Genomic DNA, 55,522 nt, shown 5'->3' on the forward strand with positions numbered 1-55,522 from the left:
AGGCTTCTGAAAGCGATCTGGCCATCTTCAAGGAAAACTGGTCATCAATTGAGTCAAAGTCCTTTTTTGGGGATAAGATCTATCGAGACGAACCTTTTTTTAGTTGGCTATACAAAGAAAAAGCATCAGTAATGTTCACTCCAATAAGAGAGACACAGGGGAAAGCCGATTGTCTGAAGAATATGGATCGTGCTCACAAAGACCTCTTTTCCAAAGCAGTGTCTACCATAAGACAGCCAATAGAATCCTTCTTCAATTGGATAAATGAAAAAACTCAGATACAAAATGCAAGCAAGGTAAGATCAACAAGGGGACTACTCGTACATATATTCGGAAAGTTGACAGCCTGCTTCCTAAAACCAATTTTTAACCCTTAATTCGCATTAGTACTTAGTCGTTAGTATTTAGTCTGCATGTATAGCTTTAGTCTTTCAGCTTTTAGCTCCTAGTCTCGATGCTTGATTCTAGCTACTTGATACTCGATACCAGATCCCAACAGAATTATTGTTATTTAGAATGAATATAAATAATTATGTTATATTTGTTGAACATCCATGATCAACATAATTAACCGCAATGATTGTAAAAGCTAAAATAGAGCATCATAAAGATTTTCTGTTTATGGAAGAAATTCCAGACACCTATGTCTCTGATCACCGATTAGCCGAAAAATCGATTACCATAAAAGACGCTCCCGTTGGGATTAAAAATTATCAGCTCTCTACGAATGGACTTTTCCTTGTTTATTCAGAAATGAAATTTGATGCTCCTGCAAGAATAATGACAGAGGTGCAAGGGGAGGCCATTACAAGTCAGTTTATATTCAGTAAAGGCACAACCACCACAACCAAAGAAAAGGCTGGTAAATTCGGAAGAAGCAGGCACAATATCAGATACATCCCCTCTACAAAAGAATCTTATGAAGTAAAGCCAGATGTAGAATTTGTTTACTTCTTGATTGTGCTCTCCAAAGATTATTACTTAAGGCTGGTTGATTTATATTCGCCGCTTCATGAGCAGTTTGTGCAGGAAATGGAAAAGGGTATCTCGACTTCTTTTGCAGAGCAGGATTTGTTTATGACACCCGAAATGCGCAGATCTATAGATGCTATTATGACTTGCAGGCAAAATGGAGAGCTCAAACGCTTATTTACTGATGCAAGAATAACCGAATTGATTATGTATCAACTCGAGCAGTTCAGTCAGCATATTCAGGGGGGTAAGGAAACGCTGCAAGACCGTGATATATCCAAACTGGAGGAAGCCAGAGCAATTTTAGAGCAGCAGTATATAGACCCTCCAACACATAAACAGCTTTCTAAAATGATCTTGCTTAATGAATTTAAGCTGAGAACAGGTTTTAAAAAGTATTTTGGCACTACCATTTACGATTTCGTTACCCGTTTACGCATGGAAGAAGCCAAAAGACTCATCCTGGAGGAAGGCAAAAATATGTATGAAGTAGGAATAAACGTAGGCTTTAAACATCAGGCCAGCTTTACCAATGCCTTCAAAAAATACTACGGTATTTTACCGAGTGATGTTAGGGTGTAATCTGAGGTAAAGAATCTTTTTCGAGCGATACTTACACTATTTTCTTAAAGGTATTTAAGTATGGAGTTAAATCCAAATACATTTGCCTTGTATCTTGATTGATATCTTTATCAGAGAGATATACGAAATTCATTTTCTCATAAAATCCTAGTGAAACTTTATAGGCATCCACAGTAATAAATTTACAGGCGGAAGTATCATTACAATGAATTGCGTAGTCCATAATCCATCCAATGAGTAGCTTTCCAAATCCTTTTTCCTCTTGGCAAACAGCCAATCTACCAATTTTAATTGCAGGAAAACTTTTTATATGACGTTTCTGACTAGGGAGCTGAGATAAAACAAATTTTCTTGCTTGATTCTTCGAAACAAACTTACTTTCATCCGCAAACCGGGTGTCATTAAAAACACTAATATAGGCTAATGTTTTACTTCTGTTTTCAATGATATGGGTTGTTGCTAAAAGCTTCTTTTGATAGTGTTTAGCTTCCTGGAATAGAAATTCGTTTAGATCTTTATCCTTAGATAAAAAAGGTTTTATTATAGTTTCTTCAGTTAAACGAAAAAAAACAACATCCTCTGCAAACTCCAACTGACTTATCTGGTTCTAAAGATTGATTTAAGTTTTGTTGCTTGTTCACGGATGTTAACCAAAGTCTCTTTACTAACCATTTTTGTACTGTTCTCTTTAATAGAGTTCAGAAAATTGGTGGCATCGTTACCTCTTAGAACTGGTGTTATTTTTATCGGTTTTGCCATGACTTATAGTGAGTTATAATACAAATATAAACATCTTAAATAACTCTGTCAACATACAACCTTGAATAGTTATATCAGGCACTATAAAAACTCTTTTGTTTTACATCCAGGTACTGGCATTCTGAAGCCTTATAGAATACTCCTTTTACAGGGGAATCACCTAATCCTATACAAAGTCAGTCGGTTTCCATCTATCCGGCTGATAGCCACGCCTGCTTCTTCCATTAATCGGAGATTAGTATACACGCAGCCGATACTTACATTAATATTTTCTTTTTTGAGCATCATCCACAAAGTTTCAGGATGGATAAAATCCTTCACTTCGAATAATCTGAGCGCGATAGATGTTCTTTTTTCTGAAGAAAGCATACGCCTGGAACGGCAATAAATCCTGATTTTATCGATAATCTCTTCTTTAATCAGTTCCGTATAATCGATAATAGAAATAGGAGCGGTAAAGGCAGTTAGCATAGGAGGATTGTTTTTCATAGGTAAAGGTTTAGGCTTGAACGGACAATAGGTTTATGGTTTCATTTTGATCGGTGGAAGAAGTTTTAAAATTGGTATGAGGTATTTGATGCTGAATAGATAAATTGGAGTTAAATTCTCCTGCATCTAGCCTGATTTCCTGTGGTACAATAATCGTTTTCAGGCTTCGCTGATCGGTATAGGCTTGCGCATGAATGCCGAAGGCTGTATACATATGCTGTGGTGTAAGCACTTCAGCCGGGGTACCGTCCCACCACTTTCTGCCGTCTTTGAGGATAATAATCCTACTGGCATATTGAGCGGCCAAATTCACTTCATGGAGCACCACAATAACCATGTAACCTTTTTTGGCTAAGGCAGCCGCAATGGCCAGTGTTTGGTGCTGAAACTGTAAATCCATGTTGTTTGTAGGCTCATCCAGCAGAAGTAGTGCTTCTTTATTGTTCCAAAGCTGGCACAGTACACGCGCAAGATGAACTCTTTGTTGCTCACCGCCAGAAAGACTTAGCATCGATCGCTCAGCGAGATCGGTTAATCCGCAAACTTCGAGTGTCTCTGTCAGGGCTACGAGATCCAGTTCTGGTGCTGAGGGATTTCCTACACCATATCTGCCCATCATTACCACTTCTTTCACTGTAAAAGCCATGCTTATTGGATTGTGTTGCTGCAGATAGGCTCTTTTCAGGGCTAAAGCTTTGCGTTTATAGTGTTGTAAATTTTCACCATGGAGGATTATGCGCCCGCTATCGGGCTTTTGTTCTCCTGATAAAACTTTCATCAGCGTAGACTTTCCTGCTCCGTTAGAACCCAGTAAGGCCACCATTTCGCCAGCCCTGATGCTAAAGGAAATATCCTTCAGCAGCGGTCTGTTGTTCAGTTTATAGCTAATAGATTCTACTCTGAGCATAAGGCAATTTTTAGTTAAGTGATTTCTTTTTGTCCCTGATCAGGATATATAAAAAAACTGGAGCCCCCATTAATGCGGTAACTACGCCAATTGGAAGTTCGATAGGCTGTACAATCATTCTGGAAACCATATCAGCGATACTCAATACCAACGCACCCATTAAGGCAGAAACAGGGATTACAAAGCGATGGTCTACACCACCCAATAACCTGGTCATATGCGGAATGAGTAAACCGATAAAACCAATGATACCAGATACAGATACTGAAGCACCTACTGCCATTGTGGATAATATAACCACCCATATTTTTATCCTGTTGGGATCGAGTCCCGTGAGGCTAACCTGGCTTTCGCCTATTGCAAAAAGATTTAAGCCCCTGGCCAGTAAGGGCAAGCCGATAAGAGGAATCAATACAAAAGGAAATAAACAGCTAACATTTTTCCAGGTTGCACCGCCTAAACTCCCCATCATCCAAAAGGTAATGCTGCGGAGTTTTTGTTCATCGGCCAGGTAAGTAACCAGGCCTGTTAAAGCACCAGCCAATGCATTTATGGCAATCCCGGTAAGGAGCATGGTAGAAACACTCGGTTGTCCATTGGTTTTAGAAAGCTGATATACCAGCATGGCAGTAATTCCGGCACCCGAAAAAGCACCAAAAGCCAAAAAATAATAACCTAATATTTCAGTTAAGCCACTAAACAAAAGCGCTTCAAAAGCGATGATTAATACCGCCATTAATGATGCTCCTGCAGAAATACCAATGAGGCTGGGTTCAGCAAGTGGGTTTCTGAAAATACCTTGTATGGCAGTGCCAGAAATGCCTAAAGCTGCTCCGACTAAAATACCCATTACCACTCTTGGAAGCCGGATAAAAAGTATAACCCCCTGGTTTACGGGTTCGGCAGTAGTATCAAAAAGCCCCATTGAATGAGCCAGCGTTTCAATTACTTCCCTAATCGTTATTGGCATTGCCCCCAGACTTAATGAAATGCAAATCGTTAACAGTAGACCTACAATTAGACAGCCATAGATAATAGTTCTTCTCATCTTATAAAATACGGCTGTTTAGGGTTTTAATGGCTTCAGGTAATCGGTTACTGAAATTGATCAGTAATGGCCCATTCATTTCAATAATTCTTTTGTTCCTTCCTGCGTTGGTGTAGCTTACGCCGGGCATATCCAGAAAAGCTTCTTTTCCACCCAAACTACTCAGTCCAAAATCGAACAGCAGAATGATATCGGGATTACTTTTAATTAAGGCCTCTGTAGTATAAGGCTTAAATTCGTTAAATTCCTGTATGGCATTTTTTCCTCCCGACAGCTTTATAATGGCATCTATGCTGCTTCCTTTACCGGCCACATTCATGGTGCCAACTCCTCTGGCATAGATAAAAAGTACTTTAGGAATTTTATTTCCTTTCTTCAGCTGGCTAAGGGTTAAGTGTATATTTCGTTCGGTTTTTTGAACCAACAATTCACCTTTGGCTTTATCTCCAATGGCGCTGGCAATTTGTCTGATAAATTTTAAGGCTCCCTGAACAGAATATTCTTGTTTTAAGCTTACCACCTTAATCCCCAGAGATTTAAATTGAAAGAGCGTTTCTCTAGAAAGATCTCCCTCTGGCGCTAAAATAAGATCCGGGCGGTAAGCGGTAATACTTTCAATGGATAATGATCGGTTCTTACTCACTTTGGGCAATCGGTTAACCTCTTCGGGAGATACACTGGTTACATCAGTAGCAACCATACTTCTACCATAACCCAATGCATGCACGGTTTCGCTAATAGAACTGCCCAGGGTAATAATCCGCTTGGCTTGAGCCAATACACGCTCTGAGTAGGACACCAGTAACAGAAAGGTAAACAATAAAAGAATTCTATTAATCATTATATAGGGTGATGTTGTTCAACAAAAAAAGCATTTAATTAATCTAAATACAAGTTTGTTTTAATCTCCCTGAAGCAGCTTTCATCTTCTGATAATCCATTTTTTTACCTTCTTTTATTTATTTAATTACTTGTTGTACAGTGTTTTGTGATTTTATAGTTTGCCGTTTTGGCTTGGGTTTTTTGTAATATTTTCCGCTGAAAAATACGCTTACAACAAAAGAAAATACGGATTGAACAAAATTAAATACGGATTGAACAAACCATTTCCGACGGTTAATATGGATGTTTGCAGTGTTCTTATTTAGAATGATTAAAAATAATACCCGTATCACTTAATGCACTCCAGAGTACCAACAAATCGTAAAATGAAATTGAATAAATTTTATCCTTCAGCACAAACCGGCAAAATCGCCTGCACAAGTTTACTCTTGTCGGTTCTTTTATTCGGTAGCTGTAAAAAAGAGGAACAAGACCCAAATGAAGCGCTTCAGGATGGGAAAAGCACCGTAATTACCGATTTAGCAGGTGATACCCAGGCTGCAATGGGAGGGGCTACACCAGGTAAGGAACAGCGGGCATTTTATACCTTCCTTTTCCGTTTTAAAGATCAGAAGCAAATTTGGATTCGCAACGCCGCAGATTCTGTACAGTGGTTAAAAACCAGCGATTGGGATATGGCCTTTACCGGTCCATACAATAGTGAAGTGTATGTAAACGATAAGGATTACGCTTACAATCCAGGCTATGAAGGCACAGCACAAAGTTCGGTTGTGATGCTGGAACAGGCCTACGATCTGGTTAACGAAGCCCCTTCAGATCAGCAGTTCAACAACAGTGAAATCACCAAGATTGGTTGGGCTTCATCAGCCGCATCAGCCGGTTGGTTTTTTTATAACCTGAATACACACATTATGCAAGCCATTCCAAACCGTACTTATGCCATTCGGCTGCCCGATGGTAAGTATGCTAAACTACAGCTTATAAATGCATATAAAGGAAATCCACCCAGCGTAACCGATCTCAATTGGCCTGCACCATATTATACTTTTAAATATTATGTACAGCAGGATGGAAGTAAGAACCTCAAAACAAAATAAACCAATGAATATTCAAATGAAGAAAGTTAACCGAGGCTTAAGAATGAAGTGCCTGTTTGCCTTTGTTGTGCTGGCTATAACTTTTACAGCCTGTAAGAAAGACGAAGTTTCTCCTGAACCGGTAAAGCCGGAAGAAACGGCTGGTACTGTGCCATATTATAAATTACAAAGGGTAGAAAACTTTGCCGCAACAACCGATAACAACACCACTACCGCTGCACCAACGGTTTATTTCAGTCTGGAAAACAAAGCCAGTGTAATAGCTGATTATGTAAAAACTACCCGTTGGGATGTTGCATTTGGCGGCCTGTTTAATAGTTTTCTGAGTGCCAATAATGGGAGCACTGCAACCAATCACGGAGTAGGCACCAGTGCAAAAGGAGGGATCTTGATTTTAGCTAAATCTTTTGATGAAGTAACCGAGATTCCGGCTGATGCCAGTTTCAAAACCACGCCCGATGTAATCGGTACCGATGATGCCGGAGATTACGGTGCAGGCATGGGTTGGTATCTGTATGATTTTAACGGTACCAAGGTTCGTGATGGTGCTTATGCCAATCAGCATGTAGCCTATGCATTAGGTGCCAATAGCTTAAGCCTAAAGAACGGAACAACCATTCCAGCCAGAACCATTGTGGTACGAACAGCCAAAGGGAATTATGCCAAAATTAAAATGATTAGTTGCTACAAAGATGCCTATACACTGACCAGCTGGAGCAGAGACACCCCACACATGTATTTCACTTTCGAATATGTATTGGTCCCCGCCGGTAGCAGCAAGTTTGAAATAAAGTAGTTCAGTTTTCAGTCGGAAGTTTTCAGTTGGCAGTTGGCAATTTTCAGTTAGACAATTGAACAATTAAGCAATTAAACAATTTCCAGTTAGCAGTTTTCAGTTGGCAGTTGGCAGTTGGCAGTTTTCAGTTAGACAATTGAACAATTAAGCAATTAAACAATTTCCAGTTAGCAGTTTTCAGTTAAACAATTAAACAATTAAACAATTTTCCAGTTAGCCAACTCACCAGTTAACCAATTCACCAATCAAAATAAAACAATGAAATCTATTGCAACACTCATATGCGCAGTCCTTATCCTTGCTTTTTCTGCCTGTAAAAAAACGATAGGCCTTGATCCTTTAGCTCAAAATCAAATTACCCAATATAAAGTGATTTCTGCTACCGATACTATTTTTGGTGCAATTGACCAGATAAAGAAAACCATTACGGTATACATTCCGGCATATAGTAAACTCAACATCATTGATCCGGAAATCAGTTTATCCACAGGCGCTAGGCTGCAATCGGCAATATTGCCCGTTAAGTTAACCGATGCGAATGTAAGTTATACAGTAGTTGCTGCAGACCAGAGCACCAATACGTATAAGCTTAATATTGTAGTGCTTCAGGAAAAACCGATGGTTGCTTCAGTATCATACAGTTATAAATTTGCACCAAACAATCCCATTAGCATTGGGGGGAATTTTTACACGACCAATGCGTCAGACATTACCGTAACCTTAGTAGATGATCAGGGGAAGGAAACTGAAGCACTTAAGCCAGATCCGGCTTATTTCGTAATTAGCGCTTCAGGATCGAATGTGGGGATCACTTCACTGATGATTCCAACAGTTATAGCGGAAGGGAACTATAAAGTGAAGGTTAAGGTGTTCAATGAAACGGCCTATTCAACTTCATATGCCTTAAAATATGTTCAACCCGATTTTGCATTTATTGGCCCAACGGTAAAGGCAGGGGGGACGTTTAAAATTGTGCCTAACGCCCGGACCATATTTTTGAACTTTACTTCCCTAAAAGGAATAATTAACGGGGTAACTTATGATTTTCCAATTGTTTCTTACACGCCAACAGAAGCCACTATCCAGTTACCAGCCAACCTTACTGCTCCACAGGTAAACACCCAAGTTCAGTTTATAGGCTCATTTACAGGCTGGGCAGATGCTAAAAAATCAGCCTTAATTACCATTACCGAATAATCCCTGGGTACTCAAAACCCATTTATATAAAACGATAGATAAAAACTTATGAAAAGAACTTTTAAATTTTTAGGCTGCCTGGCCCTTGCAGCGATGACCATTACCGCATGTAAAAAAGACACCGTTGGTACTTCAGAAAAATTAAGCTTAAATGCAACTACCGCTTCGGTAACTGTTGGTGCCTTAAATAACGCCGCATTTACCACACCACTTTCTGATAATCCAGGTTCTTCTGGTAACTGGGGAACCACTTACTTCGATTTAGATGATAACAGCACAGTAACCAGTTCAGTTCCACATCAGGCAATCTTTAATGGTGCATGGGATGGTGTAATCAATCCAGCTTCCGGATATACCTTAGCTTATAAAGATTTCAGCACGCCTACAGCTATCACATTGTCAAATATTGCACTTTCAGATTTAACAAGTGTTACTGCTACAGTTAGTTCATTAGGCTATAACACTCCAGGACCAGGATGGTATACTTACGATTTGGCTAGCCATACCAATGCTGCGGTACCTAACCGTTATGTCGTAATTTATTCAGGTAGCATCAGCAACCCTACAGAATTGTATGTTGCCCAGTTAACCACTATTGGCTATACAGCAGACGGATCGACTGGTAAATTCTTTGGAAATGTATCTTTCCAGTACAAAAAACTTAAATAATAATGCTTTGGGGAATTAAAACGGGAGATAACCTCGAAATTACACTCCCGTTTCTAAAGACCTTCAAGCCCGATTAAACAAGCTCAGGGATTATTAACCAGTAATAACCGGAGACAAAAGTATTAAAATATTTTGTTTTCGGTTATTTCTACACCAAACATCAATTACCGCTTTTATTTTTTCAGCATTAAAAATGGTATTTCTTTACCAACCAACACAAAAACCAGATCAAAATGAAGAATAATTATTTATTTGCCGGCCGCACAATAGCCCTGCTTATGCTATTCATGTCGCTTCTTGTTTTTCAAGCCTGCAAAAAAGAATATACTGATTATCCTTACAATACCATCGAGAATTTTAATATAACCACTACAGATGGCTCAAAAATTGAAGCCAGTATTGTAGGTCAAGATATAATCGTTTACTGGCCACCCTTCCAGGATGTTCCGGCAAGCATTACCCCAAATATTATTGTTTCTGAAAGGGCAAGTATTTCTCCGGCCTCCGGTACAGCAGTTCCTTTTAAAACCGGTAAAGCCTATCAGGTAACTGCCGAAGATGGGAGCATTAAAAAATACCAAATTAAAGCCATCGTTAATCAGCCCGATTTAGGAACATTTAACGTAGTTAATGAAACAAGTGTGGTAAATGATGCAACATTAATCAGATACGGGACTTCAATTTTACTAAATTCTAAAGGATATATTTACACTGATACCGCTAAAACCCATTTGTACATGGTTACGAATGATGGCAAGCAAACGCAGTTGAAAGTCGAGATCACTTCCAATAATGGAGAGACGTTGATTAAGGCTGTAGATCCACTTATCGAAGAAAAATGGCCGGCGAGTACGAAATTCAAGCTCAAACTGGTTTCAGGGTATAGAACGGCAACCAGTACAGAAACCTACACTGTAGCTCCTTTGGCGCCAGTAATGAGTGCAGCCTTTTTTACCGCCAAAACAGTGAAGAGGGGTGATAGTTTTACTATTACGGGTGTGGTGGATGCGAGTTACTTTACCTCAGCCGGCCTTTCCACTGCCTTTGCAGGCACTTATTATCCACTAATCATTTCTGCTAAAACGGGTAATTCCATTACGTTTACCATTCCGGCAGACTTTCCTTTGGGTACCTACTTTTACTTTAATTATAGCTTCAATAGTGGCCCGTATCACAACGCAGCGATAGATCAGGTTGCACTGATTACCTCTTCAAGCCGAAGAATTACCATTACAGAATAGATTTCGATCTGAAAGGCTGGAAAAATGAAAAGCATATTTAATCCGATAATATACGTTACCCTCTCTCTGTTCATTCTGTTGGGGGCAGTTGCTTGCAAAAAAACAATTGCCCCAATAGATGAGGAAATAGTTTCGCCTATAACGGGTACGCGTACGCAGTTCACTTTAGATTCTATTTTCCTTTATGCCAGGCAGATTTATCTTTGGAATGATGCCTTGCCAACCTATGCAGAATTTAACCCAAGAAATAGATATTCGGGCATTAACCCAGAGTTAACGGCATTTAAACAGGAACTTTTGGATATTTCACAGATCAAAATAAACCCTGTATCGCAGTCGGCTTATGAACTACCGGTTTATCCGGGAAGTCCAAAATATTCTTACCTGCAGGCTGGACGCAGCACTGGAGGCCATATTGCCGATGTTGGCAGTACAAATGCATCAGCGATAGTAAAAAGCAGTATAATAAGTAGTAATGGAAAAAATATCGGATACATTGCGCTAAGCTCCTTTCCAAAATTATCCACTTTTAAGGAGGCAATAGATGTTTGTTTCGCTGCTCTATCAGCTGGTAATCCCAGCTATTTAGTTCTTGATCTGCGGGATAATGGTGGTGGTTATACAGAAACAGCAGAGTATTTTGCAAATCAGATTGCTTCGAGTGCCTTAAATGGTAAAGTGATGTATAGCGAGCAGTTTAATGCCCAAATGCAGGCTGGACGGTCAACGATTTTAAAGTATCAGCCCTATTTAGATAACGCTGGTAAAATGGTGGTTTATAACGGGCGTATGGCCACCATGGCCGATGTGGATTACACCGAAAAGGGCAATACCTATTACTTTAATAAAAAAGGAACTTTAGAACGTGTGGAAAAGGTTTATTTTATTGTCTCCGGGAAAACAGCATCAGCAAGTGAAATGCTCATTAGCTGTTTAAAACCCTATTTTGAGGTTAAACTCATTGGAGAGAAAACTTATGGGAAGCCCCTTGGTTTCTTCGGGATCAATATCGATCAGTACAGCGTATTTTTAAGCAGCTTCCTCATCCGTAATGCCGCAGGCTGGTCTGATTATTTCACAGGCATGGCTCCTGATATCGCAATAAAAACGGAAAGTAATCCCGATTTGGGTAACCCTGAAGAACCTTGCCTTAAAGCGGCAATTGCGCTATTAAATGGAAGCAGTCCGAGCACTAAATTATCGGTAACAAAGCTTCAACAAACTAATCCATCCTTTACCCGGGCTATAGATACACCAATGCCAATAGGGGCGATTGAGCGAAGATTAAAGCTGAAAAATTAAACCGATTAAATAAAGAACATATCACCGATGGATGGAATGAGGAATAGATCATGTTAAAATATTTATCAATAATTATATTGTTAACTGTGGTAAACACAGCAAAGGGACAGGAATTCGGCAGCGTTAAGGGTACTGTGACTGATAGCTTGGGTAAGGGCCTTTCAGGCGCTACCGTACGTTTATCTCCTGATGAACATGTAACCGAAACTGATGCTGAAGGAAATTTCTTCTTTAAAAAAGTTTATACAGGCAATTATTCGATTGAGATTACGATGGTTGGAAAAATTCCGCATCATTCAAAATTGAAGGTTATTGCGGGGAACAATCCCAGGCTAGTGATCAAATTAAAGTCTGATCAGCATCATTTGGAAGAGGTGTCTGTGGCAGGAACTTATCATACTCCAGATAATCTATTAAAAGTAGAACGCAGTGCGATGCCGGTAAAGGTAATCACCCGTAAAACGATCGATTTAATGGGAAGCCGGCGATTAGATGAAGTACTGAAAGAGCAAACTGGAATTGCTATTGTTAATAATATTGGTGGAGGTGCCCGATCTGTTGGTGTGCAAATGCAAGGGTTTGGAAGCGAGTATGTTATGGTGTTAATTGATGGTCAGCCTATGGTGGGGCGTAATAGTGGAAACTTTGATCTCTCCAGGATCAGTGTTTCTAATATTGAGCGAATCGAGATCATTAAAGGGGCTTCTTCCTGTTTGTTTGGAAGCGAGGCCCTTGGGGGAGCGATTAATATCATCACCCGATATGGGGCATTGCAAGCGCAGGGTTCGGCAGCGGTTCAATATGGAAGTCTTAACATCGCCGACATTACCTTAGAAGGCGAGACACCTTTCCATGCACAACGCGGATCGGCCAATATCTCGGCTAACTATTACCGTACTGATGGTTTTAACACCAATCCAAAATATATTCAGCTGGGCACAACGGCACCGCCTTATGACAATTATGCTTTACAGGGAAGAGCCCGTTATCGCTTAAGTCCAAATAGTACCCTAGGGCTGAGTGGAAGATATGGCTTGCGCAAATCATTTATGTCTAAAGATTTCGGTTTGGGGATTGTTTCGGCCGATAGCCAGGATGAACGCGACCTTAACTTATCGGCAAGTTTCGATCATTATTTTAGTTCGGGATGGAGGAGCATGAGCCGTTATTACTTCACTAACTTTAAAACTGATCAGCAAGTAGACTGGCAGCAGCAAAATACAAACATTACACAGGATGTTTTTACCCAACAACTTCATCGCTTTGAACAGCAGTTTGCTTATGGCTTTAGTGATGCCCTGAAATTTACTGGTGGCTTGGGTGCAAGTATCGAAAATATGAATGATATCTCCCTAACTCAGCCCGGATCAATTAACAGTGGGTTTGCCTATCTACAGGGCGACTGGCAACTGAGTAAACAGCTTGGGCTCGTTGGCGGGCTCCGTTATGATGTAACCAATTCTTATGGAAGTAAACTGAATCCAAGTCTCGGTTTACAGTTTCGGATTTTTCCCACGCTGATTTTTAAAGCAGGAGCAGGCACAGGGTTTAAGGCACCTGATTTTAAAACCAGATACCTTGTCTTTTACAATCCGACTGCAAATTATCTGGTTATTGGAAATGAGGTGTTGCGGCAAACCCTCAATCAGTTGCAAAGTCAGGGACAGATTAGTGAAATCAGGCAATACTTACTTAATCAATTGGATCAAAACCTGGCCGCAGAGCGAAGTACCTCTTTAAATTTAGGGCTTGAATGGAAACCCAAAGAAAATATTAAAATTGAAGCAGGTGTTTTTCACCACAGCCTAAGAAATCAAATCAACAGCATTCAGATAGCTACTGGAAGTGGTAACCGAAATATTTTTACCTATCAAAATCTTCCGAAGGCCGTAAATAAAGGGGTAGATGTATCCCTGACTTACACCCCGATAAAGGATTTAGAAATTGGTGGAGGATACCAGTATTTAATTGCGAAGGACTTGAGCGTAATAGACAGCATTAAGCAGGGAAACTGGCCCTACAACCAAAATATTCATGATCCCGCAACAGGTAATTCTTATGCGCCTAAACCATCAGATTATTGGGGGATAGAAAATAGATCCCGTCATATGCTTAATGTAAAGGCATTTTATCAGTATCGGCCCTGGGGTACCAGTTTAAACCTCAGGCTGAATTACCGTGGTCAATATCCTTTTGGCGATCGCAATGGAAATCAGTTTATCGATCGCTATGATACTTTCGTAAAAGGCTTTTTTCTATTGAATGCAGCCTTAGAGAAAAAGCTCATTAAGCAACATTTAAGCATTCGGCTTACTGCCGATAATATTTTAGATTATACCGATAGATTAATTCCCGGACAACCTGGACGGGTATTTCTGGTAGGCATAACCTATCGGATTTATAAAGATTAAATTTTGAACATTAAAAATCGATACAAAACATGTTAAGTAGCAGTATTAAAGAGGCAACTAAAGCCGAACACCAGAATTTAGAGAAAAAAGTAGTGCAAAAATTAAAGTCTATTCGCAGAAATAGCGATTACGCCGACCTTTTAAAGCATTTCTATGCCTATTTTAGCCATATTGAAGAAATAATTAAACCATTTATTGTGGCTGATGTGCTTCCAGATTATCCACAAAGAAGAAATTCTAGTTATATCAAGGCCGATATCATTGCTTTAGGTGCCGATATTAACGATTTACCAGCTACTACCGTTCCAGCAATTAACAATACTATCGAAGCCTTGGGCGCGCTATACGTATTAGAAGGATCGATAATGGGTGGAAGTATTATTGTTAAGATGCTCGAAAAAGGAGGGATCACTGAGGGCGTTTCCTTCTTTTCAGGCTATGGCGAAGCAACAGGGATGATGTGGGGAAACTTTGTCTCCGTACTCAACCAAAATGCAACAAACGAACAACAGGAGGGGGAAGCTATTCGCGCAGCGAATGATACTTTTAGGCACTTCGGAGAGGTGTTTGAAAGTGAAAAAGTAGCTGGGTAAGCAAGTGGATGTTGAAGGGAATATTTAAGATGTAAAAGGGAGGTAGGAAAGATGGCTTGACTTTCGCTCTAATCATACCTCTTTTGAAATCGTCATTGCGGGGCAGAGCCGAAGAGCTTATTTTGGGAATGTATTTTTAGTACTTCAGAAAAAGATTGCTTCAACTCGCGCATGCCAGTTTCGCAATGACGATTTTGTTTGGGTTTTTGATATTCCCGAGAGACAAACTCGCTTAGAACATAGACTTAGTACTACGGACTTCAGACTATGGACTTAAGCACAGTATACCGCAGGACAGTTAATCTCACAATCCCTTTATATTTGAAGCAGATATTGTTGATACATCATCATTATCTGCTAACCAAATTTAAATCGAATGATACACTTCCGGTCTTTAATACTGTTTCTTTTTGTTTTTTTACAAGTACAAGAGGTTTTGGCTAGTCTAAAGCATAAATTCAATTTAATGATTGCTCCCGGAACATTGGATTCAAAAAGCGTAACGCTGTTGTGGGATAAATCTTCAGAAAAAAATCCGATTTACCAACTCTCCGTTAATGGTAAGCAGCTGGAAACTACCAATAAAACCAATTATAGTTTTGAGCAGCTGAAGCCTAATACCTGGTACACGATAAAGGTTACCACCAAACTGAATGTGGGTGGATCAAGCGAATTGAATACTATCCGTTTCAAAACAAGGGCTGAAGGAAAGATTTACAATATTTTAGATTATGGAGCTAAAGCGGATAGCCAGATAAACAATACTAAGGCTATTCAGAGGACTATAGATGCTTGTCAGTCAGGTGGTACAGTGTACATTCCTAAAGGAACATTTCTTTCTGGCGCACTTTATTTGAAAAGTAATATGACGCTCTATATCGAAACAGGCGGCGTGCTAAAAGGAACAACGGCTGTTGAAGATTATTTACCCATGATCTTAAACCGTTTTGAGGGCTGGGAAATGGAAACCTATGCCAGCTTAATTAATGCCGGAACCCTCAACAGAAATGGAACTTATAACGTAAAAAACTTAAAAATTACCGGTGGTGGAACCATTATGGGAGGAGGAAGGAAATTAGGGGAGGCGATGACTAAAACCAGTGGAATAAGGAGTCGTGGCCGCCTAATCTGTTTAATGAATTGTCAGGATGTAAGTTTATCGAAACTAACAATTACTGAACCTCCATGCTGGACCATTCATTACATTTATAGCGATAATATAAGTTGTCATGATTTAAACATCATCACTAAAAACATCAGAAACGGCGATGGTATAGATCCGGATTCTTCTACTGATTCTTATATTTTTAATTGCACTTTCGATACGGGAGATGATTGTATTGCTATCAAATCGGGTAAAAACCCCGAAGGATTTTTTGTAGCTAAGCCTACCAGAAATGTACAAATTACCCACTGCGATTTCAAACGTGGTCATGGAATTTCCATTGGAAGCGAAATGTCTGGTGGAGTGACTGAGGTTTTGGTTCAAGATTGTAAGGCCGGTAACCTGCTTCATGGAATGCAGATTAAAGCTACTAAAGACAGAGGTGGTTACGTGCGAAATGTGCGTGTTATCGATTGCCAGTTGCTTCAAATTACCGTGTTTTCTGCTGTAAACTATAACAATGATGGAGAGGCTGCACCAGAGATTCCGACATTTGAAAATTTTATGTTTAAGAATATAGATATGACGATGGCTTCACCTGTCGGATACGCAATAGATATTAATGGTTTCAAAGATCCTGCACATCGGCTAAAAAATGTGAACTTTACCAATATTGTTCTTCCAGCAGATGCGAAGGTATCAGTAAAAGAGGCTGAAAAGGTTAAATTTACTGATGTGAAAACCACTGCAGGATTAAAGCCTGAGTACCTGTTAAGCAATAGTAGCGAGCTAGTTTATTGATTCTTTTGATTAACTTTTAATCCATTATTCATATTAACCACGGAGAACACCAAGTTTTTCACAGAGAAAAAGAGCGGTTTGGGGTTAAGCCTCATAACACGTAACCCACAACCTATAACACTTCTTAACCGCAAAGCACGCCAAGTTAAGCCACAGAGCACACAAAGCCGGGCTTATTTTTCTTACATGGCTTATATGGTTCAAAATAAGTTGGGTGATTTAGGGACTAGAGGGGTTAGGGCGATCAAACTCACACCTATAATACACAATCGAAAATCTAACTCCCCTACTTTTTAAGGAGGGGGTGTGCGAGGCGGTGCATAGGCGGGGTGGTTGTTTTCAGTGGAACTGGTTCGTGCGCCACGAACCAGGGAGGACTTGGTCACCTCACACTTTAGCCAAAACTTATAACAAAAAAAGGGCAACCCGAAGAATTGCCCTTTCTTAATCTAAATCGTCCCGTTGATTTAATCTGGAATAAAGTTAACATATTACCTTTTAAGTTGTATTATTAAGTAGTCTTTTTAATGATATTTGTCAACACTTTTCGTTAATTCATTTTAAGTTAATCGATTAAGTACTAGTGAGAAAGAAATTCCTTATGATGGGAAATAACCTGCTGCGCTATAGTTGTACAGAAAGGTCGGGTATTACAAACTATTTTTTTTATCACCAGCAGACAAGATATAAAATCAAACAGCTTACCTTTGCGGCCTGAACTAACCAGGTATTTGCGTTAAATGATTCATAAAAAAACAATAAGTGCCAGTATTACCTATTTCTTTTTAGGAGAGTATTTTTCTGATGCAGTTCGAAATACCATTACTGTAGTTTTACCGATATTTATTTTCTTCTACTTAGGGAATGTAGAAGCAGCTACGGGTATTGGGGTAGGTGCACTTTTAATTAGTTTGACCGATCTACCTGATAATAAGCTGAATAAGCTGAAGACAGCCATCTACAGCATTCTTATTTTTTTTCTGACCACCTTATTTGTATCACTTTCCTTAAGCCACGCCCTTCTACTGGCCTCATTGGTAACCATTTTGGCATTTGTTTTTTCTATGTCGGCTGTTTATGGGAGTAAAGTTGGCCTGATTGGTACAATGGCGCTCATTGTGAGCACATTTGTAATGGGCCTGCACCCGGTAAATCCAGTTCATTTCAGTTTATATTTATTGTTAGGAGGGATTTGGTATTACCTGATCAGTATGTTACAAGTACTGATTCGGCCATATCGATCCTTGCATCATGCCATTTTTGAATGTCTAATGAGCAGTGCTGCTTTCCTCAGATCGAAGGCTAAAAACTATGATCTGAATATTCCTTTTGATCCTGAACAAAAAGAAGCGATTAAGCTGCACATTAAAGTGAATCAAAAGCACGAACTCATCCGTAATTTGCTGTTAACGGATAAATTGGCCATGCGACCAGAGAATAAAAAGGGACAGGTACTGCTGGGGCGCGCCTTACTTTTAATTGATTTACATGGACAGTTAAATGCAGTGCATTTTGATTACGCCTTTGTGCGTAAAGCTTTAGCCGATCATCCCAGCTTGCAGCTGATTTCCCGGTTAATTGAGATTCTTGCCGACGATTTAGAAGCTTTGGGTAAGCATGTGCGCGCGGTAAAACCATTTGCAGGAAAAGTAGCAGGAGTAGAAGATTATGATCAAATCAGGCAGCTGTTAACCATCGAAGAACTGAATCAAAGTGGAATCCCCAAAGAAGTAATTTTGAAAATTGGTGCCAATATGGATGCTATTGCTCAGAATATAGAAATGATCAGGCAAAACCAGGTACCTCAACAACGAAAAGCAGAAACTTTTGATCCGGAAATTGTTTATCCGATTTTTGTTACCGGCGATCAATTCTCCATCAGAGAACACCTTTCTCTGAAATCGCCAATTTTTAGGTTCGCCCTTCGCTTAAGCATATCCTTTATTATTGGTTTTTTGGTGATATGGCAGATTGAACCCAATAAATATAGCTACTGGTTGTTTCTAACCCTTGTAATTGTAGCAAGACCCAAATTTTCGCTTACCTGGAAGAGAAATCAACAACGTTTGCAAGGGAGCATTGTTGGTGCTGCTATTGGTTTAACCCTGATTTATTTTATTAAAAGTCCGGCAGTGCTTATTTCTTTATCAATTATTTTTTTGTTGGGATTTTATGCCTTTAACCGCCTCAATTATGCCATCAGTGTATTGTTTATTACACCAGCCGTAATTCTGACTTTAGGTAGTTATCACGGCCATTTCGATCACATTATTCACGATCGAATCATCTACACGGCTATCGGATGTTTAATTTCGATTGTGGCTACTTATATCTTTCCAGTATGGGATAGTCGCCAGTTGGCTAATAAATTGACAAACGCTGCCAACGATACGCTCGATTTTTTATTGATGGCACTTTCATTGAAGGGGAATAATACTGAAACCGCAAAGCGTATGGTGAGAAAAAATGCCAATATGAGCTTTGCGCAATTATCTGAAGCAATTGATTCGGCGAAATTAGAACCCATGACGAAACGCCTTCATTTTAAGTCGCTATACGGCATGCAAATTACACTCTATCGGATTAATGCCATCATTACTTCAATATATTTATCTGGTCAGCATACAGCGCAAATTGCAGCAGATAAACAGCAGGTTGATGAGATTATGATGAATCTAAGCTGTGATCGTGTTTTGAAAGAGGTGCTGCAAAGATTTTATCACGATCAAGAATATCACTATTTACAGCAAACAGATAATTTAAGTCACAAAATAAGGCATGTAGGTGTTTTGGCTCAACGCTTTCATCAGTTTTACCTCGACTTTCAAAGATTATAGCCCGTCTTGAATAATATTTTGCGAATGATTTGGAATGCTTAAAATACAATCGTAATATTGCGATATATATGGGGCTCACTAAGACAGAAATTTTTACAGAAGAGCAAAACCGCCTGGCCGGATTACTCAAGGCAATGGCACATCCGGCACGCATCGCAATTTTGCAGCAAATTATTGCAGCAAAGTCCTGCATTTGTGGCGATCTGGTTGAAGAATTAGGCTTGGCGCAGGCAACTATTTCCCAGCACCTTAAAGAACTGAAAAATGCAGAAATTATTCAGGGAACTATTGAAGGTGTAAGGGTTTGTTATTGTATTAATCCAGAAACCTGGAAATTATTAGAGAAACAATTCGGCGCTTTTATGGGGGCATACAAAGCTGAAACAAACTGTTGTTAAGCTTTTTTTATCATTGAATCAATCGTTAAATTGCAATATTATGATTAATAATTCTTTTACCAATTGGCAGACATTCAGGGCTGCCCTGGAGCAACATCCTCATTTGACTTTACAATTTGAGTATGCGGAAGGGAAGTACGTAGATGCTTCGTATCACATAACCGAAATTAAGCAAGCGCCGATAGTATCGGTTGATTGCGGCGGAAAAATGAACAGCTGGACAGAAATTATTGTACAGCTCTGGGAACCGAGTGTGCAGGAAACTGAGCGCGCTATGCCAGTGAGTAAGGCATTATCTATTATTGACTTAGTAGAAAAAACGCTCCCCTTAAATCCTCATGGTACAGTTAAGATAGAGTTCGGCAATTCATCGTTTGATACCAGACAAATGTATCCGGGAGCATTTAATGTTAGTGGAGAAAATTTCATTGTAAACCTCATTCCTGATGCTACACAATGTAAGGCGATTAGCAGGGGGCAAAGCTGCGGTACAGATGCCAAAGGAGAAGAATGTTGCGCTCCAAGCATTGCTGTAGAAAAGCCGAAGGTGACTTTGAAGAACTTATCAATCTCTACAGAAAGTTGTACCCCAGGATCTGGTTGTTGCTAAATGATGAAAAAGAAAATATTAGTTTTATGTACCGGAAACAGTTGTCGAAGCCAGTTAGCTGAAGGTTATTTGAAATTTTTCTGCGGCGATAGAGCCGAAGTGTACAGCGCAGGGATAGAAACACACGGTGTTAATCCGAAAGCAATAGAGGTGATGAAACAAGATGGTATAGATATCTCATCACATACCTCTAATCATATTGACGAATATAAACACATTAATTTCGATTATCTGATCACGGTTTGTGATCATGCACAGGAGAATTGTCCGTTTTTCCCAAGCCAGGCCATTAAGTTACACCATAATTTTCCCGATCCGGCAAAGGCCACAGGTACTGAAGAAGAGGTGTGGCAGCAATTTTTGTTAGTGCGGAATCTCATTAAGTCCTATACTGAGCATTTTGTCATTGAGAATTTGAAATAAAACAATTCATAACCTGGGTTTAGCCCAGGTTATTTGGTGTAATTCCTAAATCCTTTTATCCCGCCATAATAGCAGTTTGTTATTTTTATTTGCTTAGTTTATAGCGAGTTGTGTGTTTTTCTTGCTTGCCAAAAAAGCTCAATTCATTGATGATAATCCTCATCAATTGTTCAAATCTGAACTGTTTCTTTGTTAATATTTTTTAACAAATTATATGTGATTTATAAGTCATCCCTTAAAAATCATAATCCCATAATGTCGCAGGTTTTTCTGTTAAAAGAATAATCAATGTTTGCCATTGGAAACTAATCAAATTATAATATATATGAGAAATAATCAATGGATTATGAATCTATCTGATGTTGGGCTTTCAGATATCGCAATTGTGGGAGGTAAAAATGCATCACTAGGGGAGATGCTGCAAAATTTAGGCAAATATGATGTCAAGGTTCCTTCAGGCTTTATCATTACAGTGGCTGCATACGAAGATTTTATTCATTACAATCAGCTGCAACAAAAGATAGATAATATCATAACAGAAACTGATGTGGATGATATTGTGCAGCTTCAAAGGTGTGGACGGGAAATCAGGCAACTCATTAGTTCTGCCGTTTTCCCAGATGCGCTTGATACGCAAATCACAGCGGCATACCAGGATCTTTCCAACTTATATAATCAAGAAAATGTGGATGTGGCAGTGCGCTCTTCGGCTACTGCAGAAGATCTGCCGGATGCTTCATTTGCCGGACAACAAGATACTTATTTGAATATTAGCGGGAAAGAGAGTATCCTTTTGGCTACGCGGAATTGTTTTGCCTCATTATTTACAGACCGGGCAATCAGCTATAGGAAAAGTTTTGGTTTTGATTCCTTCCAAATAGGAATTTCAGTTTGTATTCAGAAAATGGTAAGATCAGATGTGGGTGCGTCAGGTGTTGCTTTTTCGATAGATACAGAAAGTGGTTTTAAAGATGTTGTAGTAATCAATGGTGCATTTGGTTTAGGTGAAACAGTTGTGCAGGGAATGGTGAGCCCAGATGAGTTTGCCGTTTTTAAACCTTTGTTAAAGCAAGGATTTAATGCAATTGTAGATCGGAAGCTTGGAAGGAAGGACAAAAAAATGATTTACGCCGATAATAGTATTGACCGCGTGAAAATTGTTCCTACTTCAGAAAATGAACTTAGCGGTTTTTGCCTTACCGAAAAAAATGTGCTGCAGCTGGCCAAATGGATTTGTGATATTGAAGATCACTATTCACGTATAAAGGGACATTGGTGTCCAATGGATGTAGAATGGGCATTAGACGGAATCAGTAATGAGCTTTTTATCGTACAGGCCAGACCCGAAACTATTCACTCCAGAAGGTTGGATACAAAAATCGTTACATATGATATTTCTGATGTGAGGAGGCAGGAACGGATCATAGTGAAAGGGATTGCAGTTGGGGATAACATAGCGCAGGGTAGGGTTCACCTCATAGCCGATAAGCACAAGGAAGAAATGCACAAACTTAATTTTCTGCCTGGCGATATCCTGGTTACGGATATGACTGATCCAGACTGGGAACCGCTGATGAAAAAAGCTGCTGCAATTGTGACTAATAAGGGAGGGAGAACCTGTCATGCTGCGATTGTGGCACGAGAACTAGGAATTCCGGCTATTGTAGGCTGTATAAACGCTACTGAGTTGCTGAGCGATGGAGATATAGTTACCGCATCTTGTGCTGAAGGCGACGTAGGCTTTATTTATACTGGGGCGGTTGCTTATACCAAAACTGAGCATGATTTACTTGAACTAAGTGAAACAGAAACGCCCATTATGCTTAATGTAGCCTCACCAGATATGGCTTATCGCCTTGCGGGATATCCTAATAGTGGAGTTGGATTAGCAAGAGAAGAGTTCATCATCAACAATTATATCAAAGTCCACCCCATGGCTCTCTTAAAATATAAAGTATTACAGGATGAGAAATTGACTTCAGATATTGAAAAGATAATCTACGGTTACCCTGACGGCGAAAGCTATTTTGTGCATAAGTTATCCTACGGAATATCAAGGATTGCATCGGCTTTCTACCCTAAAAAGGTGATTGTTAGATTTTCAGATTTTAAAACCAATGAATACCATAATTTATTGGGCGGTAGCCGGTTCGAGCCTAATGAAGAAAACCCTATGATTGGTTGGAGAGGCGCTTCCAGATACTATTCAGACCAATATAAAGAAGCCTTTGCAATGGAATGTAAGGCCATAAATAAGGTTCGAAACGAAATTGGTTTAAACAATGTTGTGGTTATGATTCCTTTCTGCCGCACGGTAACTGAGCTTCTGAAAGTTTATGATGTGATGAAAACAAATGGCTTAGAAAGAGGGAAGGATGGATTAGAAGTTTATCTGATGGCTGAAATCCCGTCTAACATTATCATGGCAGATGAATTTTGTGATCATATAGATGGCTTCTCCATCGGATCCAATGATCTGACGCAATTGGTACTTGGCCTGGATCGTGATTCTGCTTTGGTGTCTTATTTATATAACGAGAGAGATGCTGCTGTTAAAAGAGCGATAACAACACTGATTAGCACCGCTAAAGCAAAAGGAGTTAAAGTCGGTATTTGCGGACAAGGCCCTTCAGATTATCCTGATTTCGCCAGATTTTTAGTTGAAGAAGGTATTGATACAATTTCTGTGACTCCCGATGCATTTTTTAAAACTAATCTTGTAATTCAGCAAGCCGAACAACAATTAAAACATATCAGCTAATGAAATAATTTTTCAATTTTAACGCAATACTCTATGAGGGTAGCATGTAGATACATGTTATCCTTTTTTTATTTTCATGAAAAATTTTGCTGTTATCAGCATGAGCTGGGACAGATTCTCAGTTTAGGTTGAGTTTATGACTACCCAAATAAATGCGCACGATCTGCTGCCCAGAGTTTACGGGTTCGGGCGCTATCCTGTATGTAAGCTTGAACTTCCTCTGCTTCCATGCTTTGGCATGCCCTAATAGCAGATTTAAGTCCTTCAATTGTGGTGCCTAATCGGGCAGCCCAGTAGTGTTGTGCTTTTTCATCGGTTAAGTCGATAATCGATTTTTTGTTCGGGAGTGAAGGGAAATTATTCATGGTTTATAAGTTGGTTAAAATGTCATAACAATAACAGCCTTAAAAAAGTTTTGTGAGGAACATTTTTGTGTCGTTTTTTATTTAATACTTGTAAAACCAACATAAAAGTATTTTGTTTGTGCTATAATCTCTTCATGTTTGAGCGCATGTTGAGGTTTAGATATGGGCTGGCCAGTATGGCCAGCCTTTTTTTTGTTTGCTTCATATTTTACCAAAAAACTAATGATTTGAATATCAGTGTTTATCAATTGAAATTTGCAATCCAGCTACAAAAGGGGACTTTAATTTTAAAAAATTGATACCTATTGCCAATTGAATCGATAGAAATAAAAAATGAGTTATATTGGAGATGTGGGGGGGTGGATGGTAACAATGCAGTGACGATTATTTTTTTAACAAATGCCAGATTTCATATACTTTTGGAAGTCTATGGAAATATGCCAAATGCAAAATAGACTGAACTCAGTCTGCATTTATGGAATAGATGAAATATGGTGCGATGCTTTTCAATCCATTTTTCATTTTACATGCTTAGAGCGGTAAAGGTTAAGGGGGTTTCGTGTAAAAAACTTCAGGGTTGATGTAAAAAAATATCCGGGTTCATGTAAACTTCGCACTTTTGTATCAGTCATTCAGACAGGCTTAACAGGCCTTAAAAATATTTAAAATCATATATCAAACGCCGGGTTCCGTAAAACCAATCCTTCAACTGATATATGATTTTTTTTATGTCTTTATTTTTGAGAAAATTTGAATAATCTCAAAAACTCCATTCATCAACAGGTTCTAGCGGCGTTAGCTCCTGAAAGGGATCCGGAATTTCTTTAGTATATTCAGTTCCATAAACATCTTCAAATAGCACTATTTTATCATCAGAGTGGTTAAATTGGCTACTGTCTACCTTATCCAGTTTTTTGTACCCAACCAGGTCTTTCCAAGGCTCCAGTTTAATTTTGCAGGTTTGAGGTGTAGATACTTTTTCCCATTTACCCTTAAATGTTTTAGGTACCTTACCCTTTTGTTGATAGTAATATAAGTAGCTATTGTCTGATTTTAAAATAATATAGTTTATGTCTTGTTTTTTGTAATGATTAACATATTTTCCGGTAAAGTAATAGCTATTTCTACAAGGATTTTCCTCGCAAGAGCCTAAAGCAAGCGTGCACAGTAATAATAACGTGAAATTGGTTTTCATGGTAGTGAAATTATAAGCGATTAGATTTTGTTCATTGTTTTTATTTTTGCGTTAATAATTGGAAGCCTTTTATACTAAATATGAGCGCTTAAATCATCTAGGTGCTAACTGTCATCTATGGCTTTCTCTAAGTCAATAATTTCTGTCCAATAGCCAATACCCGTACTGCCAGCTCCTTTGGGGTCTATACAGAAAAAGTTGGGAATAATTTCATGCACTTTTCTCTCATTAACCTCTTCTAATAAATAAGTGAGACATTCTAAAAGCTTAGAGAAGGAGGAAAATATCACCTCACTTAAACCATATAAATCTGATCCATTTCCTTCATAAATGCGTATGGGGTATTCTTGATCTGCAACTGCTGTTCTCGTATCAAATACCAATAACCTGTTTGGGTAGTTATCATAGGCAAAGGGGCAAAGCTCCAGGTTGGTTAACTGTGTTGAAATTTCATGGCTTAATAGGAAACTAATTTCCTGTAGGGGCCGATTAGGCAACGAGCATGGAAGTTTTATAATTTTGCAATCTTGACCAAAGAAGTAATATCGTTGATGCCAGGATATAAAACTTTTCGGCAATGTGACTTTAAATTCCCGCTGTAATTTTTCGTAGGCAATCGCTTTCAATGTGCCCTTGATCGGTTTCCAATTATAATACCCATCCACATCGACAGTAGAATTCATCATGCTTTTTGGAGTGATTCCTTCCTGATAAAGTGCAATAAATAAATTCTTTTTGAAAAACTGATTGAAGAAATTTTCAATTACCCTATTCATAAAGCAGCTGCCTGACTACGCTCTGAGAATATTGTTGGATAGTTTGGTATGCAGCTTAGGCTGAGCTTTGTATTAGTCAAACTTATCCTTTCAGCAGTTTGTACTATAGATTTCAATAACAACAGGCAGGTCGCTTGTTTACTTGTGGTCGGCATTAATTCTTTCATCATTTTAGTAATATTTTAAGTTACCAATAGGGATGATGAGCAGGCAATATAGGAAATGCTAACGATTTTAGTGCAAAATAAACGTTTAAATTATTTACTGCGCAGAATGGGCCTTATTAATTTTTAAAACGCTTAATTTCTACTTTCTTCTGCCGAACTTTTAAAGTCAGGGTTGGGATTGCAGATTCATTTCCGGCTATTACCGCCACTTCTGCATTTGCACCATCGTAGTATATGTTTTCAGGTAGTTGTGTGTTGTCTGGATAAATTTGATAAGTTCCTTCTGGAAGATAAAGAGAATATTGTCCTCCTTCACCAGTTTTCACTGTTCTTACCGTACCATCACTGCTCCGTACCAAAAGGGTTATTCCACTTAAAGAAGCATTGGTTTGTAAGCTTTTCTGCTCATCGACAGTGATGGCAATTTTTCCTACTGCATTACCACTCTTCTGCATAGCAATGCTGATTTTATTGTTTTTCTGGTCAACCTTAACCTGTACCGGGCTAATTTGATAACCATTTTGCATGGGCATACTTAGCTGATAGGAACCGTAAGGAACTTTACTGTAAATAATTGTTCCGTTAGCGGGAATCATGAAAATAATGCCGTTGATGAGTACTGTACCCGAATTTGCTGCTTCTTCGCCTGTATCGTAACTGCCATTATGATTGTTGTCTTTAAAGAAGAAGATTTCCAGGTTTCCTTTTTTTCCAGGTGTACGTTGTTTCGGGTTAGGAAGTTTTTGGGTGATACCAGCCTGTAAACTACTAAAAGACGAACTGATGTATGGCGTATTGTAATGGTATTGATAAGTACTGATGTAAAAAGCTGTTTTTGGGGTAATCAGATATTCTGCTTTTGCGGTATAAGTTAAGTTGTATCCGTATTGCTTATCGTGATAAAAAATAAGGCCTGCCTCAGTACGTAGTTTATTGTCAAAAAAATAACGGTGTAAAGAAGGGCTAATGCTGTATCGGTTGATATCTGAGATGCCCAGGTTGCTATTGTATGCTTCAGCCAAAAGGAAATTACCCCGTTGGAGATAGGCGCTCAAATTTAACCAGCTGTTAGACCAGTTTGCATTTAAGCGAAGCTGAAGCTGGCTATCTCCATATATACCTTTGCTAATACCATTATCTAACGAAACATAAATGTTTTGCTTAAAGTCATTGCTGTGCCAATTTAGCGATTCGTTTAAGCGATAGGAGATTAAGGTGCTGCTTGCCTGGTTTACCGTGTTGTAATTGGCGCTTTCCTGATCGCGTGAAGCAGTAAGCGTGATGTTAAGGTTAATATTAAGCGGCTTTGCCCAACCAGCCTCCGCACGTTGCAGTGCGTAATTCCGTTGGAAGAAGAAGACGTTACGTTGATAAGCCGGATTAAAAGAGTAATAGCTAAAACCAGCCCAAACGTGTTGAGATCCGAGATAACGGCTAATCCTTTCGTTTAATTGCAATACACCCCTGCGAATGCCTGGGTAATAGGCTGTTGAGTAAAAGTTATTGCTACTGAAGTTGAATTTTTTAAAGGTTCCGCTTAAGTTGGTTCCTAATGCAAAGGAAGGCTTAATGTCCTTATTGTCGAGGAGGTTTTGAGAGGCTCCTGCGCAAAAGTTGACACTCATTAAAAGGTTACGCTTATTAAATAAGGATAGTGAGTTGGCAGAGAGAAGACTCCTGCTTTGCTCCAAAGGGGCATAGTCAAATATCAGCGTACTATTGTATTGGCGGCCACTGGTGTCTTTATGATTGGTTTTAACGTATGCAGCATAACCATAATCAAAGTTATCGCCCAGGAGGTTGTAAGATTTTTCAACCATAGCAGCTTCAAACCCATGCGTATCTTCGTCGCTACGACTGTAAACTTTAACTCCTCGGCCGTTAAAAAAGCTTTCCAGGTTCTCGGAGATATTACCCGCAGTAATACCACTTTTTGTACCCTCGTAATTGAGCCAGGTGTTGGTGAGCAATGGTTTATTATTGATGCTGTTCCATTGGTAAGCATCAAGGCTGAAGCCCAATACACCAGGACCAATTTGTGTGGAACCTGTACCATTTAATTGCCAGGATTGCGAATCGCTGAAGAGATTTTGCCCGCTTAGGGATATTTGATTCTCTATAGCACCATTGAGGGTGTTTTGCTGGATCTGGGCATTCACAAACTGACGGTTGGCAGAAGCATTTTGTACATAGGCAATACCATTACCAAAGAGTTCGCCATTTTGGTATAATCCTGCTATGTTGATGTAGAAATTATTCATCTGGTAGAGCTCCCGGTTGATAATTTTGGCAAAAGTGACTTCTTTGCTATCTCCTGGAGAAAGTTGAAGGTCTTTCTGAATCATCTGTTTGCCTTGCCCGTTATCAGCAGGGAAGGAGGCTACAACTTTAAGTACTTCAGTTTGATTTCCAGCATTTCGAACCATCACCTTTAGGTTAAGCGAATCGCCAACCTGTCTGAGTAAAACACTGGGATTAAGTACCGCCAACTCTACAGCTCGTTGTGGCAGCATATTTACCTTTGCCTTGAATTGTGAAAGCACTTTCCCTGTGCTGTCTTGTAGCTGAAAAGCCATTGAGCTAATCCTGGTATCTGCATTCTGCAATACCAAAAATTTAAATGGATAAAAGGTTTGGGTGTTTTTAAGTACACTAACTTTTATAGGCTGATCGGATACCAGGCCAAAACCCTGAGGTAAAACCGGAACAATCTGTCCTTTGAAATCGCTGCCCTGATCGGCAGTTATTTTGAGGCTTAGAGAAACCAGTTTTTCTCTGCCAATATTAATTACACTATCTGTACTGATTTTTAATGCCGATAAATTTTGCCCTCTTACTGATAGGACAGTACTCAGCATCAGCATACTGCAATAAAAAAATATCTTAAAGAGGGTAGATTTCATTGAATAGGCTACTGTGGGATAATCTCATAAATGATGATTCCACTATAGGTATCAGGAACGGCATTAATGAGGCGGCTGTCGTTGGCTTTAGTAAAGTAACGAATGTGATATTTGTAATTTACAGCACTGGTAGTGGTTGTGCCACCATTACCAATGGTTTGAGCGGTTTCGGCCATTGGTATGGTAATAGAAGAAGAACCACTTGCCGAGCTCAGTTGTAGATTTACAACTGAAACGGGTAAAGCCTTACTGCCAGCCATAAAATTGGCACTGCTGCTGCGAACCTGAATAGCATATGGGGTGGCGGCTGTTACCGTTAATCCATTGGTATACGTTACTGAAGCGCCATTCAGATAGTCGTTCATGGTTTTAAGTTCGAGCAACCCGGATTTGGCATCATTTTGTACCTGTATGCCATAGCTTGCAGGGGTGGTGTATGTGCCATCTGGTCGGATTTGCATTCCGTTTGTTGCACTCGACCGGCTAAGCTCTGCACCCCGGTTATCCAGTAAGGTAAAGGCAAGATTTAGCGAATAGGCCTGCCAGGTTTTCAGCGCATCCAGATAGGTTCCACCTTCCAGAATTACATCTACGGTAAATATTATCTGACTGTAGTAATCACTGTTACTATTCTTAAGGGCGTAATTAGAAGAATTAATCAGTAATGCTGTATTTCCCGGCGCACTCAAAGGTACTGCGGTAGTTCCACTTCCAATCTGCTGGAAAGTAGCCCCATTAACAGCGCTCAATTTCAATTTTATTTTACCATAAGGTAAGGTCTTTCCCTCGCTGTTGGTAATAGGCTGATTCAGAATGGCTCCTAAACTCCAGTTTGGATAATTTCTGTTGTTTCCTTCCAGGGTAATTTGAATTTGGAAGGCATTGCTAAAGGTTTGCGTTTGAGAAGAGCGAACCTCCATGTATTGTTGATTGCTTGCACTCAAACGGGGCTGTGCCCAGCTGTTCACTGAAAATCCCAGCAGCGTTAATAAGGTGATTCCAAGGGTTAGGATATGCTTATTCATTTTTGAACTCCAATTCTGCTAGTTTTACAGTGGCTTCGTCGCCATAATTTAATACCGCTGAGGCTACATATTCGCCTTTCTCCAGCGTTGAGGGGAGCGTAAAAAACACTTTACGTTTATTACCGGGTAACGAATAAAAGATGATATCCTTCAGGGTTGTTTTTTTGCCTGTTTGTTTGTTTAATAATTCGCAACTCGCTGTCCCATCTGCCCAAACGTTACCGATATTAGCAAATTGAAGGATCAGTTCTTCTTTGCTCTTAGAGAAGTTTTCAATATCAAGATTTGCATTACGTGATACCGGAAGTCGTTGATAGAGCTTTATTCCTGTACGTACAGCAACCTTAATATTGGTACCTTTCTGGCTTACATCATCTATAGGATTAAGCTGACTAACATATAGCATGGCCGTATGTACAGAAAGGGTATCACTTAAGGATGCAGGTGGCGCCATTTGGATCTCAATATCACGGTGTTCTCCGGGGGCTAAAGAAAAGAAGGAGCTAGGTAAAATGGCTACCCACTTTGCGCAAGAAACAGCTGTGCTTCCCGCATCAAAAATCATGTTGTTCCCTTTATCATCATAAGACCAATCGTTTAAGGAGATACTCAGGTCGAGTGTTGAAGTTTTACTTACATTACTTACTGTGATCTTTTGGCGTTGTTGCTGGCCTGGAGCTACTGTAAAGTATACCCTGGGTGGCGTAACCGATAATCCGGTTTGAGCTGCTACAGGAAGCACTGCAGTAATCAATAAAAGTAAAAGGAGATGAAGGGATCTTTTCATGGGTAGACAATTGTAAAGTCAAATATACAACAAAGGCAACTTTGAGAGACCCAAAATTGCCTTTTGTCTATTTATTTTTTATTAGTTAGCCTCGATAGTGTAGGTAACTGTAGTTGAGTATACTGTAGGGTTTTCAGTTTTGAAATATTTGTCTACATATTTCTGAGCACCAGCAGCTTTATAAGTAATGTTGAAGTTTTTGTTTACACTTCCTGTTGTACTGGCAATAATGGTTTGATCAGTAGCGCTTAAGTTAGCTGGAGTGTAGGTAGCGTTAGCCAATTGATTACTTGTACCGGCTAATGGGCTAATGCTTACGTCGCTTGCATCGATATTGGCTTTAGCACCAGTTAAGGTTGATGCAGCAGATTTAACTTTAACCACAAATGCACCAGTACTGTAAACCGTTAAGTGATCTGCTTGCGCTAAACTTACGCCATTAGTATAATCGGTTGTTGTTTTATAATCTAAGTTAACTGTTTTTTGAGTAGGGTTAACGGTGATGGTTTGGATTGGATACAAACGGATGTTCAAAGTTGCGTTGTCTGTTTGTGCGAATGCTGATTGACCAACTAAAGAAAGAACGAATACTGAAAGAATTAATAGGAATGACTTCATGATTATTTGATTAAATGTTTTTTTATTTTTTTAAATTTTATTAAGTTTGTTATTCTACTTCAACAGAAAGGCCACACAATCTTTGTCTTTCTTTGTAACAATCCTGTAACATTTCCGTTTGAATGTGATGCAAAGGTATAGCCATTTTGTATCCTGAAAAATATTAAAACTCACCAAAAAAGTATTAAAAAATACATTATTGTAAAAAAGCCGTTTTTTATTATTTAAGTTGCTGTAAATTAGTTGTTTATGTTTTTATGTAAGTTGTTGATTTTTGTCAACAAAAGTTGATTTGTATGTGTAGTAATACTTTTTTAAAGTGTTTTTGATGTTTTTGTGACATTATAAAATCTTACATTTCGGCGTAAAATCCCCTTACACTTACTGTTTTTTCAAAAATAATTTGGTGTAATAAATTTGGAAAATAGAAATACCGTTGAATGGGGGATGTGTAGAGCTGAAAAGAGCTGAAATCAACTATTGTTTTATCTCCGATATATAAAATTTGATACGATAATTATTTGCCACGGAAACACGGAATACTCGGAAAGAGAGGGCGCATATTTTCTAATCACCACGTCATGCTGAATTTATTTAAGCATCTTTAAACTGATTCCTTACGGAAGGCCGGAATTAGATTTACTGATTGGCTCTTCACTGCATACTTTCTTATATGGCTACTATGGTTAAATAATTATACTTATTTGTTCAGCCGCCACGCCGCGTACTTCGTGAATCCTCTGCGTGCTTTGCGGTTAAGTAGGTTGCTGATTGTAGAGTTTACAAACTTGCAAAGCCCAACTGATAAGTCGTAGCGAGACGCTACAACTAGGTTAATAGATCAAGGAATAGGGTGCACATTTTCTAACCACCACGTCTTGCTGAATTTATTTCAGCATCTTTAAATTAATCCCCTACAGAAGCCCCTGAGACTAATTTACTGCCTAGCTCTCCGCTGCATACTTTCTTAAATGGCTTATATGGTTAAATAATTGCGCTTATTGGTTCAGCTGCCACGCTGCTTACTTTGTGAATCCTCTGCGTGCTTTGCGGTTAAATAGGTGGCGGGTTGTAAAGTTTACAAGCTTGCAAGGCCCAACTGATAAGTCGTAGCGAGACGCTACCAATGCTATTAAGTTAAGCTAAACCCTATCCTGTCTGAGCCTGTCGAAGACCTTCCTAATAAGGAGAAAACTAAAATAGATTGCCCTTCGACAGGCTCAGGATGACAATCCATTTTAGTTTTCTCCTTAAGTTAATAGCATTGGAGACGCTACAACTAGGTTAATTTTACATCGGGAGGCTCAAGGATGACAATCCATTTTAGTTTTCTCCTTAAGTTAATAGCATTGGGGACGCTACAACTAGGTTAATAGATCAAGTAAATAGGGAGCACATTCTCTAACAATCTCGTCCTGCTGAACTTGTTTCAGCATCTACATCATATTCCTTTACCAAAAAACTACCCCATACTTAAGCTCACCTGCAGATTCCTATATTTTTTCGGGCTATAGCCAGAATGTTTGGTGAAAAAAGCACTGAAATTATTTTCCTCCGTAAAGCCCATGCTATAGCTAATTTCTTTAATGGTTAGCGCGCTGTGGGCAAGTTTACTCTTGGCTTCCTCAAATATTTTTTCGGTAACAAGTTGCTTGGCAGACCGGCCATAAACATTGGTAATAGCTTGATTTAAGCGTCTCGGAGTGGTTTTAATCGCATTGGCATAGTAGTCTAACTTCTTCTCACTTTGGTATTTGAGATGCAGCAATTCTCTGAAACGGGTTGCTATCTTCTTATCTTCTGCATTGGTGTGCTGTACATCGGAGCTGTGTAAACCTTGCGATAAAAAAGCAGAGCGGATAAGCATGGCTTGAACGGCATTATGGATAATATCCCTTACCAGAGGAGCCTGAGCACGATCAATCAGTTTTTCTAAAAATTCAAATTGGAGTGTTACGTATTCGGCGATGTCAATCGAGGGCTTGCTAATGTATATTTTACTTAAATCGAAAAACAGGGCCGTATTTTGGATAAAATATGCATCATTTGGTGTTCTCGCGTAAAAGCCATAATCAAAGCAAACTACCCAAAAATGATCATTTTCTGCCTCTATAAAGGCGTGAAAGCGATCTGGACCAATAAATAAGAAATGCCCTAATGGAACGGTCACTTTTTCATTTTCAATACAGTGCGTTGCATTTTCTGTGGCTGCAAAAAGTATAAAGAAATATGGCCAACGGCGGGAGACATCAATTTCCTTAAATTGATCGTTTAATGCAGAGGTGCGGCAAACCTGGATATGGTCTTTAGTGGTAAGATCTATCCTTTCACTATTATTCATGTTCGTAAGAAATTCCTGCATATTGACAACTGATATGCATCTCGCTAAGATAATACTTTATCTGAAAATTTGATACTCAATTGTCGGTAATTTAGCTGTAAAAATGTATAGGAATTTTTATTCATTTGTCTATGGTAGATTATAGGCAGAGTAATTATTTACAGAATGATGCTAAGTGCTTGTTCATTAATACAGTACAGGTTTTAAATTAAAAATCATGCTTATTCTGATGAAAATAATCTGCTGAAATGATTTTCTAAATGATTGCGCATCGCATTACGGAAAAGTTCTGGTGAGCCATTTTCAAGTACCTCTACCAAGCCCTTGTGAGACACGTATTTATGCAGCTGAATTTGTTTCTTCAATAACCCGCTGTTATGTACATAGTCAAATATAGGCAACAGCATACTCTGAAATTTTTTCAACGTAGCATTACCTGTAATCTCATAAAGCTTGCCGTGAAAAGCAATCTCATGTTCAATGTTAAACAGGTGATCCTGAGAAAAATCAGGTTCATTATCTACTATGGTTTTGAGTTCTTCGATATCTTTTGGGGTAATACGCTGAAAAAGAATATCGGCCATGCCAATTTCCAATACCAGTCTGATTTCAAAGATATCCCTTAAAGTATCCTGATCAAGGATATGCGGATTCATGCTTTTACTCAATACACTAAAAATATCGGGAGAGGTGATTACTGCACCCTTTTTCTTTTTAGATTCAATCAGCCCCATCAGTCTTAACCGTAGTAACGCCTCGCGTACCACTGTTCTGCTCACCCCTAAACTGTTGCAAAGCTCTAATTCTGTAGGTATGCTATCGCCCACCTTGAGTTTTTTCTCCTGGAGCAATTGTACCAACTTGTCTTCTACACGATCTACTAATGAGCTGGTATCTACGGGGTTAAATTGGGTAGTGAAATCCATTATTATGTGATATTTATTTTGAGCGCTAAAAACAGCGTTTTTGACTATCTGAGTGCAAATATAATCCCTAACTCCTAAAAATAAGCGAATTAAAATCTAAATATTATTTGCAAATCTATAAAATAATCCGGTACTTAGTTTTATTATGTACGACATAATAATTAAATCAATAACCAAATTATGAAAGAAATTTACTTTAAACTCATTAGGTCGAGCCTCAGTATTCTACTGCTTTGCCTATCGTTCCAGGTATTTGCACAATCAGTTATCACCGGAAAAGTTACCGATGTAACCGGGCAGGAAATTCCCAGTGCTACGGTGATGGTGAAAGGAAACAAAAACGGAACAGCCACAAACACCAATGGTAGTTATACTATCAAGGCTAATCGCGGGGATATTTTGATTTTCAGCTTTACCGGTTACAAATCCAAAGAGATTGTGGTTGCCGGTAGTAATACTATTAATGTCAATTTAGAAGATGATCATCAGAATTTAGATGAAGTGGTGGTACTGGGCTATGGTACGATTCAAAAATCTAAGCTCACCGGTTCGGTTTCAAAATTAGATTCTAAAGTTTTGGAAACGGGGGTTAGATCTAACCCGGCTTCTGCCTTGGCGGGGACTATCCCTGGTTTAAGGATTCAGCAAACTTCCGGAAGACCAGGCGCTGTACCGAATATTGTATTGCGTGGAGGTACCAGCTATACCGGAGGGGGCTCTCCCTTAGTGATGGTAGATGGACTACTGCGGTCTGGCTTTAGTGATATCAATCAGGATGATATTGAATCTATTGAAGTTTTAAAAGATGCATCTGCAACTGCCATATATGGTGCACGAGCCAGTAATGGGGTGGTTTTAATTACCACTAAAAAAGGTAAGGAGGGTGCTTCAAATATCTCGCTTAAATCTAAAGTCGGTATCAATAAGTTGAATGTTCCTTTTGAGTTTTTAAATGCTCAGGATTATATCTACTGGTCTAGAAAAGCCATTGAAACATCAGGCTCTTATGAGCCAAGCCGCTTATCTCAGTTAAATACTACGGGGCCATTTGGTACCGGTAACTTATATAAAGATGCTGCAGGAAATATTCTGGATGGAAATTTAAATACATCGGCAGTTTGGAGTCCGATGTTTAGAAATGCCGTAAATGAAGAGTTGCTGGGCAAGGGATGGCAAGTCATGATTGATCCGCTTAAAACCAATGCTGCCGGTGCTTATGACCCTAATGGGATTAACCGGGAAATTATTTATAAGGATTTTAACTACGCCGATTATGCGCTACGCGATTACAGCCTTACTCAGGACTATAATGTTTCCATGACAGGTGGTAATGAAAAAGGGAAGTATTATGCTGGTTTGGGCAGTTATGATGAAAAGGGAATGCCAATTAATACCTTCTATAAACGACTGACCTTCGTTCTAAACGGTGAATACAAGCTAAAGCCCTGGTTAACTTCTATATCTGGTTTAAACTTTGCCAATGCGAAATGGCGCGATGCAATCAATGCTGAAGGCAACTACCTAACCCGTGCGCTGGGTGCTCCACCTACTATGCGTGGAATGAATGAAAACGGCGATCTTCTGGTAGGAAGAGATTATTTGGATGGTAACCCGGCAGTGAACGATGATAAATTTATCAGGAACAATAACACCGATAAGTTTACGCTATCTCAGGCTTTTAAAGTCGATTTTTTAAAGAATTTATCCCTAAGGGTAAGTGGTAACTATTTCTTTAACAACGGAAACTACGAATCTTTCAATAGGGATTTCTTAAGTAGTCCGGGGAATTATAACCGCACAAGGGCTTCTTCTGCATCATTTGATAAAGCATTAAGCCAAACTTACAACGGCTTTTTAAATTACAATACCAATATTGGAGCTAAACACCATATTGATGCCATGCTGGGTACAGAATATTATGATACTTACTCACAAGGTTTATCGGCTTCAGGCAGCGGTGCGCCTACAGATGACTTTTCTGATCTGGCGCTAACCAATTCGGAGAAAGACCGGAGAAGTACAGATACTTACCATACACGCCAACGTATTTTATCATTTTTTGGTCGTGTAAATTATGATTACGATGAAAAGTACCTGTTAACGGCCACGCTTCGCCGTGATGGTTATTCCAGATTATTGAGTAACCGCTGGGGCAGTTTTCCAGGCGTATCTGTAGGATGGAACCTGCATAAAGAAGATTTTTTCCAGTCGCTAACCCCAGTAGTTAATACTTTAAAAATAAGAGCGAGTTATGGAGCCAATGGTAATGTAAGCGATGATTTTATCGGTGCTTATACTTTACAAGGCTCATATGGGTCAAATAAATACAATAGCAGTATTGGCTATCTTTTAGGAAACATTCCGAATCCAAATTTGCGTTGGGAGAGCTTGATTACGAAGGAGATAGGTTTAGAGACGCGTTTGCTTAACAAAATAGATCTGTCTGTTGCTTATTACCATAGAACCACCAGCGATAAAATCGCTTCATTAACCTTTCCGGTAACTGCGGGCATTACTTCTATTACAACTAATAATGGCGATATGCAGAATCAGGGGGTAGAGGTTGATTTGAATTACAATGTGCTGAGAAAAAAGGATTGGAATGTAAACTTCAACTTTAATATCGCTTATAATGCCAACAAAATCCTGAAACTTCCTAATAATGGATTGGAAAACAACAGGCAAGGTGGATTTCAGGTATACGATCCCACTACTAAACAGTTGGTATGGGTTGGCGGATTACAAGAGGGACAGGATCCGAATATTGCCTATGCTTATCAGGCTAAGGGAATTATCAGAACCCAGGCTGATTTAGATGCTTATGCCTCTTCGGGCTTTGTTGATTTAATTGGTGCCAGAAGACTGGTTCATCCAAACGTGTATAATGCCATGAGCGCTGCAGATAAAAACCTGCATTTTCCAATCGCTTTGGGTGATGTGATGTGGACTGATGTAAATGGTGATAACATTATCAATAGTTTCGATAGGGTTTATATGGGGAGGACTGTTCCGCGTTATACCGGAGGTTTTGGTGCTAACGCTACCTGGAAAGGACTTACCTTAAGTACCCGTTTCGATTATGCATTGGGTTTTGTGGCTTATGACGGACCAAGATCATGGTTTGCCAGTAATGCTCAGGGTACTTTTAACACCATCTCAGATGTATTTGATACCTGGTCGCCGGGTAATCCGGGAGCCAAATTCCCAACTTATTATTGGGCAGATCAACTGTATAAAAACAATACCTTCCGCGAATCGAGTATGTACTACCACAAAGGAGATTATTTGGCCCTCAGGGAGATCAATCTGACCTATAAACTACCAACCAAATGGACGAACAAATTAAAGAGTGAAGCCATTAATATCTCTGTGAGCGGTCAGAACCTGGTTTACTTCAGCGAATCAACGCTTTATTCTCCTGAGAGTACCAGTATTGGTATTGGTGCAGCTGGAAGTGGTGGCTATCCTTTGCCAAGAACTATAATTTTTGGTCTTCAGTTTATTTTTTAAAAAGAAAGCAATGAAAAAGATATTTATAGGCTTTATCGCAATCGTATTGAGTACTGCATTTAGTGCATGTAAAAAGTTAGAGCTGGCACCTGAAGATTACTTTGCCAGCGAAAGTTTCTGGAAAAACCCTGCTCAGGTTGAAGGAGGAATGGTTGGGCTCCATAATCAACTGAGAGGGTTCCAGTTTACTATTTTCACGCTAGGGGAACTGCGTGGTGGAACACTGAGAACAGGAACCAGTTTTACCGGGACGGCTTCTTTAAACTCTGCCAACATCATTAATCAGGATATTCGCGAGTCTAGTACGGGGATTTCCGGTTGGTCGGGCTTTTACCGTCCAATCTTTGATGTCAACAATTTTATTTACCAGGTAGAACAGGCCAATTACCTCTCTACGGCGGATAAAGCTTATTATTTAGGCCAGGCTTATGGCATCAGGGCATTCTACTATTTTCACCTGTACCGCATTTTTGGCCGTGTTCCTTTGGCTAAAGAACCAACTTTGCTGCTTAAAAATCCGAAGTCGGCCCAGGAAATGTACCTGCCAAGAACCAAAACCGAAAAAGAAACCTTTGATTTTATCAAATCTGATATCGATAAGTCAGTATCCAGTTTTGCCGGTAATTATACTACTAAATTTCAAAAGGCACAGTGGTCGCTTGGTGCTTCTCAAATGCTCAAAGCGGAAGTTTACCTGTGGTCGGCAAAAGTGAAAATCGATGGGGCAGTACCCACCGCTACTGCGGCAGATTTAACCACTGCCAGGGCAGCATTAGAAGAGGTGATCCCGAAATACACGCTGTTAACCGATTTTGGTAATGTCTTTAAATCAGCAAGTATTGCTGCAAGTAAAGGTAATACGGAAATGATCCTGGCCTTAAGAAACCAAACGGGTGAGGCAACCAACAGTTACGGACAATTTATTTATGCGATTACCGATCCCCTAACAGGCTATGTAGATGATAAGGGTGTTGCCATCCCGGCTGATCCTTTACAGGTAAACGGTGGTGGAACGATTATCAGATACGAATATAAAATAGAACTCTACAATCAGTATGGCGTGGATGATAAAAGGGGAAATGCAACTTTTTTAAACTTTAATAAAGGAACCATTCGTGCAACCAATCTGCGTAAATTTCCAGGGGTAGTTGTTGAGGGTGCCCGTAATTTTTCAGATGATTTCCCCGTTTATCGTGTTGCAGAAGCATATTTAATGCTTGCAGAGGTTAAAAATAAACAAGGGCAAGACCCAACAGCAGAAATTATGGCCGTTCGCAATCGTGCCTATGCACCTGCTGCGGCACCTGCTTTTGTTAACGGAAGCTTTGAGCAAAATGAGTTGGCCATTTTTACCGAAAGAGGGAAGGAATTTGTTGCGGAAGGAAAACGTTGGTATGATTTGCGCCGCATGCAGGATGCTTCAGGAAATCCACTGGTTTTTCGTAAAGATTTGCCTTTGGTTGGCGTACTGGATAATGTTGCCGGGCAAAATCACAAAATTTTGTGGCCTATAGATTTAGGTACACTCAATCAGGATGAAACCCTGAGGGGGGATCAAAATCCCGGTTACGCCGGAACTTAATTAAATGGGTAAGTCTGGATATTCCATGACTTACCCTTAATCACATCATTATTATTATTTTATTTCATTAGAAAATGAGCTATACACATCTACAAGGCCTAATTGCAGCACCTTTTACGCCTTTTCATCCGTCTGGAGAATTAAATTTAGCACTCATCCCGTCTTATTATGAGCTGCTTAAGCAAAATGGGGTTACAGGTGCATTTATTTGCGGCTCTACAGGCGAAGGCGTTTCGCTAACCAGCAAAGAAAAAATGCAAGTTGCTGAAGCCTGGGCAAACGCTACAAATGCTGATCCCAATTTTAAAGTCATGACTTTACTTGGCGGTACTTGTATTGCTGAATGTAAGCTTTTGGCTAAGCATGCTGAACAAATAGGGCTTTATGGGGTGTCATTTACTGCACCTTCTTATTTTAAGCCTGCAAATGCTACTGTATTAGCCGAAATCTGTGCAGAAATAGCTGCCGAAGTTCCTGATATGCCTTTTTATTATTACCATATTCCGGTACTTACAGGAGCCAATATTCCCATGTACGATTTGCTCATGGCGATAGATGGCCAAATACCAAATTTTGCAGGGATTAAGTATACCCATGAAGATTTTATGGATTTTCTCTCTTGTATGAATTTGGAACAGGGGAGATATGATATGCTTTGGGGAAGGGATGAAAACATGCTTTCGGCATTGGTTTTAGGTGCTAAAGCTGCCGTAGGAAGTACTTTTAATTATCTGGCACCTTTATATCATAAGCTAATTGCGGCTTTTGAAGAAAGGGATTTTGTTTCTGCCGCCCAATATCAGCAACGCGCTATCGATTTTATCCGCCTTTTAGGTAAGTATGGTGGCATTGCCACAGGAAAAGCTTATATGAAATTGCTCGGATTAACTTGCGGTGAGTTTAGATTGCCGGTAAAGAACATGACAAACGAACAATTTAACTCCTTTGAAGCTGATGTGATGAGCCTTGGATTTACTGAGTTTAGGTCGCTTCCTGTTGCTGCTTCGAAGGTAAATGAAGGCAATTGAGGTATACAATGAGTATATTTAACTTATTGTAGCTCATTCCTCAAATTGATCCATCCCAACAAATGAAAAAATCAACCTTATACCTTATTCTCTTGCTTACATTCACGATATCAAATGAGATTATGGCACAAAATGCGCCAATTCAAACCATTAACTGGGAAGGCGCAGCACACTTGCCCCGTAACCTTGCCACCTCAAAATATAAGGGCCTAGCCGGGGCCATTTCCGGAACCAGTAATGGTGTTTTGGTGGTAGCCGGTGGCAATAACTTTCCAGAACTGATGCCTTGGTTAGGAGGAAAAAAAGTGTATTATAATGATATATTTATATACAAAAATGATCCTGATAAGTCTTTGACGCTATTAAAAGAGCGCTTCAAATTGCCATATAACTTAGCTTATGCCGCTGTATGTAGCACCGTAAAGGGGATAATAGCAGTTGGTGGTGAAAATGAGCAAGGTTTAAGTAAACGAGTATTGCTTTTAACATGGCTTAAAGAAGAAGGTATTCTCAAAACCACTTTTCTTCCTGAACTGCCTTTTGCGGTAACGAATGCCGCCCTTACCAGTGTGGGTAATATCATCTACCTGGCAGGGGGAGAAGATGAGCATGGGGCAATAGATCAGTTGTTATCATTAAATCTGAATAGACTTAATGATGGCTGGACTGTACAAGTAAAGCTTCCTCAGCCAGTTTCTCATACTGTTTTAGTAAGTAATGGAACCAATATGCTTTATCTTGTTGGCGGGAGAAAAAGAAACGAGGGAAGTACCAGTACATTATATCAAACTGTTGATGCTTTTCATATTCCAAGTCATTCCTGGATAAGCAAGCGGCCCATACCTGATGCACTTTCAGCAGCATCTGGGATTTTTTATGAAGGCCAGATTTTATTGTTTAGCGGAGATCAGGGTAAAACTTTTAATCAAACAGAAGGCCTAATCGCGGCTATTAGTCAAGAAGCCAATCCGGAGAAGAAGGAAAAACTCAATCAGCAAAAAGTCAGACTGCAAAACGCACATCCCGGGTTTTCTAAACAAGTTCTGGTATACGATATCTTATCGGATGAATGGAAATCGCTAAAAACAAAACTTCCTGTCGGACCCGTAACCATGAATGCGGTGCGTATGGGCGATGAGGTGATTTTAGCTGGTGGCGAGATAAAGGCGGGCGTACGTACGGATGAAATCCTAATCGGGAAAATTAAAAAATAATTCATGACAGAGAAAAAAATATACCCCTGGGTAGTAGTAGGGTTACTGTGGGTAGTTGCACTCCTCAATTACATGGACCGGCAGATGCTTTCTACCATGAAACCTGCCATGCAGTTGGATATTGCAGAACTAAAATCAGCTACCAATTTTGGTTATCTGATGGCTATCTTTCTATGGATTTATGGTTTGATGAGCCCGGTTTCTGGAATCATTGCCGATAAGTTCAACCGTAAATGGCTAATTGTAGGCAGTTTATTTGTATGGTCGGCAGTTACCTTTTTGATGGGCTATGCACAAACTTTTAATCAGATTTATTGGTTACGGGCACTGATGGGGGTAAGCGAAGCGCTGTATATCCCTGCCGGATTATCACTAATAGCCGATTTTCACAGCTCTAAAACCCGCTCCTTGGCTATTGGCATCCATATGACGGGTCTTTATATGGGACAGGCACTAGGTGGCTTTGGTGCAACCATATCCGAACGCTTTTCCTGGCAGGCAACCTTCCATTCATTTGGACTGATTGGTGTGGTGTATGCTTTTGTTTTAGTGGTTTTTCTGCGTGATTTTAAAGGGGTAGAACAGGTGAAAAGTGATTTTATTAAGAAAGATTCGGTTTTTAAAGGGCTGGCATTTTTGTTTACCAATATCAGCTTCTGGATCATTTTATTGTATTTTGCTGTACCCAGCCTGCCTGGATGGGCTGCTAAAAACTGGTTACCCACACTTTTTGCGGAAAATCTCCAAATCCCTATGTCCAGTGCAGGTCCATTATCTACCATTACCATTGCTGCATCATCCTTTCTGGGGGTAATCGTTGGCGGGATTTTATCCGATAAGTGGGTGCAAAAAAATATTCGCGGACGAATTTTTACCAGTGCAATTGGCTTGGGTCTAACCATTCCATCACTATTTTTATTAGGTTTTGGTCACTCTCTTTTTCATGTGCTGGGTGCTGCAATTTGTTTCGGTATAGGTTTCGGTATGTTCGATGCCAATAATATGCCTATTCTATGTCAGTTTGTTCCGGCAAAATATCGTGCCACTGCTTATGGTGTAATGAATATGGTTGGCGTATTCTTTGGGGCCTTAATTACAGATTTTTTGGGTAAATCATCAGATGCCGGGCATTTGGGCCAACACTTCGCCATGTTAGCCGGAATAGTTGTGATTGCACTTTTTGTTCAGCTCTATTTTCTAAAACCCAAACAGAACAATTTTGTAGATGCTTAATTGATTTAAAAATGAAAAACATTCCTTATTTAATATTATTCATACTGGGCATACAGCCATGTTTTGCCCAATCAGCAGGTTCTTCCAAAACCTTAGCCGTTACGGCCCTTAAACAACCTGTTTTAACAAGAGAAAGTAGTAACCCCATTATTCACTTCAATATAAATGCGGAAAAGCTGGATTTAAAGGCGATAACAGGAACACTCGGGACGGTTTCCATCAACAACATTAAAAGAATTGCCCTTTACGATACCGATTCGGTTGGGAAGTTTACCGATCAAAAAATGATCGGTTCGGTAGTACCGAAACAACGGCAATTTACCATTCCTTTCAACGCAGCAATAGCTCCTGGAAAACACTATTTGTGGCTCAGTATTGAGCTGAAGGAAACTGCCAATATAAAAGAGAAACTTCAGCTTGAACTTCAATACCTGGCTGCTAAAGACGGTGAGAAATATAAGTTTGAGCAAAATAAAAATACATTTTATCTCGGAAGTACGGTAAGGAAACATGGCGATGATCAGGTGAATACCTATCGGATTCCTGGAATAGCAACCACAAATACCGGAGCTTTGATTTCAGTTTACGATGTCAGGTACCTCAATTCGAGAGATTTACCAGGCCATGTAGATGTTGGGATGAGCAAAAGTGCAGATGGAGGGAAAACCTGGCAAGCCATGAAGATCATCATGGATATGGGAGAACCCCATGAAAATAATGGTGTTGGAGACCCCGCAGTACTTTTTGATCCTGCTACGAAAACCATTTACGTGGTCGCACTCTGGAGCAAAGGAAACCGATCTATTGCAGGCTCTAAACCAGGACTTTCGCCTGACGAAACCGGACAATTGGTTTTGGTTAAAAGTACTGACGATGGATTAACCTGGTCTAAACCAGTAAGCATTACTGAACAAGTCAAAAATCCGAAATGGAATCTTTTCTTTAATGGCCCGGGAACCGGCTCGGTAATGGTAGATGGTACTTTAGTATTTGCTGCACAGTACTGGGATGAAAACAAACTTCCCCATGGTACCATTATTTACAGTAAAGACCATGGACAAACCTGGAAGGCAGGTATTGGCGCTAAGGATAACACGACTGAAAGTGCTGTTGTAGAAACGGAACCCGGAAAGCTGATGTTAAATATGAGAGATAATGCAGGTCGATACCGCAGTATTTCTACCACAACTGATTTCGGACAAAGCTGGACTACCCACCAAACTTCGGGAAATACACTGGCCGATCCGGTTTGCATGGGCAGTTTAATTAAAGCAAAGGTTCGGGTAAAGGGACAACTAAAAGAAGTGCTGTTCTTTAGCAATGTAAATTCTTCTAAAGATAGAAAGGACCTCACTGTAAAAGCGAGCCTGGATTTAGGCGAAACCTGGTTAGCATCCAACCAATTGTTAATTGACGAACGACCTTCCTTCGGATATTCTGCATTGACCCTGATTGATGAAAATACATTGGGGCTAATTTATGAGGGGGTAAGAGATTTGTTTTTTGTTCGCATTCCGGTTAGCGATGTTATTCGATAAAAACAGGCTTAGAAGCAGGGGCCTGCTTTTATGGGGATGCTTGCTATTTACTTTTGTTGCAGCAGCACAGCCTATCAAAGTGGCTTGTGTAGGTAATTCGGTCACTTTTGGCTATGGCCTGAAAAATCCTTCAATAGCCGCTTATCCGGTCATATTGCAAAGTCTTTTAACCCAAAAATATCAGGTTCAGAATTTAGGCTTAAGCGGGGCAACGTTGCTCAAAAAGGGACATAGACCTTACTTCAGATCAAAAGAATTTACTCAAGCAATTGCATTTAGTCCTGATATCGTGATTATTGATTTGGGCTTAAATGATACCGATCCACGAAACTGGCCTAATTCCAAAACTGATTTTGAGCCTGAATATTCCTGGTTGATATCGCAATTTAGAGAGAAGAATCCAAAGGTAAAGGTTTATATCTGTAGGCTAACACCCATTTTTGACGGACATCCCCGGTTTAAATCAAGCACCAGAGATTGGTATACTCAAATTCAGCAGTTGATTCCCGGAATCGCCTTGGCCAACAATACCGGGTTGATCGATTTGCATACGCCATTATCGTCGCGCCCTGACTTATTTGCTGACGATCTGCACCCCAATGAGGAAGGAGCCGAAATCATAGCCAAAACTATTTACAGTGCCCTTACAGGCGATTATGGCAATCTGAAGCTGGCATCGATCTTTAGCGATCACATGATTATTCAGCGGAATAAACCCATTGTTATTTATGGTACCGCCAATAGAGATGATCAGATAACGGTTTCCTTTGGTCAGGAAAAACGCCTGGTTAAAGCTAAGCAGGGGTACTGGAAAGTCGTATTTGCAGCACGGGCAGCTGGTGGCCCTTATTCATTGCGTATTAGCACTACTGCTCAAACCATCAATATTCAAGATATACTCATTGGAGATGTTTGGCTCTGCTCAGGGCAATCGAATATGGTTTTTCCGGTAAATGCTTCAGCAGGTGCTGCCTCAGCATTAAATGATTTAAAAGCTAATACACCTTTAAGAATTTTAAATTTTAAGCCAATAGCCGATACCAACGGGCAATCCTGGAATGAAGCTACGCTTCGAAAGGTAAATCAACTGGCCTATTTTAATGGACAATGGGAGCGGGCTGGCAAACAAAATTTAGCAGATTTCTCTGCGGTGGCCTATTATTTTGGTCAAGAAGTTCAGCAAAAGACAGGCGTTCCAATCGGATTGATTCAGTTGGCCGTAGGTGGAAGTACAGTTGAATCCTGGATAAACCGTTCGACTATGGAACATGATGAGCAGTTGGTAGATGTGCTCAGTAACTGGCGTAAATCTGATTTTGTACAGGAATGGGTGAGGGGAAGAGCAGATGTAAACCTTAAAAATGCTGAGAACCCCAAACAACGGCATCCTTATGAGCCTACATATAATTATGAAGCAGGAATAGCTAAACTAACTGATTTCCCCATTAAAGGAGTAATCTGGTATCAGGGAGAAAGTAATGCGCAGAATCCTGAGCAATATGCACATGCCTTTCCTACATTGGTTAAGTCCTGGAGATCAAAATGGGGCTATGATTTCCCTTTTTACTATGTTCAGCTTTCGGGCATCAACCGACCAGACTGGCCTGCTTTTAGGGAGATGCAATTCCGTATTCAAACGCAAATCCCTCATAGTGGAATGGCGGTGAGCTATGATTTAGGCGATTCAACCAATGTACATCCGGTTAGGAAAAAACAGATTGGAAAGCGCCTGGCATTATTGGCGTTGAATAAAACATATGGGAATCCGGAAATCATTTCTTCTGGTCCCATTCCTATTTCGGTGCGGAAAGAAAAAGGACGCTTCGTTGTAAGGTTTAAGAATGCCAGAAACTTGCATACCCGCAATGGTGAAGTGGTTAAAGGGTTTGAGTTAATCAATCAAAAAGGAATGCGTTTTGATGCCAAAGGCAGGGTGTCAAGAACTCATGTTGAACTCGCTATTCCAGCCAAGCAGCACTTCAAAAAAATACTTTATGCCTGGCAAGCTTTTTCTGATGCCAATCTATTAAATGAGGCAAATCTTCCTGCCTCCACATTTTCATTAATATTAAAGTAATAGTTTAGTATGAGTTATAATATTGCTGATTTACAACGATTAAAAGAATTTTATGAGCATCAGCTTTTAAAAGATACTGTGCCTTTTTGGTTTCCCAGATCAATTGATGAAACTTATGGAGGCTACCTGTTTATGAGAGATCAGGACGGCACCCTGATAGATGATGATAAGGCGGTGTGGATACAGGGAAGAGCAGCCTGGTTGCTCTCTACACTCTACAATACCGTTGAGCAAAAACCAGAATGGTTAGCGGGCGCAAAATCGGGCATTGATTTTCTCAATAACCATTGTTTTGATACTGATGGACAAATGTTTTTCCACGTTACCCGGGAGGGGAAGCCTATTCGTAAACGCAGATATTACTTTTCTGAAACCTTTGCAGTAATTGCCCATGCGGCTTACGCTAAAGCTAGCGGAGATGAATCGGCAGCAGAAAAAGCCCGGTATCTTTTCGGAAAATGCATTGAATACGCAACTACACCCGGACTTTTGCCTGCAAAATTTGCCGATACCCGCCCTTCTAAAGGGATTGGCGTGCCCATGATTATGATCAATACAGCGCAGCAATTACGGGATACCATTGGCGATCCGCGCTGTGACGAATGGATCATGAGATGGATTGAGGATATTAAACGCGATTTTGTGAAAGACGATATCCAATGTGTAATGGAGCAGGTGGCACCAGATGGTTCCATTATCGATCACATTGATGGCCGTACCTTAAACCCAGGCCATGCGATAGAAGGAGCCTGGTTCATTCTACACGAAGCCCAATACCGGAATAACGACCCTGAATTAATCGCTTTGGGCTGTAAAATGCTCGATTACATGTGGCAACGGGGCTGGGATAAAGAATATGGTGGAATCCTTTATTTCAGGGATGTTTATGGAAAGCCTGTGCAAGAATATTGGCAGGATATGAAATTCTGGTGGCCACAAAACGAAACCATCATTGCTACACTTTTGGCTTACACTTTAACCGGTAAGGAAAAATATGCGCAATGGCATAAAATGATTCACGATTATGCTTACGATAAGTTTAACGACAAAGTAAATGGCGAGTGGTTCGGTTATCTCCACCGTGATGGTAGGGTAGCTCAAACCGCTAAAGGAAATTTGTTTAAAGGTCCCTTTCACTTACCCAGACAGGAATGGTATTGCATGCAAATCCTTAAAAATTATCTAAAGTAATGAAATATATAGGTTGTATTATAGTATTGTTATTCATTGCATTGGCAGTTCAATCACAGGTAGAGACTGATAGAGTTCTGTTGCCTGATGTGCAGGCCTATAAAATGGGAAGTAGAACCTTTAAACCAGGAAAAAATCTTGAAGTACTTTCAACTGTAGATAGTTTTAAAGCCGAAGTAAATTGGTTAGGCAATAATCCTATTCAAGGAGGAGTTGATGTCGTCCAACAAAAAGAAGGTAACGGAAGCATCCAAAAAATACAATTATCGACTAGTTCGGAGCCTTTTTTTAAGGAGCATCCCGATGGTTACCGAATCAATATTGATCAAAATAGTATACAAATAACAGCAGGCACGGCAGCGGGTATACACTATGGGGCTTTAACCTTATCGCAACTGTTTGATTCGGGAAAGATTCGTGTTGGGGTAATTCAAGATTATCCGGCCTTTAGCTGGCGGGGCTATATGGTAGATGTGGGCAGGAATTATCAATCGATAGCCCTTTTAAAGCAACAAATAGATGTCATGGCAGCGCACAAGCTCAATGTCTTTCACCTTCATTTAACAGAAGATATAGCTTGGCGCTTAGCTATAAAAAAGTATCCTCAGCTTACTTCTGCCGCATCTATGCAACGAAATAAGGGTATGTTTTATTCGGAAGCCGAGCTTAAAGAGCTGATTCAATATTGCAAGGAACGATACATTACACTGGTGCCAGAAATTGATATGCCCGGGCATTCGGCTGCATTTAAAAGGGCAATGGGCGTAGATATGCAAAGCGATTCGGGCATCGTGATCCTTAAAAATATTTTAAGGGAATTTATCACCACTTATCAGCTTCCTTATCTGCATATTGGTGCTGATGAAGTGAAAATTACCAATAAGAATTTTGTTCCCGAGATCAGTAGCTACATCGAATCTTTTGGTATAAAAGTGATTGGTTGGGAACCGGGGGGTAACTTTAATGCTTCAACTATCCGTCAGCTTTGGATGGATGATGCAGGTTTAACAAGTGGTAAAAACAAAATCCAATACATTGATTCAAGACACCTCTATTTAAACCACATTGATCCCTTAGAAAGTGTGGTAACCATTTTTTTTCGCCAATTGGCTGATGTGGATGAAGGAAATGCCGAGGCGCTCGGTGCAACGCTTTGTTTATGGCCAGATCGTGCCATCGCCAAAGAAAATGATGCCATTGAGATGAATGCGGTATATCCAGCCATGCTGGCCTTTGCTGAGCGGAGTTGGTTAGGTAAAGGTTACAAGGGATGGGTTACCAATATGGATGGAAACGGTGCTGAAGCTTTATCAGTCTTTCAAGATTTTGAAAAGCGTTTAATGGAACATAAAAAACGTCATTTTTCAGGTTTATCATTTCCCTATCAGAAACAATCCGATATTGTTTGGAAACTCTTTGGGCCGTTTTCAAATGGAGGGAATGTGGCTAAACCATTTGAACCCGAGCAGGAAACTTTTGATCTGGATAAACAAGATGCGACTCAAAAAGCCCTTGGTGGAACGGTTATTTTACGACACTGGTGGGCACCAAAAATCATTGCGGCACTAGAAAGACCTGCCGAAAATACAACCTGGTATGCTTTCCGCAAAATCTGGTCAGATCAGGATGTCGTTAAACCTTTTTGGGTCGGATTTAATAATTTGTCTCGTTCGCAAGCAACAGATACCCCACAAAAAGGGACCTGGGATAACCATGGCTCGCAAATATGGGTAAACGATAAAATTGTTCCTCCTCCAGCTTGGAAAAATGCCGGACAGCGAGGGAATCTGGAAATTCCTTTGGTTGATGAGGGCTATGAATATCGGGAGCCGACTTTGATTAAACTAAAAAAGGGCTGGAACACCATCAGAATCAAGGTGCCAATAGCAAGTTTCAAGGGGAAGGACTGGAATAATCCGCAGAAATGGATGTTTACCTTTGTGGAAATGAGTACTTCTGATCGTAAAAATCAATCTCACTAATCATTGGATTTGAGCTGGTTCTTCAATTAGGCTGAGGACTACAGACTTCGGACTATTCCGGTTTTAATACAAAAAAAATCGTATTTTCCCTTCATAATCCATTCATACCACTATGCTCGATCAATTTCCATTCTATTTAGGTCTTATTTTGGCCATTGTATTGTTGATTATGTTGGCAGGGAAAATTAAGGTCGCATATCCGGTATTGTTGGTGGTGGCTGGGCTTTTAATCAGCTTCATTCCAGGGATTCCTGTTATTCATATTGATCCTGAGCTTATTTTTATCATATTTCTGCCTCCCTTACTTTATGATGCATCCTGGGCCATTTCCTGGAAGGAGCTTTGGCGATGGCGCAGAATCATTTGCAGTTTTGCATTTATTGTGGTGTTTTTAACAGCCATGTCTGTAGCCTTTGTAGCCAATCATTTTATTCCAGGTTTTTCTATTGCCTTGGGCTTTCTGTTGGGAGGGATAGTTTCTCCGCCAGATGCGGTAAGTGCAGGGGCTATATTAAAATTTGTTAAGGTGCCAAAGCGGATGTCGTCTATTTTAGAAGGCGAAAGTTTACTAAATGATGCTTCTTCGCTGATTATTTTTCGCTTTGCATTAATTGCTGTAGGCACCGGACAATTTGTGTGGTATGAAGCTGCTGGTACATTTATATGGATGGTTGTTGGTGGTGTTGGCATAGGCTTACTGGTGGGCTGGCTTTTTATGAAGGGGCATCGCCTGTTGCCTACAGATGTTAATACAGACATTGTTTTAACCATTTTAACGCCTTATATGATGTACATTGCAGCAGAGGAGCTGCATAGCTCGGGTGTTTTGGCGGTGGTAAGTGGAGGGCTTTTTCTGTCTAATAAAAGGCATGTGTTTTTAAGCAGTACCTCCCGGTTCAGAGGAATTAATTTCTGGGAAAGCTTGTGTTTTGTGCTCAACGGATTGGTATTTATGCTGATAGGCTTAGATTTACCCGAAATAGTGAGTGGATTGGACGGTGTAAGCCTGGGTACAGCTATAGGTTATGGTGTGTTGGTTACGGGTGTGCTAATTGTAGGGCGGATTCTTTCGGCTTATGGCGCAGTAGTAGTGACTTTAATTGCCCGAAATTTTATTACAGTGGCCGATTCAAGAAGTCCGGGGTTTAAGGTTCCATTAGTATTGGGCTGGACAGGTATGCGGGGTGTGGTATCTTTAGCTGCCGCATTGTCTATTCCCTTAACCCTAAATGGTGCGCCTTTTCCCCAGCGTAATTTGATTTTATTTATCACCTGTATCGTTATTTTATTAACCTTGCTTTTGCAGGGATTGAGCTTACCTTATTTGATTAAGAAAATCGGAATACCAGATGTTGACCATAGTCTTTCTGAGGAAGAGGAGGAAGAACAATTGAAGCGTGATATGACACATGAAGCAGTTACGCATCTCCGTGCCAATTACAGTGAACAGTTAAAGGAACAGATTTTCTTGCAGCAATTGGTAGCGAAATGGGAAGGAAAGGAGCAAATGATGGTGGATCCGGATCAGCAAAATGTATGTAAAGATGTATATCTCGATATTTTAAACCGACAAAGAAAATGGTTGCTGGCTAAGAACTCTGCAGAAATAACCTTAAATGAAGAATTGGTTCGCAAATATTTATTATATCTGGATTTGGAGGAGGAGAAGCTTCAGTTTATGTAGTGATTAAGGATGGAGGTGGTTGCTTTGGGATATGCATTATCCTAACCATGAGGTAATTGGTTAAGCCATCCTGTATTATTCAAACATGCTCTAATTCTTTATTGAAGCTATATATCTTAAATGGTAAAAAAAGATATGATTACAATTTTAACCATATAAGCCATATAAGGAAATATAGGAGTAGCCTGCAGCCTCTATGGTAAGTAATTCTTTATTGAACTTATATGTCTTAAATGGTAAAAAAAAGATATGGTTACAATTTGAACCATATAAGCCATATAAGGAAATATAGGAGGAGCTTACAAATTAGCCAAGCGGTTAAGTCATCCTTCTATTATTTAAACCTTCAAACATGCTCTAATTCTTTATTGAAGCTATATATCTTAAATGGTGAAAAAAGATATGATTATAATTTTAACCATATAAGCCATATAAGGAAATATAGGAGGAGCCTGCAGTCTCTATGGTATGTAATTCTTTGTTGAACTTATATGTCTTAAATGGTAAAAAAAAGATATGATTACAATTTGAACCATATAAGCCATATAAGGAAATATAGGAGGAGCTTACAAATTAGCCAAGCGGTTAAGTCATCCTTCTATTCTTCAAACCTTCAAACATGCTCTATTTCTTTATTGAAGCTATATATCTTAAATGGTGAAAAAAGATATGATTATAATTTTAACCATATAAGCCATATAAGGAAATATAGGAGGAGCCTGCAGTCTCTATGGTATGTAATTCTTTGTTGAACTTATATGTCTTAAATGGTAAAAAAAAAGATATGATTACAATTTGAACCATATAAGCCATATAAGGAAATATAGGAGTAGCCAGCAGTCTCTATGGTATGTAATTCTTTGTTGAACTTATATGTCTTAAATGGTAAAAAAAAGATATGGTTACAATTGCTGGCTTTAATTTTCTTTATCTTTAGCGTATGAAGAAGTTGAGTTTACTTTTAGCCTCGCTTGGTATTGCAGGCAGCTTAATGGCACAGCAAACGCAAAAACCGATGCTTTATGGTAACAGCTGGATGGCCATTACCGGAAAGCCTATGGCAGCAACTGCAGGGTCGATGATTTTTCAGCAGGGCGGTAATGCAGTAGATGCTGTATGCGCCATGCTTGCTGCAACCTGTACCATGTGGGATACGTTAAGTTGGGGTGGTGAAACACAGGCCCTCATTTACAACCCGAAAACCAAACAGGTAATTGCCATTAATGCCATGGGCGTTGCACCAACTGGTGCCACAGTAGAATTCTTTAAAAGTAAAGGGTATAATTTTCCACCAGAGTACGGCCCCTTGGCTGCTACTACGCCCGGTACGCCGGGAGGCTTAATTTATATGTTGAGTAAATATGGTACCATGAGTTTAGCGCAGGTACTGGCCCCCTCCATTCACATGGCCGAGGGCTATGCCATTGAAGCACAGGCAGTCAATGCGATGGAACGTGGTAAAGAATTGATTAAAACCTGGCCATATAGTAAAAAAGTATTTCTGCCTCACTTGGGAGAGAAACGGGAAGCTCCGGAAGGAGGAGAAATATTTAGGCAGCAGGACCTTTTCAATACCTTAACCAAAATGGTAGAGGCAGAAAAAGAAGCGCTAAAGCAAGGTAAGAGTCGTGAGGATGCACTCATGGCTGCTTATGATCGATTTTATAAAGGTGATATTGCCCGGGAGTTTGTTCGTGGAAGTAAGGAGCAGGGTGGTTTAATTACCATGGATGATTTGGCGAAATGGAAACCTGTAGAAGAGGCTGCTTTAAGCACTAATTATAAAGGGATTGAAGTGTACAAATTGCAACAGTGGACACAGGGGCCAATGTTGTTGCAGGCATTGAATATTTTAGAAAACTTTGATCTAAAAGGCATGGGCTATAATAGTCCGAAATATATTCACACGGTGTACCAGGCAATGAATCTGGCTTTTGCAGATCGTGATTTTTATTATGGCGATCCGGCTATGACACCCCAAGAGCCGATGAAAGGTTTGCTGAGTAAAGCCTATGCGAAACAGCGGGCCTCCCTTATTCAGTTTAATCAAAATGATAGTAAAATAGGTCCTGGAGATCCATATCCTTTTGAGGGGAAGAAAAATCCTTATTTGAAGCTTTTAAAAAGCAGAGGTTTTGAGATGGACACCAGCAAACGGAATTTTGCACCTAAACACGATTTAGGGAACAACAGTTTGAAGGAAGATTATCAAGACCGCTTGTGGAGAGGAACAACCTCTATCGAAGCAGCTGATAAGGAAGGCTGGATTGTTTCGGTTACGCCAAGTGGTGGTTGGTTGCCTGCTTGTATTGCGGGTAATACCGGAGTTGGCATGAGTCAGCGGATGCAGAGTTTTGTGCTTGACGCTAGTTTGAATCCTTTTAATGTGGTAGCGCCAGGTAAACGGCCACGGGTTACTTTGTCGCCATCATTATTTTTGAAAGATGGCAAGCCTTATGTATCTGCTGCGGTACAGGGTGGCGATACCCAGGATCAGAATCTTTTACAATTTTTCCTGAACATGGCTGAATTTGATATGCCGGTACAAAAGGCTACTGAAGCCGCAAACTTTAATACTAACCAGCTTTGGCTATCGTTAGGTGGAACGAAAATCAGCGATCGGGAGCCTAAACCTGGCCAAATACTATTGAATAACAATACTCCAGAACAAACCCGTAATGAGCTGAAAAAGATGGGCTATATACTGAGCTTCTCTGAACGTACAAGCGGACCGATCAATGCCATTTATTTCGATTGGAAACATGGTAGCTTTTGGGGAGGTTCTAGCAATCATGGAGAAGATTATGGGATAGGATGGTAGGTTTTAGGCTGGAGTTGGGAGTTTGTAGTGTTGAGTTATAAGCAGAGCGCATATAGTAAAGATTCCCTCCTGCGAGGGAATGACGATAGGTAGAAGGGTATTCAGAAGAATAACAATTTTCAAAAGAATACGTCGTGTAGGGAAAGGACGAAAGCCCTGGGATAAGGCATCATGCTAACTGCAGTTAATAAAGTACCTACCAATGCTAAGTATGCCCTCTGGCCTAGCAGCATTTCGCCGGAAAGGAGTATTTGAATGTTTGCAGTTTCAAACGGGTACCTACTGCCCAAGGGAATAAGCAGCTAGGGAGGGCTGAGCGTGTAATGGCCAAGCCTCTTATTACCGCTAATCGCATTCGGATGCTCCTAGCCAAGAAAGGATGCAAGCCTTGATTTTTGGTTATCTTTTTATCAAGTGGCCGTTGCACAACATTAACTAATCCTCCCAGCCTTTTATGTCTCTGGTTCATTTGTTTTCAGTTTGATTATTTATTAAAGGTGTACTATGGAAATAAATTGGTATTTACATACATCCAAAGTATTTAATACGCGTAAATAAATTTTCTCTACACTATTGCTTATGTTTTTTGCCAAAACGGCTTTAGCCACATACTTAAGCTGGTTTTTACGTACTGTAAACCTTAATAGTTTTTTAAGATTGTAAGCGACTGCTGCCATTATCATACATTTATTTGCTTGTATGAGTCCCTTTGTATTTA

At 39.8% G+C, this 55,522-nt stretch carries 42 protein-coding genes; 27 read left to right on the plus strand and 15 right to left on the minus strand.

Annotated features, from left to right (window positions below; genetic code table 11):
* Positions 1 to 377: hypothetical protein (locus BMX11_RS24555; protein WP_217643879.1), on the plus strand; the 377-nt coding region annotated here is incomplete at its 5' end.
* A 199-nt stretch (positions 378 to 576) separates the two neighbouring features.
* Positions 577 to 1,554 (plus strand): helix-turn-helix transcriptional regulator, encoded by a 978-nt coding sequence (locus tag BMX11_RS19490; protein WP_090887617.1) that lies wholly within the window; start codon positions 577 to 579, stop codon positions 1,552 to 1,554.
* A gap of 31 nt (positions 1,555 to 1,585) precedes the next feature.
* On the opposite strand, the gene BMX11_RS19495 is transcribed toward BMX11_RS19490, so the two are convergent.
* The 5 genes from BMX11_RS19495 to BMX11_RS19515 form a co-directional block, all read right to left on the minus strand.
* The gene (locus BMX11_RS19495; protein WP_217643880.1) at positions 1,586 to 2,146 is read right to left on the minus strand and encodes a GNAT family N-acetyltransferase; all 561 of its coding nucleotides are present in this window, start codon (positions 2,144 to 2,146) and stop codon (positions 1,586 to 1,588) included.
* A gap of 323 nt (positions 2,147 to 2,469) precedes the next feature.
* Positions 2,470 to 2,802: a transcriptional repressor gene (locus BMX11_RS19500; protein ID WP_090887623.1), complete on the minus strand. Its 333-nt coding sequence runs from the start codon at positions 2,800 to 2,802 to the stop codon at positions 2,470 to 2,472.
* Between the two features lie 10 nt (positions 2,803 to 2,812).
* The gene (locus tag BMX11_RS19505) at positions 2,813 to 3,709 is read right to left on the minus strand and encodes a heme ABC transporter ATP-binding protein (RefSeq protein ID WP_090887626.1); all 897 of its coding nucleotides are present in this window, start codon (positions 3,707 to 3,709) and stop codon (positions 2,813 to 2,815) included.
* Positions 3,710 to 3,719: 10 nt separating this feature from the next.
* On the minus strand, positions 3,720 to 4,757 hold the full coding sequence (locus BMX11_RS19510; protein ID WP_090887629.1) for a FecCD family ABC transporter permease: 1,038 nt from the start codon (positions 4,755 to 4,757) through the stop codon (positions 3,720 to 3,722).
* A 1-nt stretch (position 4,758) separates the two neighbouring features.
* Positions 4,759 to 5,598 (minus strand): heme/hemin ABC transporter substrate-binding protein, encoded by an 840-nt coding sequence (locus BMX11_RS19515; RefSeq protein ID WP_090887632.1) that lies wholly within the window; start codon positions 5,596 to 5,598, stop codon positions 4,759 to 4,761.
* A gap of 367 nt (positions 5,599 to 5,965) precedes the next feature.
* Between BMX11_RS19515 and BMX11_RS19520 the strand changes: the two genes are divergently transcribed.
* The 14 genes from BMX11_RS19520 to ppsA all read left to right on the plus strand — a co-directional run bounded on the left by BMX11_RS19520 (position 5,966) and on the right by ppsA (position 23,841).
* A complete protein-coding gene (locus BMX11_RS19520) occupies positions 5,966 to 6,697 on the plus strand; it encodes an HmuY family protein (protein WP_090887635.1) in 732 nt (243 codons plus the stop codon).
* A 16-nt stretch (positions 6,698 to 6,713) separates the two neighbouring features.
* A complete protein-coding gene (locus BMX11_RS19525; protein WP_175474623.1) occupies positions 6,714 to 7,493 on the plus strand; it encodes an HmuY family protein in 780 nt (259 codons plus the stop codon).
* A gap of 258 nt (positions 7,494 to 7,751) precedes the next feature.
* Positions 7,752 to 8,690: a hypothetical protein gene (locus tag BMX11_RS19530; protein ID WP_090887641.1), complete on the plus strand. Its 939-nt coding sequence runs from the start codon at positions 7,752 to 7,754 to the stop codon at positions 8,688 to 8,690.
* Between the two features lie 48 nt (positions 8,691 to 8,738).
* Complete coding sequence (locus tag BMX11_RS19535; RefSeq protein ID WP_090887644.1) at positions 8,739 to 9,359, plus strand: hypothetical protein; 621 nt, start codon at positions 8,739 to 8,741, stop codon at positions 9,357 to 9,359.
* Positions 9,360 to 9,592: 233 nt separating this feature from the next.
* Entirely contained in the window at positions 9,593 to 10,600 is a 1,008-nt protein-coding gene (locus tag BMX11_RS19540) for a hypothetical protein (protein WP_090887648.1), read from the plus strand.
* A gap of 24 nt (positions 10,601 to 10,624) precedes the next feature.
* The gene (locus tag BMX11_RS19545) at positions 10,625 to 11,902 is read left to right on the plus strand and encodes a S41 family peptidase (protein WP_090887651.1); all 1,278 of its coding nucleotides are present in this window, start codon (positions 10,625 to 10,627) and stop codon (positions 11,900 to 11,902) included.
* 50 nt (positions 11,903 to 11,952) lie between these two features.
* Positions 11,953 to 14,313: a TonB-dependent receptor gene (locus tag BMX11_RS19550; RefSeq protein WP_090887654.1), complete on the plus strand. Its 2,361-nt coding sequence runs from the start codon at positions 11,953 to 11,955 to the stop codon at positions 14,311 to 14,313.
* 29 nt (positions 14,314 to 14,342) lie between these two features.
* Positions 14,343 to 14,906 (plus strand): biliverdin-producing heme oxygenase, encoded by a 564-nt coding sequence (locus BMX11_RS19555; protein WP_090887657.1) that lies wholly within the window; start codon positions 14,343 to 14,345, stop codon positions 14,904 to 14,906.
* Positions 14,907 to 15,372: 466 nt separating this feature from the next.
* On the plus strand, positions 15,373 to 16,812 hold the full coding sequence (locus BMX11_RS19560) for a glycosyl hydrolase family 28 protein (RefSeq protein WP_217643881.1): 1,440 nt from the start codon (positions 15,373 to 15,375) through the stop codon (positions 16,810 to 16,812).
* A gap of 740 nt (positions 16,813 to 17,552) precedes the next feature.
* On the plus strand, positions 17,553 to 19,649 hold the full coding sequence (locus BMX11_RS19565; RefSeq protein WP_090887663.1) for an FUSC family protein: 2,097 nt from the start codon (positions 17,553 to 17,555) through the stop codon (positions 19,647 to 19,649).
* A gap of 68 nt (positions 19,650 to 19,717) precedes the next feature.
* Positions 19,718 to 20,047 (plus strand): ArsR/SmtB family transcription factor, encoded by a 330-nt coding sequence (locus BMX11_RS19570; protein ID WP_090887666.1) that lies wholly within the window; start codon positions 19,718 to 19,720, stop codon positions 20,045 to 20,047.
* A 40-nt stretch (positions 20,048 to 20,087) separates the two neighbouring features.
* Positions 20,088 to 20,657: a DUF6428 family protein gene (locus BMX11_RS19575; protein WP_090887669.1), complete on the plus strand. Its 570-nt coding sequence runs from the start codon at positions 20,088 to 20,090 to the stop codon at positions 20,655 to 20,657.
* A gap of 3 nt (positions 20,658 to 20,660) precedes the next feature.
* Positions 20,661 to 21,080 carry an arsenate reductase ArsC gene (locus tag BMX11_RS19580; RefSeq protein WP_090887736.1) on the plus strand — a complete coding sequence of 140 codons (420 nt, stop codon included), beginning with the start codon at positions 20,661 to 20,663 and terminating at the stop codon, positions 21,078 to 21,080.
* A gap of 325 nt (positions 21,081 to 21,405) precedes the next feature.
* The gene (ppsA, locus tag BMX11_RS19585) at positions 21,406 to 23,841 is read left to right on the plus strand and encodes a phosphoenolpyruvate synthase (RefSeq protein WP_090887671.1); all 2,436 of its coding nucleotides are present in this window, start codon (positions 21,406 to 21,408) and stop codon (positions 23,839 to 23,841) included.
* 140 nt (positions 23,842 to 23,981) lie between these two features.
* Here the strand turns inward: ppsA and BMX11_RS19590 are convergent, their stop codons facing one another.
* From BMX11_RS19590 to BMX11_RS19630, 9 genes are all read right to left on the minus strand, one after another.
* A complete protein-coding gene (locus BMX11_RS19590; RefSeq protein WP_090887674.1) occupies positions 23,982 to 24,206 on the minus strand; it encodes a DUF3606 domain-containing protein in 225 nt (74 codons plus the stop codon).
* A 760-nt stretch (positions 24,207 to 24,966) separates the two neighbouring features.
* Positions 24,967 to 25,401 carry a hypothetical protein gene (locus BMX11_RS19595; protein ID WP_090887677.1) on the minus strand — a complete coding sequence of 145 codons (435 nt, stop codon included), beginning with the start codon at positions 25,399 to 25,401 and terminating at the stop codon, positions 24,967 to 24,969.
* A gap of 104 nt (positions 25,402 to 25,505) precedes the next feature.
* Positions 25,506 to 26,177 carry a hypothetical protein gene (locus BMX11_RS19600; RefSeq protein WP_090887680.1) on the minus strand — a complete coding sequence of 224 codons (672 nt, stop codon included), beginning with the start codon at positions 26,175 to 26,177 and terminating at the stop codon, positions 25,506 to 25,508.
* A gap of 283 nt (positions 26,178 to 26,460) precedes the next feature.
* Positions 26,461 to 29,247 carry a hypothetical protein gene (locus BMX11_RS19605; protein WP_139180232.1) on the minus strand — a complete coding sequence of 929 codons (2,787 nt, stop codon included), beginning with the start codon at positions 29,245 to 29,247 and terminating at the stop codon, positions 26,461 to 26,463.
* An 8-nt stretch (positions 29,248 to 29,255) separates the two neighbouring features.
* Positions 29,256 to 30,272 (minus strand): hypothetical protein, encoded by a 1,017-nt coding sequence (locus tag BMX11_RS19610; RefSeq protein WP_090887686.1) that lies wholly within the window; start codon positions 30,270 to 30,272, stop codon positions 29,256 to 29,258.
* Complete coding sequence (locus BMX11_RS19615; protein WP_090887689.1) at positions 30,265 to 31,059, minus strand: fimbrial biogenesis chaperone; 795 nt, start codon at positions 31,057 to 31,059, stop codon at positions 30,265 to 30,267. The genes BMX11_RS19610 and BMX11_RS19615 overlap by 8 nt, the downstream gene beginning before the upstream one ends.
* A gap of 81 nt (positions 31,060 to 31,140) precedes the next feature.
* Positions 31,141 to 31,677, minus strand: a complete 537-nt coding sequence (locus tag BMX11_RS19620) for a hypothetical protein (RefSeq protein ID WP_090887693.1) — start codon at positions 31,675 to 31,677, stop codon at positions 31,141 to 31,143.
* A 1,462-nt stretch (positions 31,678 to 33,139) separates the two neighbouring features.
* Positions 33,140 to 34,018 (minus strand): helix-turn-helix domain-containing protein, encoded by an 879-nt coding sequence (locus BMX11_RS19625; protein WP_175474624.1) that lies wholly within the window; start codon positions 34,016 to 34,018, stop codon positions 33,140 to 33,142.
* Positions 34,019 to 34,239: 221 nt separating this feature from the next.
* Entirely contained in the window at positions 34,240 to 34,944 is a 705-nt protein-coding gene (locus BMX11_RS19630; RefSeq protein WP_090887699.1) for a FadR/GntR family transcriptional regulator, read from the minus strand.
* A 180-nt stretch (positions 34,945 to 35,124) separates the two neighbouring features.
* Between BMX11_RS19630 and BMX11_RS19635 the strand changes: the two genes are divergently transcribed.
* The 11 genes from BMX11_RS19635 to BMX11_RS19685 all read left to right on the plus strand — a co-directional run bounded on the left by BMX11_RS19635 (position 35,125) and on the right by BMX11_RS19685 (position 54,804).
* The gene (locus tag BMX11_RS19635; RefSeq protein ID WP_175474625.1) at positions 35,125 to 38,454 is read left to right on the plus strand and encodes a SusC/RagA family TonB-linked outer membrane protein; all 3,330 of its coding nucleotides are present in this window, start codon (positions 35,125 to 35,127) and stop codon (positions 38,452 to 38,454) included.
* A gap of 10 nt (positions 38,455 to 38,464) precedes the next feature.
* Positions 38,465 to 40,036 carry a RagB/SusD family nutrient uptake outer membrane protein gene (locus tag BMX11_RS19640; protein ID WP_139180233.1) on the plus strand — a complete coding sequence of 524 codons (1,572 nt, stop codon included), beginning with the start codon at positions 38,465 to 38,467 and terminating at the stop codon, positions 40,034 to 40,036.
* Positions 40,037 to 40,110: 74 nt separating this feature from the next.
* Complete coding sequence (locus BMX11_RS19645) at positions 40,111 to 41,064, plus strand: dihydrodipicolinate synthase family protein (protein ID WP_090887705.1); 954 nt, start codon at positions 40,111 to 40,113, stop codon at positions 41,062 to 41,064.
* 62 nt (positions 41,065 to 41,126) lie between these two features.
* Positions 41,127 to 42,278, plus strand: coding sequence for a hypothetical protein (locus BMX11_RS19650; RefSeq protein ID WP_139180234.1), 1,152 nt, complete (start codon positions 41,127 to 41,129; stop codon positions 42,276 to 42,278).
* A gap of 3 nt (positions 42,279 to 42,281) precedes the next feature.
* Positions 42,282 to 43,511: an MFS transporter gene (locus BMX11_RS19655; protein ID WP_090887711.1), complete on the plus strand. Its 1,230-nt coding sequence runs from the start codon at positions 42,282 to 42,284 to the stop codon at positions 43,509 to 43,511.
* A gap of 11 nt (positions 43,512 to 43,522) precedes the next feature.
* Entirely contained in the window at positions 43,523 to 45,049 is a 1,527-nt protein-coding gene (locus tag BMX11_RS19660) for a sialidase family protein (RefSeq protein WP_090887713.1), read from the plus strand.
* Positions 45,036 to 47,126, plus strand: a complete 2,091-nt coding sequence (locus BMX11_RS19665; protein WP_090887715.1) for a GDSL-type esterase/lipase family protein — start codon at positions 45,036 to 45,038, stop codon at positions 47,124 to 47,126. The genes BMX11_RS19660 and BMX11_RS19665 overlap by 14 nt, the downstream gene beginning before the upstream one ends.
* Positions 47,127 to 47,135: 9 nt before the next feature.
* Positions 47,136 to 48,317 (plus strand): AGE family epimerase/isomerase, encoded by a 1,182-nt coding sequence (locus BMX11_RS19670; RefSeq protein ID WP_090887718.1) that lies wholly within the window; start codon positions 47,136 to 47,138, stop codon positions 48,315 to 48,317.
* Positions 48,317 to 50,299 carry a family 20 glycosylhydrolase gene (locus BMX11_RS19675; protein ID WP_090887721.1) on the plus strand — a complete coding sequence of 661 codons (1,983 nt, stop codon included), beginning with the start codon at positions 48,317 to 48,319 and terminating at the stop codon, positions 50,297 to 50,299. The genes BMX11_RS19670 and BMX11_RS19675 overlap by 1 nt, the downstream gene beginning before the upstream one ends.
* A 112-nt stretch (positions 50,300 to 50,411) precedes the next feature.
* Positions 50,412 to 51,983, plus strand: a complete 1,572-nt coding sequence (locus BMX11_RS19680; RefSeq protein ID WP_090887724.1) for a Na+/H+ antiporter — start codon at positions 50,412 to 50,414, stop codon at positions 51,981 to 51,983.
* A gap of 940 nt (positions 51,984 to 52,923) precedes the next feature.
* Positions 52,924 to 54,804, plus strand: coding sequence for a gamma-glutamyltransferase family protein (locus tag BMX11_RS19685; protein ID WP_090887727.1), 1,881 nt, complete (start codon positions 52,924 to 52,926; stop codon positions 54,802 to 54,804).
* A gap of 491 nt (positions 54,805 to 55,295) precedes the next feature.
* On the opposite strand, the gene BMX11_RS19695 is transcribed toward BMX11_RS19685, so the two are convergent.
* On the minus strand, positions 55,296 to 55,522 hold a 227-nt coding region (locus BMX11_RS19695; protein ID WP_217643883.1), incomplete at its 5' end, for a hypothetical protein.

The sequence above is a fragment of the Pedobacter rhizosphaerae genome (assembly GCF_900111155.1).
Classification (GTDB): Bacteria; Bacteroidota; Bacteroidia; order Sphingobacteriales; family Sphingobacteriaceae; genus Pedobacter; species Pedobacter rhizosphaerae.

What these genes read in the sequence shown, in the direction of transcription:
- BMX11_RS19505 (WP_090887626.1), bottom strand. Translation starts at nt 3,709, where the DNA reads ATGCTCAGAGTAGAATCTATTAGCTATAAACTGAACAACAGACCGCTG.
- BMX11_RS19560 (WP_217643881.1), top strand. Translation starts at nt 15,373, where the DNA reads ATGATTGCTCCCGGAACATTGGATTCAAAAAGCGTAACGCTGTTGTGG.
- BMX11_RS19605 (WP_139180232.1), bottom strand. Translation starts at nt 29,247, where the DNA reads ATGAAATCTACCCTCTTTAAGATATTTTTTTATTGCAGTATGCTGATG.
- BMX11_RS19510 (WP_090887629.1), bottom strand. Translation starts at nt 4,757, where the DNA reads ATGAGAAGAACTATTATCTATGGCTGTCTAATTGTAGGTCTACTGTTA.
- BMX11_RS19665 (WP_090887715.1), top strand. Translation starts at nt 45,036, where the DNA reads ATGTTATTCGATAAAAACAGGCTTAGAAGCAGGGGCCTGCTTTTATGG.
- BMX11_RS19630 (WP_090887699.1), bottom strand. Translation starts at nt 34,944, where the DNA reads ATGGATTTCACTACCCAATTTAACCCCGTAGATACCAGCTCATTAGTA.
- BMX11_RS19525 (WP_175474623.1), top strand. Translation starts at nt 6,714, where the DNA reads ATGAAGAAAGTTAACCGAGGCTTAAGAATGAAGTGCCTGTTTGCCTTT.
- BMX11_RS19590 (WP_090887674.1), bottom strand. Translation starts at nt 24,206, where the DNA reads ATGAATAATTTCCCTTCACTCCCGAACAAAAAATCGATTATCGACTTA.
- ppsA (WP_090887671.1), top strand. Translation starts at nt 21,406, where the DNA reads ATGAGAAATAATCAATGGATTATGAATCTATCTGATGTTGGGCTTTCA.
- BMX11_RS19610 (WP_090887686.1), bottom strand. Translation starts at nt 30,272, where the DNA reads ATGAATAAGCATATCCTAACCCTTGGAATCACCTTATTAACGCTGCTG.
- BMX11_RS19615 (WP_090887689.1), bottom strand. Translation starts at nt 31,059, where the DNA reads ATGAAAAGATCCCTTCATCTCCTTTTACTTTTATTGATTACTGCAGTG.
- BMX11_RS19565 (WP_090887663.1), top strand. Translation starts at nt 17,553, where the DNA reads ATGATTCATAAAAAAACAATAAGTGCCAGTATTACCTATTTCTTTTTA.
- BMX11_RS19600 (WP_090887680.1), bottom strand. Translation starts at nt 26,177, where the DNA reads ATGAATAGGGTAATTGAAAATTTCTTCAATCAGTTTTTCAAAAAGAAT.
- BMX11_RS19580 (WP_090887736.1), top strand. Translation starts at nt 20,661, where the DNA reads ATGAAAAAGAAAATATTAGTTTTATGTACCGGAAACAGTTGTCGAAGC.
- BMX11_RS19550 (WP_090887654.1), top strand. Translation starts at nt 11,953, where the DNA reads ATGTTAAAATATTTATCAATAATTATATTGTTAACTGTGGTAAACACA.
- BMX11_RS19595 (WP_090887677.1), bottom strand. Translation starts at nt 25,401, where the DNA reads ATGAAAACCAATTTCACGTTATTATTACTGTGCACGCTTGCTTTAGGC.
- BMX11_RS19660 (WP_090887713.1), top strand. Translation starts at nt 43,523, where the DNA reads ATGAAAAACATTCCTTATTTAATATTATTCATACTGGGCATACAGCCA.
- BMX11_RS19655 (WP_090887711.1), top strand. Translation starts at nt 42,282, where the DNA reads ATGACAGAGAAAAAAATATACCCCTGGGTAGTAGTAGGGTTACTGTGG.
- BMX11_RS19490 (WP_090887617.1), top strand. Translation starts at nt 577, where the DNA reads ATGATTGTAAAAGCTAAAATAGAGCATCATAAAGATTTTCTGTTTATG.
- BMX11_RS19680 (WP_090887724.1), top strand. Translation starts at nt 50,412, where the DNA reads ATGCTCGATCAATTTCCATTCTATTTAGGTCTTATTTTGGCCATTGTA.
- BMX11_RS19640 (WP_139180233.1), top strand. Translation starts at nt 38,465, where the DNA reads ATGAAAAAGATATTTATAGGCTTTATCGCAATCGTATTGAGTACTGCA.
- BMX11_RS19555 (WP_090887657.1), top strand. Translation starts at nt 14,343, where the DNA reads ATGTTAAGTAGCAGTATTAAAGAGGCAACTAAAGCCGAACACCAGAAT.
- BMX11_RS19685 (WP_090887727.1), top strand. Translation starts at nt 52,924, where the DNA reads ATGAAGAAGTTGAGTTTACTTTTAGCCTCGCTTGGTATTGCAGGCAGC.
- BMX11_RS19535 (WP_090887644.1), top strand. Translation starts at nt 8,739, where the DNA reads ATGAAAAGAACTTTTAAATTTTTAGGCTGCCTGGCCCTTGCAGCGATG.
- BMX11_RS19575 (WP_090887669.1), top strand. Translation starts at nt 20,088, where the DNA reads ATGATTAATAATTCTTTTACCAATTGGCAGACATTCAGGGCTGCCCTG.
- BMX11_RS19500 (WP_090887623.1), bottom strand. Translation starts at nt 2,802, where the DNA reads ATGAAAAACAATCCTCCTATGCTAACTGCCTTTACCGCTCCTATTTCT.
- BMX11_RS19620 (WP_090887693.1), bottom strand. Translation starts at nt 31,677, where the DNA reads ATGAAGTCATTCCTATTAATTCTTTCAGTATTCGTTCTTTCTTTAGTT.
- BMX11_RS19675 (WP_090887721.1), top strand. Translation starts at nt 48,317, where the DNA reads ATGAAATATATAGGTTGTATTATAGTATTGTTATTCATTGCATTGGCA.
- BMX11_RS19645 (WP_090887705.1), top strand. Translation starts at nt 40,111, where the DNA reads ATGAGCTATACACATCTACAAGGCCTAATTGCAGCACCTTTTACGCCT.
- BMX11_RS19520 (WP_090887635.1), top strand. Translation starts at nt 5,966, where the DNA reads ATGAAATTGAATAAATTTTATCCTTCAGCACAAACCGGCAAAATCGCC.
- BMX11_RS19545 (WP_090887651.1), top strand. Translation starts at nt 10,625, where the DNA reads ATGAAAAGCATATTTAATCCGATAATATACGTTACCCTCTCTCTGTTC.
- BMX11_RS19515 (WP_090887632.1), bottom strand. Translation starts at nt 5,598, where the DNA reads ATGATTAATAGAATTCTTTTATTGTTTACCTTTCTGTTACTGGTGTCC.
- BMX11_RS19635 (WP_175474625.1), top strand. Translation starts at nt 35,125, where the DNA reads ATGAAAGAAATTTACTTTAAACTCATTAGGTCGAGCCTCAGTATTCTA.
- BMX11_RS19670 (WP_090887718.1), top strand. Translation starts at nt 47,136, where the DNA reads ATGAGTTATAATATTGCTGATTTACAACGATTAAAAGAATTTTATGAG.
- BMX11_RS19540 (WP_090887648.1), top strand. Translation starts at nt 9,593, where the DNA reads ATGAAGAATAATTATTTATTTGCCGGCCGCACAATAGCCCTGCTTATG.
- BMX11_RS19530 (WP_090887641.1), top strand. Translation starts at nt 7,752, where the DNA reads ATGAAATCTATTGCAACACTCATATGCGCAGTCCTTATCCTTGCTTTT.
- BMX11_RS19570 (WP_090887666.1), top strand. Translation starts at nt 19,718, where the DNA reads ATGGGGCTCACTAAGACAGAAATTTTTACAGAAGAGCAAAACCGCCTG.
- BMX11_RS19625 (WP_175474624.1), bottom strand. Translation starts at nt 34,018, where the DNA reads ATGAATAATAGTGAAAGGATAGATCTTACCACTAAAGACCATATCCAG.
- BMX11_RS19650 (WP_139180234.1), top strand. Translation starts at nt 41,127, where the DNA reads ATGAAAAAATCAACCTTATACCTTATTCTCTTGCTTACATTCACGATA.